This is a genomic window from Clostridium sp. RTP31139st1_H3_RTP31139_211217 (genome assembly GCF_040227035.1).
GTDB lineage: Bacteria > Bacillota > Clostridia > Clostridiales > Clostridiaceae > Clostridium > Clostridium saudiense.
The window spans coordinates 1-57671 of record NZ_JBCOAB010000022.1 but is presented as its reverse complement, the minus strand read 5'-3'; the positions used below and the strand labels follow the sequence as shown (position 1 = coordinate 57671).

Annotated in this window: 50 protein-coding genes, 5 tRNA genes and 1 other annotated feature (1 of these 56 running past the window's edge); of the genes, 46 read left to right on the top strand and 9 right to left on the bottom strand. The window is 28.5% G+C overall.

Annotated features, from left to right (window positions below; translation table 11 throughout):
* The 18 genes from ABUA17_RS10700 to addA all read left to right on the top strand — a co-directional run.
* Positions 1–243 carry the 3' portion of an HDIG domain-containing metalloprotein gene (locus ABUA17_RS10700; RefSeq protein ID WP_070098852.1) on the top strand. The gene continues 252 nt to the left of window position 1, outside the view, so only the last 243 of its 495 coding nucleotides appear in the window; the start codon falls outside the window, past its left edge; its stop codon occupies positions 241–243.
* Positions 244–258: 15 nt separating this feature from the next.
* Positions 259–765 carry a transcription repressor NadR gene (locus ABUA17_RS10695; protein WP_042402812.1) on the top strand — a complete coding sequence of 169 codons (507 nt, stop codon included), beginning with the start codon at positions 259–261 and terminating at the stop codon, positions 763–765.
* Positions 766–782: 17 nt separating this feature from the next.
* Positions 783–2195 carry an NAD(P)/FAD-dependent oxidoreductase gene (locus ABUA17_RS10690; RefSeq protein ID WP_195951509.1) on the top strand — a complete coding sequence of 471 codons (1413 nt, stop codon included), beginning with the start codon at positions 783–785 and terminating at the stop codon, positions 2193–2195.
* A 12-nt stretch (positions 2196–2207) separates the two neighbouring features.
* Entirely contained in the window at positions 2208–2441 is a 234-nt protein-coding gene (locus ABUA17_RS10685; RefSeq protein WP_042402805.1) for a DUF1667 domain-containing protein, read from the top strand.
* A gap of 40 nt (positions 2442–2481) precedes the next feature.
* Positions 2482–2694, top strand: a binding site (T-box leader).
* A gap of 61 nt (positions 2695–2755) precedes the next feature.
* Entirely contained in the window at positions 2756–4033 is a 1278-nt protein-coding gene (gene serS / locus ABUA17_RS10680) for a serine--tRNA ligase (RefSeq protein ID WP_042402801.1), read from the top strand.
* A gap of 240 nt (positions 4034–4273) precedes the next feature.
* A complete protein-coding gene (locus ABUA17_RS10675; RefSeq protein WP_154821361.1) occupies positions 4274–5125 on the top strand; it encodes a Rossmann-like and DUF2520 domain-containing protein in 852 nt (283 codons plus the stop codon).
* Positions 5126–5128: 3 nt separating this feature from the next.
* Positions 5129–5956, top strand: a complete 828-nt coding sequence (gene panB, locus ABUA17_RS10670) for a 3-methyl-2-oxobutanoate hydroxymethyltransferase (RefSeq protein ID WP_042402795.1) — start codon at positions 5129–5131, stop codon at positions 5954–5956.
* A gap of 12 nt (positions 5957–5968) precedes the next feature.
* A complete protein-coding gene (gene panC / locus ABUA17_RS10665) occupies positions 5969–6814 on the top strand; it encodes a pantoate--beta-alanine ligase (protein ID WP_195951508.1) in 846 nt (281 codons plus the stop codon).
* 16 nt (positions 6815–6830) lie between these two features.
* A complete protein-coding gene (gene panD / locus ABUA17_RS10660) occupies positions 6831–7217 on the top strand; it encodes an aspartate 1-decarboxylase (RefSeq protein ID WP_042402790.1) in 387 nt (128 codons plus the stop codon).
* A gap of 143 nt (positions 7218–7360) precedes the next feature.
* Positions 7361–7984 carry a tRNA-uridine aminocarboxypropyltransferase gene (locus tag ABUA17_RS10655; RefSeq protein ID WP_055275440.1) on the top strand — a complete coding sequence of 208 codons (624 nt, stop codon included), beginning with the start codon at positions 7361–7363 and terminating at the stop codon, positions 7982–7984.
* A gap of 62 nt (positions 7985–8046) precedes the next feature.
* A tRNA-Ser gene (locus ABUA17_RS10650) sits at positions 8047–8137 on the top strand.
* A gap of 62 nt (positions 8138–8199) precedes the next feature.
* Entirely contained in the window at positions 8200–8757 is a 558-nt protein-coding gene (locus ABUA17_RS10645) for a beta-class carbonic anhydrase (protein WP_195951507.1), read from the top strand.
* 76 nt (positions 8758–8833) lie between these two features.
* Positions 8834–8924 (top strand) — tRNA-Ser (locus tag ABUA17_RS10640).
* Positions 8925–8929: 5 nt separating this feature from the next.
* Positions 8930–9022, top strand: a tRNA-Ser gene (locus ABUA17_RS10635).
* A 196-nt stretch (positions 9023–9218) separates the two neighbouring features.
* A complete protein-coding gene (locus tag ABUA17_RS10630; protein WP_055291665.1) occupies positions 9219–10160 on the top strand; it encodes an ROK family protein in 942 nt (313 codons plus the stop codon).
* Positions 10161–10302: 142 nt separating this feature from the next.
* Positions 10303–10821: a GNAT family N-acetyltransferase gene (locus tag ABUA17_RS10625; RefSeq protein ID WP_042401171.1), complete on the top strand. Its 519-nt coding sequence runs from the start codon at positions 10303–10305 to the stop codon at positions 10819–10821.
* A 10-nt stretch (positions 10822–10831) separates the two neighbouring features.
* The gene (addB, locus tag ABUA17_RS10620; protein WP_042401174.1) at positions 10832–14263 is read left to right on the top strand and encodes a helicase-exonuclease AddAB subunit AddB; all 3432 of its coding nucleotides are present in this window, start codon (positions 10832–10834) and stop codon (positions 14261–14263) included.
* 2 nt (positions 14264–14265) lie between these two features.
* Positions 14266–18027, top strand: a complete 3762-nt coding sequence (gene addA, locus ABUA17_RS10615) for a helicase-exonuclease AddAB subunit AddA (RefSeq protein ID WP_195951505.1) — start codon at positions 14266–14268, stop codon at positions 18025–18027.
* Between the two features lie 123 nt (positions 18028–18150).
* Here the strand turns inward: addA and ABUA17_RS10610 are convergent, their stop codons facing one another.
* Both ABUA17_RS10610 and ABUA17_RS10605 read right to left on the bottom strand, forming a co-directional pair.
* The gene (locus tag ABUA17_RS10610) at positions 18151–19491 is read right to left on the bottom strand and encodes a CCA tRNA nucleotidyltransferase (protein ID WP_042401177.1); all 1341 of its coding nucleotides are present in this window, start codon (positions 19489–19491) and stop codon (positions 18151–18153) included.
* Between the two features lie 129 nt (positions 19492–19620).
* Complete coding sequence (locus ABUA17_RS10605; protein WP_055275428.1) at positions 19621–20829, bottom strand: L,D-transpeptidase; 1209 nt, start codon at positions 20827–20829, stop codon at positions 19621–19623.
* A 175-nt stretch (positions 20830–21004) separates the two neighbouring features.
* Here ABUA17_RS10605 and ABUA17_RS10600 point away from each other — a divergent pair, with 175 nt between their 5' ends.
* From ABUA17_RS10600 to ABUA17_RS10590, 3 genes are all read left to right on the top strand, one after another.
* Complete coding sequence (locus tag ABUA17_RS10600; RefSeq protein WP_042401181.1) at positions 21005–21766, top strand: DUF1189 family protein; 762 nt, start codon at positions 21005–21007, stop codon at positions 21764–21766.
* A gap of 70 nt (positions 21767–21836) precedes the next feature.
* Positions 21837–21911, top strand: a tRNA-Arg gene (locus tag ABUA17_RS10595).
* 99 nt (positions 21912–22010) lie between these two features.
* Positions 22011–23141: a Card1-like endonuclease domain-containing protein gene (locus tag ABUA17_RS10590; RefSeq protein ID WP_042401183.1), complete on the top strand. Its 1131-nt coding sequence runs from the start codon at positions 22011–22013 to the stop codon at positions 23139–23141.
* A 408-nt stretch (positions 23142–23549) separates the two neighbouring features.
* Here the strand turns inward: ABUA17_RS10590 and ABUA17_RS10585 are convergent, their stop codons facing one another.
* The gene (locus ABUA17_RS10585) at positions 23550–24449 is read right to left on the bottom strand and encodes a phosphatidylserine decarboxylase (RefSeq protein ID WP_195951504.1); all 900 of its coding nucleotides are present in this window, start codon (positions 24447–24449) and stop codon (positions 23550–23552) included.
* Between the two features lie 203 nt (positions 24450–24652).
* Here ABUA17_RS10585 and ABUA17_RS10580 point away from each other — a divergent pair, with 203 nt between their 5' ends.
* Positions 24653–25213, top strand: a complete 561-nt coding sequence (locus ABUA17_RS10580; protein ID WP_042401186.1) for a TetR/AcrR family transcriptional regulator — start codon at positions 24653–24655, stop codon at positions 25211–25213.
* Between the two features lie 58 nt (positions 25214–25271).
* On the opposite strand, the gene ABUA17_RS10575 is transcribed toward ABUA17_RS10580, so the two are convergent.
* The 3 genes from ABUA17_RS10575 to trhA all read right to left on the bottom strand — a co-directional run bounded on the left by ABUA17_RS10575 (position 25272) and on the right by trhA (position 27984).
* Positions 25272–26861, bottom strand: a complete 1590-nt coding sequence (locus ABUA17_RS10575; protein ID WP_042401187.1) for an ABC-F family ATP-binding cassette domain-containing protein — start codon at positions 26859–26861, stop codon at positions 25272–25274.
* Between the two features lie 234 nt (positions 26862–27095).
* The gene (locus tag ABUA17_RS10570) at positions 27096–27311 is read right to left on the bottom strand and encodes a DUF4351 domain-containing protein (protein ID WP_042401189.1); all 216 of its coding nucleotides are present in this window, start codon (positions 27309–27311) and stop codon (positions 27096–27098) included.
* 25 nt (positions 27312–27336) lie between these two features.
* Positions 27337–27984: a PAQR family membrane homeostasis protein TrhA gene (gene trhA / locus ABUA17_RS10565; RefSeq protein ID WP_042401192.1), complete on the bottom strand. Its 648-nt coding sequence runs from the start codon at positions 27982–27984 to the stop codon at positions 27337–27339.
* A gap of 220 nt (positions 27985–28204) precedes the next feature.
* On the opposite strand from trhA, the gene ABUA17_RS10560 reads away from it, so the two are divergent.
* The 3 genes from ABUA17_RS10560 to ABUA17_RS10550 all read left to right on the top strand — a co-directional run bounded on the left by ABUA17_RS10560 (position 28205) and on the right by ABUA17_RS10550 (position 30630).
* Positions 28205–28777 carry a DUF1836 domain-containing protein gene (locus ABUA17_RS10560; RefSeq protein WP_198134006.1) on the top strand — a complete coding sequence of 191 codons (573 nt, stop codon included), beginning with the start codon at positions 28205–28207 and terminating at the stop codon, positions 28775–28777.
* 3 nt (positions 28778–28780) lie between these two features.
* Positions 28781–30472 carry an ABC-ATPase domain-containing protein gene (locus tag ABUA17_RS10555; protein ID WP_195951503.1) on the top strand — a complete coding sequence of 564 codons (1692 nt, stop codon included), beginning with the start codon at positions 28781–28783 and terminating at the stop codon, positions 30470–30472.
* Positions 30473–30555: 83 nt separating this feature from the next.
* Positions 30556–30630, top strand: a tRNA-Glu gene (locus ABUA17_RS10550).
* 228 nt (positions 30631–30858) lie between these two features.
* On the opposite strand, the gene ABUA17_RS10545 is transcribed toward ABUA17_RS10550, so the two are convergent.
* On the bottom strand, positions 30859–32241 hold the full coding sequence (locus ABUA17_RS10545) for a YjiH family protein (RefSeq protein ID WP_078061385.1): 1383 nt from the start codon (positions 32239–32241) through the stop codon (positions 30859–30861).
* A gap of 288 nt (positions 32242–32529) precedes the next feature.
* Between ABUA17_RS10545 and proB the strand changes: the two genes are divergently transcribed.
* From proB to carB, 8 genes are all read left to right on the top strand, one after another.
* The gene (gene proB, locus ABUA17_RS10540; protein WP_042401204.1) at positions 32530–33336 is read left to right on the top strand and encodes a glutamate 5-kinase; all 807 of its coding nucleotides are present in this window, start codon (positions 32530–32532) and stop codon (positions 33334–33336) included.
* Between the two features lie 25 nt (positions 33337–33361).
* Positions 33362–34606, top strand: a complete 1245-nt coding sequence (locus ABUA17_RS10535) for a glutamate-5-semialdehyde dehydrogenase (RefSeq protein WP_042401208.1) — start codon at positions 33362–33364, stop codon at positions 34604–34606.
* 262 nt (positions 34607–34868) lie between these two features.
* Complete coding sequence (locus tag ABUA17_RS10530) at positions 34869–35465, top strand: SanA/YdcF family protein (RefSeq protein ID WP_042401211.1); 597 nt, start codon at positions 34869–34871, stop codon at positions 35463–35465.
* Between the two features lie 127 nt (positions 35466–35592).
* Positions 35593–36036: a GNAT family N-acetyltransferase gene (locus tag ABUA17_RS10525; RefSeq protein WP_195951502.1), complete on the top strand. Its 444-nt coding sequence runs from the start codon at positions 35593–35595 to the stop codon at positions 36034–36036.
* Positions 36037–36057: 21 nt separating this feature from the next.
* Complete coding sequence (locus ABUA17_RS10520; protein ID WP_042401216.1) at positions 36058–36837, top strand: SDR family NAD(P)-dependent oxidoreductase; 780 nt, start codon at positions 36058–36060, stop codon at positions 36835–36837.
* A gap of 10 nt (positions 36838–36847) precedes the next feature.
* The gene (locus ABUA17_RS10515; RefSeq protein ID WP_195951501.1) at positions 36848–37657 is read left to right on the top strand and encodes a Cof-type HAD-IIB family hydrolase; all 810 of its coding nucleotides are present in this window, start codon (positions 36848–36850) and stop codon (positions 37655–37657) included.
* 543 nt (positions 37658–38200) lie between these two features.
* Entirely contained in the window at positions 38201–39250 is a 1050-nt protein-coding gene (locus ABUA17_RS10510) for a glutamine-hydrolyzing carbamoyl-phosphate synthase small subunit (RefSeq protein ID WP_042401221.1), read from the top strand.
* A gap of 13 nt (positions 39251–39263) precedes the next feature.
* Positions 39264–42470, top strand: coding sequence for a carbamoyl-phosphate synthase large subunit (gene carB / locus ABUA17_RS10505; RefSeq protein ID WP_042401223.1), 3207 nt, complete (start codon positions 39264–39266; stop codon positions 42468–42470).
* Between the two features lie 58 nt (positions 42471–42528).
* Here the strand turns inward: carB and ABUA17_RS10500 are convergent, their stop codons facing one another.
* Positions 42529–43221 (bottom strand): hypothetical protein, encoded by a 693-nt coding sequence (locus ABUA17_RS10500; RefSeq protein WP_349819613.1) that lies wholly within the window; start codon positions 43219–43221, stop codon positions 42529–42531.
* Positions 43222–43422: 201 nt separating this feature from the next.
* On the opposite strand from ABUA17_RS10500, the gene ABUA17_RS10495 reads away from it, so the two are divergent.
* The 8 genes from ABUA17_RS10495 to ABUA17_RS10460 all read left to right on the top strand — a co-directional run bounded on the left by ABUA17_RS10495 (position 43423) and on the right by ABUA17_RS10460 (position 52229).
* Positions 43423–43725 (top strand): hypothetical protein, encoded by a 303-nt coding sequence (locus ABUA17_RS10495; RefSeq protein WP_042402031.1) that lies wholly within the window; start codon positions 43423–43425, stop codon positions 43723–43725.
* Between the two features lie 118 nt (positions 43726–43843).
* On the top strand, positions 43844–44620 hold the full coding sequence (murI, locus tag ABUA17_RS10490) for a glutamate racemase (protein WP_055291675.1): 777 nt from the start codon (positions 43844–43846) through the stop codon (positions 44618–44620).
* A gap of 135 nt (positions 44621–44755) precedes the next feature.
* A complete protein-coding gene (locus ABUA17_RS10485; protein WP_042402027.1) occupies positions 44756–45028 on the top strand; it encodes an STAS-like domain-containing protein in 273 nt (90 codons plus the stop codon).
* Positions 45029–45333: 305 nt separating this feature from the next.
* Entirely contained in the window at positions 45334–45858 is a 525-nt protein-coding gene (locus tag ABUA17_RS10480; RefSeq protein ID WP_042402023.1) for a peptidylprolyl isomerase, read from the top strand.
* 89 nt (positions 45859–45947) lie between these two features.
* Positions 45948–46322 carry a DUF3783 domain-containing protein gene (locus ABUA17_RS10475; protein WP_042402020.1) on the top strand — a complete coding sequence of 125 codons (375 nt, stop codon included), beginning with the start codon at positions 45948–45950 and terminating at the stop codon, positions 46320–46322.
* Complete coding sequence (locus ABUA17_RS10470; RefSeq protein WP_055275408.1) at positions 46315–46989, top strand: helix-turn-helix domain-containing protein; 675 nt, start codon at positions 46315–46317, stop codon at positions 46987–46989. Before ABUA17_RS10475 ends, ABUA17_RS10470 begins: the two co-directional genes overlap by 8 nt.
* A gap of 278 nt (positions 46990–47267) precedes the next feature.
* On the top strand, positions 47268–50831 hold the full coding sequence (locus ABUA17_RS10465) for a S8 family peptidase (protein ID WP_042402017.1): 3564 nt from the start codon (positions 47268–47270) through the stop codon (positions 50829–50831).
* Between the two features lie 63 nt (positions 50832–50894).
* Positions 50895–52229, top strand: a complete 1335-nt coding sequence (locus ABUA17_RS10460) for a peptidoglycan-binding domain-containing protein (protein ID WP_042402015.1) — start codon at positions 50895–50897, stop codon at positions 52227–52229.
* Between the two features lie 72 nt (positions 52230–52301).
* Here ABUA17_RS10460 and ABUA17_RS10455 read toward each other — a convergent pair whose 3' ends face one another.
* The gene (locus tag ABUA17_RS10455; protein ID WP_042402013.1) at positions 52302–53363 is read right to left on the bottom strand and encodes a YkvI family membrane protein; all 1062 of its coding nucleotides are present in this window, start codon (positions 53361–53363) and stop codon (positions 52302–52304) included.
* Positions 53364–53496: 133 nt separating this feature from the next.
* Here ABUA17_RS10455 and ABUA17_RS10450 point away from each other — a divergent pair, with 133 nt between their 5' ends.
* From ABUA17_RS10450 to ABUA17_RS10430, 5 genes are all read left to right on the top strand, one after another.
* Complete coding sequence (locus ABUA17_RS10450; protein ID WP_042402010.1) at positions 53497–54582, top strand: hypothetical protein; 1086 nt, start codon at positions 53497–53499, stop codon at positions 54580–54582.
* A gap of 116 nt (positions 54583–54698) precedes the next feature.
* Positions 54699–55622, top strand: a complete 924-nt coding sequence (mnmL, locus tag ABUA17_RS10445; RefSeq protein ID WP_195951799.1) for a tRNA modification radical SAM protein MnmL/YtqA — start codon at positions 54699–54701, stop codon at positions 55620–55622.
* A 174-nt stretch (positions 55623–55796) separates the two neighbouring features.
* A complete protein-coding gene (locus ABUA17_RS10440) occupies positions 55797–56366 on the top strand; it encodes a sigma-70 family RNA polymerase sigma factor (protein WP_078061398.1) in 570 nt (189 codons plus the stop codon).
* Complete coding sequence (locus tag ABUA17_RS10435; RefSeq protein ID WP_195951800.1) at positions 56359–57093, top strand: hypothetical protein; 735 nt, start codon at positions 56359–56361, stop codon at positions 57091–57093. Before ABUA17_RS10440 ends, ABUA17_RS10435 begins: the two co-directional genes overlap by 8 nt.
* Before the next feature lie 5 nt (positions 57094–57098).
* The gene (locus ABUA17_RS10430; protein WP_055275401.1) at positions 57099–57533 is read left to right on the top strand and encodes a DUF2752 domain-containing protein; all 435 of its coding nucleotides are present in this window, start codon (positions 57099–57101) and stop codon (positions 57531–57533) included.
* Positions 57534–57671: the final 138 nt, after the last annotated feature.

Here is a 57671-nt window from a genome sequence, read left to right as displayed (position 1 = left end):
AATATAGTTGAAAAATCAGTTTTAGTAATACTTAATAAAGTAAGTAAGGGTAAATTAAAAAAATATAACACTATTAAGGCTGTAGACTCTTATTATAATCATGCTGAAAAGGGAGCTAATTTATTAAAACAATTTAATGTATATGATAAAGAATTTTTAGATACAGTTAGATATCATCACAATAACAATGTAGTAGGAAATAAATTGCTAGAGATAATAAGAGAAAGTGATAATAGAAATTAAAGGATGGGATTAATTATGAAAGCTGATGAAAGACGAAATGCTATTATGGGAATATTAATAAAAGAAAAAAGAGCAATTAAAGGTACAACATTAGCTGAAAATTTTAATGTTACCAGACAAATAATAGTTAAGGATATAGCTATATTAAGAGCTAAAGGAAATAATATAATAGCGACACCAGATGGTTATATGATTAATGATGATAATAGTAGGGTAAAATCAATAATAGCAGTAAAACATAATGATGATGAAATGTTTAATGAGATGGAGATTGTAGTTAAATATGGAGGCATTATAGAAGATGTAATAGTTGAGCATCCTATTTATGGAGAGATATGTGGAGCATTAAGAATAAAGAATCTTAATGATTTAAATAAGTTTAGAGCTTCATTAGAAGATATAAAGGCAAAGCCATTATCAGTACTTACTGATGGAATACATCTTCACACAATATCTGCTGATTCTGATGAGAATATGCAGTTAATAAAGGATGAATTAAAAGAAAAGGGATTTATTTTATAAATTAGGGGAATTGGATTATGGATTATGATGTTTTAGTTTTAGGTGGCGGTATTATTGGATGTGCTGTTGCTTATGAATTATCTAAATATAATTTAAATATAGCTGTAATTGAAAAGGAATATGATATTGCTGATGATGTATCTTTCGTTAATACTTCTATAGTATATGATGGTTCTGAAACATCTAATAATGTAATGGCTGGATTGGAGTATATAGGAAATATATTATTAGAAGATTTATGTGAGAAGTTTAATGTACCTTTTAAAAGAATTGGATCGTTAAGAGTAGTTAATGATGATAATGGAGTAGTTAAATTAGGTGAAATGTATGAGAGAGCTATTAGAAGGGGCATAGATGGCGTTTATTTAGTAGAACCAGATGAAGTATATGAAATAGAGCCTAATATAAATACATCAATAAAGAAGGGGTTATATTCACAAAATGTTGCAATAGTAGCGCCATATGATTTAGCAATAGCATATGCTGAAGTTGCATCTGATAACGGTGTTAACTTTAGATTAGAAGAAGAAGTATTAACTATTCAAAATATAACAAAGGGATTTAAAGTTGTTACAAATAAAAATAAATTTTCATGTAAGGTAGTTATTAATACAATAGCAAATGAAATTTATATAAATGAAAAAGGTATAGTAGAAGAAAAGGATACAGAAAATGATATAAATTCATTTAAAAATATGAGTTATATTTTACTTGATGATAATTACGAAAATAAATTAGAAAGAATAGTAACGAAAACTTTTGATAAAGATACATTTGTTGTTTCAACACCAGTTTTAAATGGTGGGTCATTAGTTGGTATAAAAAGTATTGAAAAAACAAGTTTAGATGATAATTTAAATTATGCTAGTAAATTATTAAAGAACTTAAACAAAGGAAATATAAATAATTTATTTAGGGAAAGCTATGATAAAGATTCTATAGTTGTTGATGAACAGCAAATAGATAAAGGCTATATAAGTGTAATTGGTACGCATTATGGTAAAGTTACATTAGCACCAGCTATAGCTAAGATGTTATGTGATACTATTAGCAGTAGTTTAAATTGCAAATTGAAAAAGAATTTCATTGATAAACGTCGTGAATTTTATAGATTTAGAGAAATGAATAGGAATGAAATTAACGAAGTAATTGAATTAGATAAAAGATATGGAAAGATTATATGCATGTGCAATAATGTATCTGAAGGAGAAATAGTTGATTCTATTAGAAGACCTTTAGGTGCAAGAACTGTTAAAGGAGTTAAAAGAAGAACAGGTGCTGGATTTGGAAATTGCCATGGTTCATATTGTAATGAAAGAATAATACAAATCTTAGCCAGAGAATTAGATAAAAAGATTACAGATATAGTTGATGACTCAAAAAATTCTAATATAATTTCTGGTAGAATAAAGGAATTTAAAGAAATATAGTAGGAGTATATTATGGGGAAAAAAGATATATTTACATCAGTAGTAAGGGTAAAAGGTAGTGACAGGTTTAAGGTTATTCCTGTTAAAAGTAGTGCTGAGGTAGAAAGAGAGCTATGGATTGAAATGTCAAAAGTTGTTAGTAGATTATATGTAAGTATTCCTATAAAAATGGGAAGTATTATATGTAAGAATATATTAAATAGTGGTGTAGATATAATTTGTACTAGGGATATTGACAAAAAGTAGGAGATTATAATATATTAAATATATTATAATAAATTATTTAGTTAAACCGTTGAAAAGGCTAGTAATAAGATTATTGTTTTAAGAGAGTCAGTGGTTGGTGTGAACTGATAGCAATGTTTTATGAATCCACCTTGGAGGGACTGTGATGAGCAGTACGGATAAACCCGTTAGTTTTGTAAAGAGTGGATAGTAATGTATCTTTATATGCATTATTATCAATTAGGGTGGCAACACGGAGTTCTTCGTCCCTTATGTGGGATAAGAGCTCTTTTTTTATACACGAAAATAATTTATAAAAACAATTGGAGGATATTATGTTAGATTTAAAATTTGTAAGAGAAAATCCAGAAATAGTTAAACAAAATATTAAAAATAAGTTCCAAGATCAAAAACTTGGATTAGTTGATGAAGTTATTGCTTTAGATGTTGAAAGCAGAGCTACACAACAAGAAGCTGATTCATTAAGATCTAATAGAAAAACAATTTCTAAGCAAATTGGTGCATTAATGGGTCAAGGAAAGAGAGAAGAAGCTGAAGAATTAAAAGCAAAGGTTAACGAACAAGCTAATCGTCTTGCTGAATTAGAAGCTAAGGAAACTGAGCTTCAAGAAAAGATAAAAAATATAATGTTAGTTCTTCCTAATATTATTGATCCAAGTGTTCCAATAGGAAAAGATGATAGTGAAAATGTAGAAGTTGAAAAATTCGGTGAACCTGTAGTTCCAGAATTCGAAATTCCATATCATACAGAAATAATGGAAAAATTAAATGGTGTTGATTTAGATGGAGCTAGAAAAGTAGCTGGTAATGGATTCTATTATTTAATGGGTGATATTGCTAGATTACAATCAGGAATATTATCTTATGCTAGAGATTTCATGATTGATAAAGGATTTACTTACTGTATACCTCCATTCATGATTCGTAGTGAAGTTGTTACTGGTGTTATGAGTTTCGCTGAAATGGAATCAATGATGTATAAGATAGAAGGTGAAGATTTATACTTAATAGGTACAAGTGAGCATTCTATGATAGGTAAATTTATTGATACTATATTAAAAGAAGAATCTCTTCCTCAAACTTTAACTAGTTATTCACCATGCTTTAGAAAAGAGAAAGGTGCTCATGGAATAGAAGAAAGAGGAGTTTATAGAATTCACCAATTCGAAAAACAAGAAATGATAGTTGTTTGTAAGCCAGAAGAAAGTAAAGAATGGTTTGAAAAGTTATGGAAGTATACAGTTGAATTATTCCGTTCTTTAGATATTCCTGTTAGAACATTAGAATGTTGCTCAGGAGATTTAGCGGATCTTAAGGTTAAGTCTATTGATGTTGAAGCGTGGTCTCCAAGACAAAAGAAATACTTTGAGGTTGGAAGCTGCTCTAATTTAGGAGATGCTCAAGCTAGAAGATTAAAGATTCGTGTAAATGGAGAAAACGGAAGATACTTTGCACATACTTTAAATAATACAGTTGTTGCACCACCTAGAATGTTAATTGCATTCTTAGAAAATAACTTAAATGAAGATGGATCAGTAAATATTCCAGAAGCTTTAAGACCATATATGGGTGGAAAATCAGTTATAAAATAATAATATATATGAGATATGAGATAATTAATAATAATTTTCTCATATCTCATTTTTATTTTATATAAGATAAAAGCTTTACTAATCAATAAGTATTGACAAATTTTAGGAATATGTTAGATTTATTATGGGTGGTATTTTAATTAAACCGCACCATATATAATATATTTGAAAATTTAAGAAGAAAAGAAATAGCTCATATCAATTTTGAATGGGACTAAGTAGTGTCACACTCTTATGGAGGTGATAAATATAAAATTTGGATTTATTGGAGCAGGAAAAGTTGGATTTTCCTTAGGAAAATATCTAAAAGAAAATAATATAGACATAAGCGGATATTATAGTAAAAACCAGCATTCATCTAGAGAAGCTGCAATTTTTACTAATACAAAGCAATATAATAATTTAGAAAATTTAATAAAAGATAGTGATACTATATTCATTACGACACCTGATAGCGAAATTAGTGTTGTTTGGAGTGAAATCAAAAAATTATCTATCAAAGATAAATTAATATGCCACTGTAGTGGCTCTATTTCTTCAGAAATCTTTTCAAATATAAATAATCATGGTGCCTATGGTTATTCTATTCATCCCATGTTTGCTATTTCAGACAAATATAATTCTTATAAAAATTTATCTCAAGCATTTATTACAATTGAAGGACATAAAAAACATATTGAATTTTTTAAGCAGCTTTTTTCTCAATTAGGAAATGATGTAGCTATTATTTCAAAAGAAAATAAGGCTTTATATCATGCTGCATCAGTAACTGTCAGCAATCTTGTTTTAGGATTAATTAATAATGGTATTAATTATCTTGAAGAATGTGGTTTTAGTCAGGAGATGGCTATGAAAGCTCTTTATCCATTAATTGAATTTAACCTAAAGAATATTAGGGAAAAAGGAACAATTAATAGTTTAACTGGCCCGGTAGAAAGAGGCGATTTAGTTACTGTAATTAATCATTTAAATGTTTTAAGAGAAGAAGATAAAGAATTATATAAGTTATTATCAAAGAATATTTTAAAGATAGCAAAGGTAAAAAACTCAAATAGAGATTATAAAAATTTAGATGAATATTTAGGAGAATAGGTTATGAAAAATACAGCAGTTACATTTAAACAAGCTAAGGAAAAGAAAGAAAAGCTTACTATGCTTACAGCATATGATTACTCTACAGCAAAGATAATTGATGAAGCTGGAATAAATGGGATTTTAGTTGGAGATTCATTAGGAATGGTATGCTTAGGATACGAGGATACATTATCAGTTACTATGGAAGATATGATACATCATACTAGAGCTGTAGCAAGAGGAACTAAAAACACTTTAGTAGTTGGGGACATGCCTTTTATGTCATATCAAACATCGGTTTATGATGCTGTAGTTAATGCAGGAAGATTAATTAAAGAAGGAAGAGCACAAGCTGTTAAATTAGAAGGTGGAATTGAAGTTTGCGATAAAATAGAAGCAATAGTAAAGGCTTCAATACCTGTTATGGCTCATATTGGATTAACACCACAATCAGTTAATGCATTTGGTGGGTTTAAGGTTCAAGGTAAAGATGAAGAAGCTGCAAAAAATCTTATTGAAGCTGCTTTAGCGGTAGAAAAGGCAGGAGCATTTGCTGTTGTATTAGAATGTGTTCCAGCTAAGCTTGCAGCTATAATAACTGAAAAACTATCTATTCCAACAATAGGTATAGGAGCTGGAGTAGAATGTGATGGGCAAATACTTGTTTATCAAGATATGTTAGGAATGTATAGTGATTTTACGCCTAAATTTGTTAAGAAATATGAAACTTTAGGTGAAAAGATGAATGTAGCGTTTAAAAAATATATTGAAGAAGTTAAAGATGGTGTTTTTCCAGCTGAAGAACATTCTTTTAAAATAAATGATGACGTAATTGAAAAATTATATTAAAGGGGAAGAAAAATGAGAGTAGTTGAAAGGATAAATGATGTAAGAAGTACCGTAAAGGAATGGAAATCACAAGGATTAAAGGTTGGTTTTGTTCCAACAATGGGGTATTTACATGAAGGTCATGAAAGTCTTATTAAAAAGGCATCAGAAGAGAATGACAAAGTTGTTGTAAGTATATTTGTAAATCCTATTCAATTTGGGCCTAAAGAGGATTTAGCTAGTTATCCTAGAGATTTAAAAAGAGATAGTGAGATTTGCGAAAGGGCAGGAGCTAATCTTATATTCCATCCAGAAAATGAGGAAATGTATTTTAATGATTTTTCTACATTTGTTGATATGAATGGATTAACAAATGGATTATGCGGTAAGAGTAGGCCTATACACTTTAGAGGTGTATGCACTGTTGTTAGTAAGTTATTTAATATCGTAGCACCAGATAGAGCTTATTTTGGGGAAAAAGACGCTCAACAATTAGCAGTAGTTAAAAGGATGGTAAGAGATTTAAATATTGATGTTGAGATAGTTGGATGTCCTATAGTTAGAGAAGAAGATGGACTAGCTAAAAGTTCAAGAAACACTTATCTATCAGAAGAGGAAAGAGAAGCTGCTACTATTTTAAATAAGTCATTAATGCTTGGAAAAGAAGAAATTCAAAATGGACAAAGAAATAGTGCCAGCATAATTAAAATTATAGAAGATAGTATTAAGAGTGAAAAATTAGCAAGAATTGATTATGTAGAAATTGTAGATAGTAGTTCTTTAGAAAAAGTTGAAGAAATTAATAAATCAGTATTAGTAGCAATAGCTGTATTTATAGGAAAAACTAGATTAATAGATAATTTTACGTATGAGTTATAGCAAGGAGAGAAGAACAATGAAGGTAAATATGTTAAAGGGAAAGATACACAGAGCAACAGTAGTACAAGCTGAACTAAATTATGTTGGCAGTATTACAGTTGATGAGGATTTATTAGATGCAGCAGGAATATATGAATATGAGAAGGTTCATATTGTTGATATAGATAATGGAGCTAGGTTTGAAACATATACGATAGCTGGTGAAAGAGGGTCAGGTATGATTTGCTTAAATGGGGCTGCTGCAAGATGTGTACAAGTTGGAGATAAAATAATATTAATGGCTTATGCTGATTTAGAGACAGAGGAAGTAAAAAATCATAAGCCAAAGGTTGTTTTTGTTGATGATGAAAATAAAATTAGTAGAATTACTAATTATGAAAAACACGGACAATTATCTGAATAAAAAAATAAAATTAATATATTGATATTAGTATAAAATAGGAATGGTAAAGTAAGAAAATATTTTAGTCTTACTTTACCATTTTTTATTAATAGTTAGATGTAGTATTATGTAGTTATTAAGATATGTAATTAAGAGGTTTTAAGATGATAAATAAAAAGCAAATAACTAAGGTATGTAATAATTGTAGTGAGTGTGGTTTACCAGTTATAACCTGCATATGCAATAGTATAAAAAAGGTTGAAACAAAAGCTAAGTTTATAATTTTATCTAGTGAACGAGAAGTATATAGAAATACGAATACAGCTAATTTATTAAAACTAATAAATCCAAAATCTACTGAAATAATTATATGGAAAAGAGGAGAGGTTGCAGAAAAAGTTTTAAACTATATTAATAGTAATATTTATAGCACATATTTGATATTTCCTATTATTAATGAAGAAATGAAAAAAAGAAAAATTCAATATAGTAAAAGTAATAGTATACCTGTATTTATTATTGTAGATGGAACATGGAAAGAAGCTTGGAAGATAATAAGAAAAAGCAATTACTTAAAGGATTTACCTATAATATCTTTAGACATAGAGAGAAGCTCAAAGTTTAGCTTACGAAGAGGACAAGAAGATGGAAATCTATGTACTGTAGAAACAGCAATAGAGTTACTTAAGATGAATAAAGAAAATAATATAAGTGAAATTATAGATAAGAGTTTTGAGTTATTTTTAGAAAGTTATAAGGCTGGAATGAGTGGTCATAAAATTAAATAAAAAAATTTAATAAAAAGTGTTGACATAGTATTTATACGTTGATATAATAACAATTGTTCCGAGGAGAGATGGTCGAGTTGGTTTAAGGCACCGGTCTTGAAAACCGGCGTGCGTGTGAGCGTACCCAGGGTTCGAATCCCTGTCTCTCCGCCATAAGTCTTTAGCATTAGCTAAAGACTTTTTTTTTATATAAAATTATAAATTGGGGTGTAAGTATGAATAAGTTAAATGAAATATTAGAGTATAATAAAATGTTTGTAGAAAATAAAGAATATGAGAAATACAAAACAACAAAATATCCAGGTAAAAAATTAGTAATTTTATCTTGTATGGATACACGATTAATGGAATTATTACCAAAGGCACTTAATTTGAAAAATGGAGATGCTAAAATAGTAAAAAATGCAGGGGCTACTATAATGCATCCATTTGGAAGTATAATAAGAAGTATTATAGTTGCAATTTATGAATTTAATACAGATGGGGTATTAGTAATTGGACATAAAGGATGTGGAATGAGCACTATAGATGGTGAAACTACAATTAATAAAATAGTTGAACGTGGGGTATCGAGAGAAACAATAGAAACATTGACGAACTCAGGTATAGATATAAAGAAGTGGTTACATGGGTTTGATTCTATAGAACATTCAGTATTAGAAAGTATAGAGTTAATAAAAAAACATCTATTGGTACCTAAAGATGTAAAAGTGCATGGTTTAATAATGGATCCTGAAAGTGGAAAATTAGAAGTAATAAGTGAAGATTATTAAAAAATAAAAAAAATAAAAAAAATTTTAAAAATGTGTTGACATAATTATTGGGCATTGATATAATAAATCTTGTCTTGGAGAGATGGTCGAGTTGGTTTAAGGCACCGGTCTTGAAAACCGGCGTGCGTGTGAGCGTACCCAGGGTTCGAATCCCTGTCTCTCCGCCATAAGTGGAGAATTACTCAAGTGGCTAAAGAGGCTCCCCTGCTAAGGGAGTAGGCTGGATAATACTGGTGCGAGGGTTCGAATCCCTTGTTCTCCGCCAAAAGCATCTAACGTTTGTTAGATGTTTTTTTGCGTTTAAATAAAAGATATAGGTGCTAGTAATATTAATACATATATTTACAGTGTAAAAAAGATTTAATTCCAAATTTTCCATAACTAATAATTGTAAACGTAATATTTAAATGGTATACTTTTATATAGTTAAGATAGTATAACTTAAAATGGGAGGGTAATAAATGGAAAAGAAATATGTTGTAGGTGTAGATTTAGGGGGAACTAAAATTTACACAGCTTTAGTAGATTTAGAAGGAAATATTATAAAAGAAAAAACAGTTGAAACTTTAGCTAATGAAGGCGAACAAGCTGTTATGGGAAGAATAATAGATACTATTAATTATGTTATAGATGGAACTGATAAAGATTCAATAAGATCAATTGGAATCGGTTCTCCAGGTCCGTTAGATGTTAAAAATGGTATTATAATTCAAAATTCAAATTTACCTTTTAAGAACTTTGCAATAGTAAAGACAATAAGGGAAACATATGATTTACCAACTTATTTAGATAATGATGCTAATGTTGCTACATTAGGAGAGTTTATGTTTGGTGCTGGAAAAGGTACTGAAAACATGGTATTTATTACAGCAAGTACAGGAATCGGTGGCGGAGCTGTTTTAAATGGAAAATTATTCAGAGGAGCTACAGGAAATGCATTAGAAGTTGGACATACAATAGTTGCAACTGAAGGGCCTAGATGTGGATGTGGAAACGTTGGATGTGCAGAGGCATTTGGTTCAGGTACAGCAATTGGTAAGAGAGCTAAAGAAGCTGTAGCAAGTAATGTAGAAACAACATTAAAGAACTATGAAGATGTAACGGCTAAAGAAGTATTTAAAGAAGCAGCTAACGGAGATAGAGTTGCTAAGAATATATTAGAAACTTCATTAACTTATCTTGGAATAGCGGTAGCTAATACTATAACTAACTTTGACCCAGAAAAAGTTGTTATTGGTGGTGGAGTAGTTAATGGTGGAGATATAGTGTTAGACACTATAAGAAAAGTAGTTTCAGAAAGATGCATGAAAACTTTTGTTGAAAGCTGTACAGTAGAAAAGGCTGTTTTAGGTGGAAAAGCAGGAGTTTTAGGAGCTGCAGCTTTAGCAATAACTGAACAATAATAATAATTTTAATAAAAGCTACAACACGTAGAGATTTTCTATAGGTGTTGTAGCTTTATTTTTACAATAAATATATTATTTTAAAGTGGTAATTAGAAAAGTAGTTAAAACAATAGTATTATTAATTTAGGGTGGGGTTAAATTGATTTATGGAAAAAAAATATATTTAAGAGAAATATTAAAAGAAGATATTGATATAGCTTATAATTTATGCTCTGATAGTGAAGTATTAAAATATAATGGTGATCAATATGGAGTATTATCAAAAAAATATATAATTGAACATTTAAAATATTTAAACATACCTTCAAGAAGGAATTATGTAATTGTAGATAAACAAAGTAATATTGTAGGCGTAATAATATATTCTGAAGATAAATATGCTAGAAATATATATAGCATTAGCATAACTATAGGTAAAAAATATTGGCGTAAAGGATATGGAAGCGATGCAATACACACAATCTTAGGGTATTTATTTGGAAAAAGAAAAGCTCATAAAGTTGAGTTAGAAGTTGTAAGAGAAAATGAAGCTGCAATATTGTGTTATAAAAAGTGTGGCTTTATAGAAGAGGGAATAAGAAGAAGCAAATATTACTATCAGGGAAAATATCTAGACACTGTTGTGATGGGGATATTAAAAGAAGAATATAAATGGTAAGGAGTTGCATATGGGAATTAGATTTATTTTTGGTAGAGCTGGTTCTGGAAAAAGTTATTATTGTTTAAATCAAATAAAGAAAAAGCTAGAAAATGATAAAAACAATAAGTTAATACTACTTGTACCAGATCAATATACATTTCAAACTGAAAAGAAATTATTAGAGCATATAGGAGAAAGAGCATTACTTAGAGCTGAAGTATTAAGCTTTAAAAGAATGGCTACAAGAGTATTTGATAGATGTGGTGGCAGGGCCATTAATGTAATAGAGGATTCAGGAAAAAATATGCTTATTTATAAACTATTAAAGGATAAGGGTGAAGAACTTCAATATTTTAATAGAATTAGTAAGCAACAAGGCTTTGTTGGAATAGTATCAAAGTCAATAACTGAATTTAAGAAGTACAATATTTCCGAGGAAATTTTGATAGAAAAAGAATCACAAATAGATAATAAGGATTTAAAAGAAAAGGTAAATGACTTGGCATCTATTTATAAAATATTCAATGAAAATCTTCATAAGGGATATATAGATTCAGAAGATATATTATCTATTTTAGCGAAAAAGTTGAAAGAATGTGAGCTATATAATGATGCAGAAATATGGGTAGATGAATTTACAACATTTACTCCACAGCAGTTAGAAGTTTTAAAGGTATTAGCTAAACAATGTAAAAATATAAATATTACTTTGTGTAGTGATGGTCAAATTCAGTTTACTGAAGGTGAAACAGATATATTTGACGTAATAAAAAATACGGAAAATAGATTATTAAAAATGATGCAAGAAAATAATATTGCATATAAGGAGCCTGTTAACTTAAATAAAGAAAATATATATAGATTCAAAGAAAGTAAAGAGTTAGGGCATATAGAAAAATACTTTTTTAACTTTCCATTTAAAATATATAAGGGTGAATGTAAAGATATAAGTTTATATAAAGCAAATAATAATTATTCTGAAATAGAATGGGTAGCTCAAGATATTTTAAGACTTGTTAGAGATAAAGGTTATAGATATAAGGATATAGCTGTTGTTTGTAGAGAAATTGATAGTTACGATAAAATTACTTCTGTTATCTTTAATGAATATAATATTCCATATTTCCTTGATAAGAAGAGAGAGATATTAAGTAATCCATTAGTAGTACTAATAATATCATCATTAGAGATATTAAGTACTAATTGGTCTTATGAAAGTGTATTTAAATATGTTAAGAGCGGACTTATAACATTAGAATCAACATATATTGATAAATTAGAAAATTATATTTTAGCTAATGGGATAAAGGGATATAAATGGACTAGAGACTTAATAGGTAATACAGATGAGGAATTAACTCAAGAAGAAATTGAAATTTTTGAGTACATGGAAGAAATAAGAAGACCAATAATTAATTTATATAATAAAATAAAAGGCGATGTTACAGTAAGAAAGTATTGTACTGCTTTATATGAATTCTTATTAGAGATAAATGCATTTGAAACTATGGATAAGTGGTTAGAAAACTTTAATGAGCATGGAATGCAAGATAAGATTAAGGAGTATACTCAAGTGCCATCTATAGTAATGGATATGTTAGATCAAGCTGTAGAAGTACTAGGTGATGAAAAGGTTGATTTAAAAACTTTTTCAAAGATATTAATATCAGGATTTGAAGAAAAAGAAATCGGTGTAATTCCTATGGCACTAGATCAAGTAAATATAGGGGATATAGCAAGAATAAAGGGTAGAGATGTAAAAGCACTTTATATAGTTGGTGCTAATGATGGTGTTTTACCATCAGCTAATAAGGATGAAGGAATATTATCTGATGAGGATAGACTTGAATTAAAACAATTAGGAATTGAACTTGCTAGTGATACACGAAGCAGAGTATTTGAAGAGCAATTTATGGTTTATACAGCTTTGACTATACCTTCAAATTACTTAATGATTACTTATCCTATGGCAGACTTTGAAGGAAAGTCTTTAAGACCATCAATAATAATACCAAGATTAAAAAAGATTTTACCTAGATTACAAGAAGAAAGTGAAATATTTAATAAGAATTTACTTAACGATAAATATCATAATATAACGGCACCAACGCCAACATTTAATGAACTTATAGAAGCATTAAGAAAAGAATATGAGAAGGAAGAAATTGAGCCCCATTGGGTAGAAACTTTTAAGTGGTTTGAAGAAAGTGATGAATTCAAAGATAGAACTAAAATTATCTTTAATGGATTGAATTATACTAATTTAATTGAAAGAATTCCAAGAGAAAAAATGAAGCAGCTTTATAGTAATGATAATGGAAGATTAATGTTTAGTGTTTCAAGAATAGAAAAATATGCTCAATGTCCTTTTAGCTATTATGTTCAATATGGATTAAAGGCTAAGGATAGAAAAGTATATGAATTTTCAGCTCCAGACTTAGGTTCATTTATGCATGATATATTAGATAAATTTACAAATAAAATAAAAAAAGAAAATATAGCATGGAGTGATTTAACTAAGGAGAGATGCAGTGAAATAGTTAATGAATTAGTTAATACTAAACTTAAGAATGAAACAAATTCTATATTAAATAGTAATAAGAAGTATCAATATTTCTCAGAAAGATTTAAAAAGACTATAAGCAAATCTGTAACTGTAATATCAGAGCAAATGAGAAAAGGTGAATTTGATATATTTAAGAGTGAATTTGACTTTGGTGATTTTAAAGATTCAGATCCAATAAAATTAGAATTGCCTTCTAAGGAGACAGTTTATTTAAAGGGTAGAGTTGATAGAATTGATAAGGTTGAATTAAATGGAGAAACTTATATACGAATAGTTGATTACAAATCAGGTTCAAAAAGTTTTGATTTAAATGAATTATATTATGGCTTACAAATTCAGTTATTAGTTTATTTAGATGCAATACTAAAAAATTCAGAACAGATTTTAAAGACTCAATGTATGCCTGGTGGAATATTATATTTTAAAATAGATAATCCGATAATTAAATCTAAAAAGGCTTTAAGTGAAGAAGAAATCCAAGTAGAAGTATTAAAGAAATTAAAGATGGATGGATTATTATTAAAAAATGTAGAGCTTGTAAAAGCTATGGATAATGATATGGAAACATACTCATTAATAATTCCAGCTGCATTTAAGAAAGATGGAGATTTTACAAGTACTAGTTCAGTGGTAACTGAATCACAATTTGAATTATTAAGAAATTATGTTAATGATAAAATGATTGAAATATGTGAAGAGATGCTTAGTGGAGAAGTTAAAATAGAGCCTTGTAAATCTTCAAAGGTAACGTATTGTGATTACTGTGATTATTCTGCAATTTGTCAGTTTGATACTTCAATAAGGGATAATAAGTATAAAATTATATTGAAGAAGAAAAAGGATGATTTATGGAATGCAATGGAAAACAAAGTGAAAGAGGAGGAGAGTAAGTAGATATGGCAGAAACTAAATGGACTAATGAACAGCTTCAAGCAATTGAAACTAGAAGATGCAATTTACTTGTAGCAGCCGCAGCAGGTTCAGGTAAAACAGCAGTTTTAGTTGAAAGAATTATAAGAATAATAACTGATGAAGAAAATCCAGTAGACATTGATAAGCTTTTGGTTGTTACTTTTACTAGTGCAGCAGCTTCGGAGATGAGAGAAAGAATAGCAGCTGCTATATCAAAAGCTTTAGAGAAAACTCCTAACTCTAAAAATCTTCAAAGACAGCTTACTTTATTGGGAAGAGCTAATATAACTACTATGCATTCTTTTTGCTTAGATGTAATTAAAAATTATTTTTATACTATTGATTTGGATCCTAGCTTTAGAATCGGGGATGAGACAGAAGCGACCTTAATGAAAAATGAAATAATAGAAGAGCTTTTTGAAGAGTATTATGAAGCGGATAATGAAGAATTTAAGGAATTAATAGAAGCATATAGTGGATCTAAAGATGATGAAAAATTAAAAGAAATGATACTTTCTTTATATAGATTTTCTATGAGTGGACCTTGGCCTGAGAAATGGTTGATTGAAAAAGCAGAAGCTTTTAATATTACTACTTTAGAAGAGCTTGATAAAAGTGAATGGGTAAAGGTATTAAAAGATAGCTTAAGAGTAGAATTAAATGGATTCTTAAATATGTATAAGAAGGCAATTGAAATAATTAATGATACTGATGGATTAGAGCCATACTTAGATGCTTTTAATAGTGATTATGGATATTTAGAAAGAGCTTATGAAAGCTTAAATGGAGGCTTAAATGATATTTATATTGCTTTAAATTCTATTTCATTTATTAAGCTAAAGACTGTTAAGAAGAATCAAGTTTCTGATGAAAATGCCCAAAATTCAGTTAAGGGGATAAGAGATTCAGTTAAGAAAAAAATAAAATCATTAATTGAAAATACATTTGAATTTACTCCACAGGAGGCCTTAGATGGAATAATAGGTGTGTATCCTTTTATGAAAACTTTAGCTACTATAACTCGTGAGTTTTCAAGGAGATTTGATGAGAAGAAAAGAGAAAAAAATATATTAGACTTTAATGATTTAGAGCACCTTTGTTTGAAAATATTAATTGATAGGGATGAAAATAATAATATTGTACCTTCAAAGGTTGCAGAACATTTTATGGAGTTCTTTGATGAAGTATTAGTAGATGAATATCAAGATTCTAACAATGTTCAAGAAACTATAATAGATTTAGTTTCAAGAAGAAAATTAAAAGAGTCTAATGTATTTATGGTTGGTGATGTTAAACAAAGTATATATAGATTTAGACAGGCAAAACCTGAACTGTTTTTAGATAAATATAATAGATATTCTTTAGAGGATGGAAGTAAGAATAGAAAAATTCAATTATATAAAAATTTTAGAAGCAGGCAAGAAGTTATAGAAGGCGTAAACTATATATTTAAAATGGTTATGTCAGAAACTGTTGGTGAACTTGAATATACAGATGAAGAAGCTTTGAATTTAGGTGCAAGTTTTAAGGCAACTGATGATGAAGATTCAATAGTAGGTGGAGAAATTGAACTTCATATATTAGATAAATCGGGTATTGTTAAGGAAGAAGAAAGTGAAGTTGTAGATGAAGACAGTGAAGTGGTAAGTAAAGAAGATGAAGAAGATATAGATGCTATTACCCTTGAAGCTAAAATTGTTGCAAAAAGAATAAAGGAATTATTTGAATCTAAAGATGGTAAAAAGTTTAAAGTATTTGATAAAGATACTAATGAATATAGAGATGTTAGATATAAGGATATAGTTATTCTTTTAAGAGCAACAAAAAATTGGGCAGAGATATTTTTAGATGAATTAGGTTCAGAAGGAATTCCAGTGTATGCAGATACAGGTAGTGGATATTTTGAATCTATTGAAATTAGAACTATAATGTCACTATTAAAAATAATTGATAATCCACTTCAGGATGTACCTATGATAGGAACTTTAAGATCACCTATAGTTGGATTTACAGCTGAAGAGTTAAGTGATTTAAGGTTATTAAATAAGGAGTTATATTTTTATGAAATAATAAAGGAAGTTTGCGAAGGTAACTATGAGGTAGATAATGAATTAAAGTTTAAATGTATTAACTTTATAGCTGCTTTAACTAAATGGAGGGAAAAATCTATTTATACTCCAATAGATGAATTTATATGGTATTTATATATGGATACTGCATTTTATGGATATGTTGGAGCAATGCCTAATGGAAAGCTTAGACAGGCAAACTTAAAAATTCTTTTCCAAAGAGCAAAACAATATGAAAGTACTAGCTTTAAGGGATTATTTAATTTTATAAACTTTATTAATAAGTTAAGAAAGTCTTCTGGTGATATGGGAAGTGCTAAGGTTCTTGGTGAAAATGAAGATGTAGTAAGAATTATGAGTATTCATAAAAGTAAAGGGCTTGAGTTCCCAGTAGTATTTACTAGTGGAATGGGGAAACAGTTTAATTTAATGGATTTATCAAATTCTATCTTATATCATGAGGAATTAGGTTTTGGTCCTAGTTATGTTAATTTAGAAACTAGAAATTCATATTCAACGTTAGCAAAAGAAGCTATAAAGAAAAGAATAAGATTAGAGACTTTATCTGAAGAGATGAGAATACTTTATGTTGCATTTACTAGAGCAAAGGAAAAATTAATTATTACTGGAGCAACTAGTAATTTAGAAAAAGCAATTAATAATTGGGTATCTTCAGCTTCATTAGATGAAAATATAGTATTACCTTCGGAAGTCTTAAAAGGAAAATCATATTTAGATTGGATTGCTATGGCAATGTGTAAACATACCTGTGGAGAAAAGTTAAGAGGGGTTACGGGTGCTACTAGAGATTTAATTACAAGTGACTTTTCCACATGGAATATAAAATTCTGGACTAAAGACTTATTAACAGTGGATAAAAATTTAGAGGCTGTGGATAAAATTGAAGAAGATAGTCTATTTATAAACTCTGAAGATATAGTTGTTGATAAAGAAATAAAGAGAAGACTTGATTATAAATATAAGTTTATAGAAGGAGCAATGTTACCTAGTAATATTTCGGTTTCTGATTTAAAGAAAAAAGAATTTACTTATGGTGATGAGGTTCATGATACTGTAGAAGTATTTAAAGAAAAGGAAGTCTTAAAGCCTAAATTTTTAAAAGAAGAAAAAGGATTATCGGCAGCTGAAAGAGGAACTGTAATTCACTATGTTATGCAAAGATTAAATTATGATAGAGTAAATAGTGATTCTGAAATAAAAGCTCAAATTGAAGAAATGGTATTAGATAATTCATTAACTGAAAGGGAAGCTTCTGTTGTTTGGTATAAAAAAATATATAAATTCTTTATTAGTCCGTTAGGTGAAAGATTACTAAAATCTTATAAAGAAGGAAGATTGGTAAGTAGGGAATTACCTTTCTTTACTGAACTAAGTAGCGTAGAATATAATACTGAATTAAATAAAGATGTTTATATTGATGAAAAGATTAGACTTCAAGGGATAATAGATTGTTTCTTCGAAGAAGAGGATGGAATAGTACTTTTAGATTATAAGACTGATTATGTTGAAGAAGGTAATGAAGATGAGATTATTGAAAGATATAGATCTCAACTTAAGTACTATAAAGATGCTTTAGAAAAAATAACAGGGAAAAGAGTAAAGGAAAGTTATCTTTATTTATTTGGAATAGATAAAGGAGTTTTAGTAAAAGAATAATTATTAAATAGATAGGCTAGCAGAAAAATGATATGCTCCCTTTATGGTAGACAGTTAAAATAATAAAGACTGTTACTTGAGAGGAGCATATCAGAACTTTGCTAGCCTTTAGTGTTTTATATATTAAAGAAAGTTTTCAGAAATTTTTAAAAGATTGTCCTTAGTATTTAGAGTTTTATCATCTAAAACTTTTTCTAATAAAAACGTTAGTATTTCTCCAATAATTTTTCCAGGTTTAATATTTAAATGTGTCATTAAATCAGAGCCAGTAACAGCTAAGTCTTTGATATAAAGTGGTTCTTTATTTTTAAGTATTAATTTTACTCTATCAGAAATATAATCTACTTTTTTCAAGAAAGGAACTGGATCCCATAATGAATTTATATCAGCTTTTTGGAGTTCAAAAAGTGTAAATATATTTTCACTACCAACACGTATTAATAATCTTTTGATTTCACCATCATTAGGCATATAATTAACATCTAAAACTAAGTGATCATAAATTATTTTAGAAACTTTGTCTATAGTATTATTATCAAATTTTAGTCTAGATAATATTGGTTTACATATTATTGCACCTTCTTGAGCATGACCAGGGAAGTAGCAATGACCATTAGGTAATTGCTTTAATGTATTAAGCTTACCAACATCATGGAAAAGAGCTGATAATCTTAAGATTAAATCATTATTTGAAGTATTACTTATTACATTTAATGTATGATTAAAAACATCTCTATTATGATTATTACAAAGAGGTGTATAACCAACCAAATTATAAATTTCAGGAATAATTATTTCAAGAATTCCAGTATCTTTAAGTAAATTCAAACCATCACAAGGATTGTCGGAAGTCAGGATTTTACATAATTCATCTCTAATACGCTCAATACTAATATTTTTTATTAGTTTATAATTTGATTTTATAGCTGCATATGTTGAATCATCAATTTTAAATCCTAACTGACAGCTAAATCTAATAGCACGCAACATTCTTAAAGCATCTTCTTGGAATCTTTTATTTGGATCGCCAACAGCCTTAATTGTTTTATTTTTTATATCATCTATACCATTAAAATAGTCTATAAGACCTTCTTTATTGTTATAAGCTAAAGCATTAACTGTAAAGTCACGCCTTGATAAATCTTCTTTTATGTTTGAAACAAATTCAACAGATTCGGGATGACGATTATCCAAATAATTTCCTTCTGTTCTGTAAGTAGTAACTTCTAGATTTTCATTATCTAATACAACGGTAATTGTCCCATGTTTAATTCCCGTTGGTATTGTTTTTTCAAATAGTGATTCTGTTATGTTTGGTAAGGCAGAAGTGGTTATATCATAATCTTTAGGTGTTAAACCAAGTAAGCAATCTCTAACACATCCACCAACCATAAAGGCTTCATAATTATTTTTATAAAAAGTATCTATAATAAATTGAACGTTATTTGGTATATTAATAAGCATATTAAATCATCCTTTAAAATAAATTGTTATTAATATATTTTAACATAAAGATTATGAAAAAAAGATAATAGTAAAAAATTAAGAGGTAGAAGTTAAATGAATTAGAATTTAGTTTCTACCTCTTAATACTTATTTAATTATTACCTTTGTACCAGCTTCTATATTATCATATAGCCATTTAGCATCTTCAGTTTTTAATCTAATGCAACCATGAGAAGCCGGAGTACCTAAAGTGTTATCAACTACTTCACTTTGGTCTTCATTATAAGGAACTGAGTGGAAAAGATAATCTCCATAAAACTGTACCCAGTACTTACCACCTTGATTGTATTTATCAGAAAAGAACCAATCACCACGTTCTCTTACATCATAAACACCAGTAGGGGTATTTTCACCATCTATACCAGTTGAACAAGTAAAGGATTTAATTTTATCCCATTTATTCATTGAGCCTTTATAAACATAAGTAATTTGATCAGCTAAACTAACGTATATTAAATTAGAAGTTAAGCTTTCAAGATTTAATGTATTAATATTAGAGCTAGTTATTGAATTAAGCAACTCACTAGAGGTTGATGTTGAATTTTGTGTACTATCTGATGAACTTAATGAAGCTAAGTAACTTTCTTTAGCTTCAGCAATTGAGGTAATTTTATTTTGAATATCAGAATCATCTTTTGAAACTATAGAAGTATCAATATTATTTAATAAATTTATGGCTTTTGTATAGTAATCATTATTAGCTAATTCATCTGCTTCATTAAATATACTTTCTTTATAGTTACTAATACATTTTTCTATATATTCATTTGCTTTTTCTGAATAGTCTGAATCAGCAGGGATTTTCTTTAGAAAATTAAGAGCTGTTTCAAAGTTACCACTATCACAATTATCTAATCCAAGAGATAAAAGAGCTTCGTAATCTGAAGAGTCTTCAGGTTCATAACTTTCATCTAATGAAATTATAAGCTTATTTATAGATGAATTTAAGATATCATAACTTTTAATTTCATTAAGAACTATTAAAGCTTTATCTTTATTTTCATCATCTTCTGATAATGTGTCACATATATTATTAACTATTCCAGAAAAGTAAGTATTTAAATCATTATTTAATGTTTTTTTCTTTAATTTTAAATAAATATTATCACTATCAATGAGACTTTTTGCATCAGTAAAATTACAATTATTAAATTCTGAATAAAACTCACTTGTAATTTTAGAGTATTTATAATTTACATAATAGTTTAAAGTCAAAATTAATAACAGGAATGAAAAAGCTGTAGTAACAATTTTAAATATATTGTTTTTTTTACGTTTTCTAAATAAATTTTGCAATGTTATACCTCCTTATAGCTATTAATAATATTTGACTAATTTTCCAATTTTAAACCTATAATTAGTAAATTTACAAAAAGTACATAAGAAAATATTGAAAATATGATATACTTAAAAGGTATAGGGGATTGTTAATTTAGAAGGTTTTAGAGAATAAAGGAGCGATAATATAAAAATGAGAAATAAATTTATTTTTAGCATAAATCCTAAGAAATATGTTTATTTAAATAAAGAAAAATTGAGTAAAGCTTTTTTGTATGTTTTATTATTATCCGTAATTATAGGGCTTGTTCAAGGTGTAATGGGAGCAGTATTAATATCAGGAATAGAAAAAACTACTAAAATGATTTTAGAAGAAGATGAAGTGCAATTTGAAATGAAGGATGGAGTTTTAGATTTTAAAAACTCACCTTTAAAGGAAGAAGAAGGTCAGGCTTTATTATATATTGATACAAATAAAGATATAGATGATTTAGATTCTCTAAGAAGCATTACAGTTCATAAAGATACAGTGACTGTATTACTAAGGGATGGATTTATGGTTAAGAGTGGTTCAGAAAGTGTTACTCAAAAATATTCTGATTTAGGATTAGATTTAATCAACTTTAATAATGATTTTGTTATATCGATTATTGAAAAACTTGATATAGTAAAATATATAATAATACCTATTATGATAGTAGTTAATTTTGTTCAATTATTAATGTATGCATTATTTATATCATTAATGGGAATTTTAAGTAACCTAATTTCAAATAGAAAAATGTCTTATAATAGGGTATTTAATTTAGCCTTATATTCAGTTACATTGCCAACGATAATTAATTTAATATTCCCAATAGGAGTATATTCAATTTTAATTGGAGGAATTATATTAATGTTTGGATTAAGTTTTATTAATGATAATTACTTAAAACAAACTATTGATAGGGAATAATTACAATATAAATTGTTTTATTTCTTGAAAAATTAATTTATTTGTGTTAACATAGATTTGTTAACACCATGGAGCGTTAGTTAAACGGATATAACACGCCGCTACGGACGGCGCATTAAGGGTTCGATTCCTTTACGCTCTGCCATTTAAGAACTATTGAATTTCAATAGTTCTTTTTTTTTGATTAAATTTCATCTTGCTAGGAAAACTAAGAATATAGTTTGAATAAAGAGGTATTAAAAATATGATCAATATTTTAATAAGTCAAATTGATGAACATAATGAAAGTAATATATTAGCAACAAAAGAGTTTAATCCTGAGGTAGTTTATCTTATTAAAGATAAATCATATGAAGATAAGGTTGATACATTAAAGAATTATTATGAAAATAATTTTAAAAATGTTAAGTTAGAACTATTTAATGTTGAAGAGGGAAATAATAAAGCTTTAGAAAAAATAATAGACAATGTAAAAGACAAGAATATAATAGTAAATTTAACTGGTGGAAAAAGAGTAAATTCATTAATTTTATTAGATATTTGCTTAAAAATGAAAATTAAAGCATTATATATTGATATTAAGAAAAAGGTTATGTATGAATTTAATAATAATGATATTTTAATTTCTAGTAAAAGTTTTGAGGATTTAGAAATTGATGATATAGTAAAGGCTTCAGGTGGAATGATTGTTGAAGATGCTTCGCAATTATGTAATAAAAAAGATTTAATATATTTTTCTGAACAAATATCAAAGAATTTACCATTATGGCATGAATATAAACAAAAATTATATGAAGCAAGTATATTTGAGCATGATTCTAATAATCAGCAAAGAATATATATACATACAGATAAATTAGATGAAAAAGAAAAAAAATTGTTAAATAAAGTGTTAGAAAAACTTGAAGAAATGAAAGAAATAACTCTAAATAAAAGTAATAATAAAATAACAGTGGATTTTTTAAATAATTATATAAAAGCATTTATTTTTAAAAGTGGAACATGGTTAGAAATAGAAACTAATAAGCTTATTAATAAAATAGAAGAAATAGATGAATCTAAAAATGGCGTTATGTTTTTATGGAATGATGATAATAAAAGTGTTAGAAATGAAGTTGATGTAGTAGCAGTAAAAGATTCTGTACCTATTTTTATTTCTTGTAAAGATAGTGATAAATATAATGAAATGGCCCTAAATGAATTAAATGTTTATGCTTCAAAGTTTGGTGGAGAAAATTCATATAAATTCTTGGTAGCAACAAAAGAGCCAATAAAATCTCCAGTAAGCATAAGAGCAAAAGAAATGGGAATCCACCTAATAATCTTCGACGGAGACGAAGATAAATTTATACGAACAATTAAAGCTATAATTTAGCTTGAACGTGTAATTACGAAAAAAAGAAGATATTATCTTTGTGGGAATTAGTGAAATCTCGCCTTGAATTTATATGGTTACTTTCATAAAGTTTTCTAAAGATTATAAACTCACCTATCGGCTCAAACATATAATCTTCTTAACGTAAACTTTATTCCAGTAACTATTAAATTCTACGGCTCGATTTCAATATTCCCTTCAATATAATATCTTCTTTTTTCTATATATACATAGTAAACTAAATTATTGCTAGAATTACCATGCCACTACTTGTAGTATAAGAATTAACTGACAAGAAGAAGTTTATGTTTAAGTTAGTTCAATATGATAATAAAGAAAAAATAAATGAATTATTGGAAGGAAAATTATATTAATTCCTGGAGATAATCTATTTATTTTTTTGTTTTACTATGATGAATAACTAAATTTTTCACCAATTTTTTCTCCCATGTTGACTTTGGTTTCGAAGCCAAAGGAAGATTGAAGTAAAATATCATCGTCTATGGTTACTGTATTCTTTTTGAAGAATAAAATTGTTGTTGATCCACCAAATTTGAAGTAGCATTTTTCATCACCTTTTTTAACCTTTTGATTAGGTGTATAGCTTTGGATTATAGAACCAACACAAGTAGCACCAACTTCAACATGAATTACATCACCAAAATTTTTAGAGTGGAAAATTGACCATTCTCTTTTATTTTGACAATATAATTTAGGAACTCTCTCTAATGCTGTAGGATTAACTGAATAATAATTTCCAAGAACCTTATTTGAAGCTTCAATAGTTCCATTATCTATAAAGTGCAATCTATGATAATCAGTAGGGCATAATCTTAAAACTAAGCAAACACCACCATTATATTCTTTTGCAATTTCATCATCTTGAATTAATTCAGACAAGCTGTATGTAATTCCCTTTACTTGGATTAGTTCATTTATATCAATATTAGTATGGGCCATTAAACGTCCATCACCAGGAGAGATTAATATATTTTTATTAGTATTAATCGGTCTAGCTTCTTTTGTAAGCCTTCTAATAAAAAAATCATTAAAGCTTTTAAAGTCAGAAGGAATGGTTGGACACATATCCATATCAATATTAAAACTTGAAATAAAAGAAGGAATTTTTTTTCTACTTAATTTACTATCACAATATAATCCATATAGTTTTGAAAATATCTTTCTTTTAACAAATAGTTCTACAAAACCTTTGCCAATTGGAGATTCATATGCCCAATTAATATATTTTTCTCCAGCTACTGCTTCTGTATCGTATTTATTTGTTCTTCTATTATAAATTTGTATCATTTAATTACCTCGTATTATTTTTTATAATTAATAAAATAATATTAATTATCGTAAAGATATATTTAATTACTATTATATAATATATTAACATATTTTATTTTAATAGTTTATTAACATTAATATAAAGAAAAAATATTTGAAAGAAAAGATATAAAATAATAGAATAAACTTATAAAATATAGTTCGTGATATGGAGGAATAAGATGAGTTTGGAAATAAAAATAGTAAATGCAACAATAGATATTTTTAGAGAAAAAGGTGTTAAATTTACTATGGATGATTTGGCCAATAGACTTGGGGTTAGCAAACGTACATTATATGAGAATATAGATAGTAAAGAAACACTTTTGAATTTACTGGTAGATGAAGTATTTGATTCGGTAACTGAAAAAGGAAAAGAAGTAATTAATGATGACAGTATTGGAGACTTAGAAAAATTAAAGAGGGTACTAACTATTTTGCCAACATCTTACGATACTATAGATTATACTAAAATACATGAAGTAAAAAAGTTCTATCCTAAAATATATGAAAAAATCATATATAGATTAGATTTGACTTGGGAACAAACAGATGAATTAGTTAAGAAGTGTATTAATGAAGGATTAATTAAAAAAGTTAATATATATCTTATGAAGAGTATACTAACAGGAAGTATGAGAATTTTATTAGAAGATAATAAATTAAGAGAAGAAAAAATAGATTACTCTGAAACAATGAAGAATATTGTAGATATAATGTTTGATGGATTAGCAATTAAATAAATAAAAAGTCATAATAAAGGAGCCTATAATTTAGACTCCAATATAATGACTTTTTTTATTATTCAGCGAATTTTTCTAAGAATTCATCGTAAGACATTGATCTATCGAAAATAGATCCATCATCATTTACTCTTATAATTCTATTTGCAACTGTTTGAACGAATTGATGGTCATGAGAAGCAAATAAAACATTACTGTTATAATCTTTTAATCCATTATTTACAGCTGTAATTGATTCAAGGTCTAAGTGGTTAGTAGGACCATCTAAAATTAATACATTTGCATTAGAAAGCATCATTCTAGAAAGCATACATCTAACCTTTTCTCCCCCAGATAATACGTTAGCTTCTTTTAAAGCTTCTTCTCCAGAGAATAACATTCTTCCTAAGAATCCTCTAATATAACTTTCAGATTTTTCTTCAGAGAATTGTCTTAACCAGTCAACTAGGCTTAATGAACAATCATTAAAGAATTCAGAGTTATCTTTAGGGAAGTAAGCAGTAGTTATAGTGATACCCCATTTGAATTCACCAGCATCTGGTTCCATTTCTCCATTGATAATCTTAAATAAAGTAGTGATTGCAATTTCGTTACCAATAAAAGCAATTTTATCTTCTTTATTTACTCTGAAGCTTACGTTATCTAGAACTTTAACTCCATCAATAGTCTTAGATAAGCCTTCAACTACTAATATATCATTACCAACTTCTCTTTCAGGTTTAAATCCAACGAATGGATATCTTCTGCTTGATGGTTGAATATCATCTAAAGTAATTTTATCTAATAACTTCTTACGAGATGTTGCTTGCTTAGATTTAGAAGCATTAGCACTGAATCTTGCAATGAAGTCTTGTAATTCTTTAATTTTTTCTTCTTTTTTCTTATTTTGATCTTTAGCCATTTGAGTAGCTAATTGACTTGATTCATACCAGAAATCATAGTTACCAACATATAATTTAATCTTACCAAAGTCAACGTCAGCCATGTGAGTACAAACTTCGTTTAAGAAATGTCTATCATGTGATACAACTATAACTGTTCCTTCAAAGTCACCTAAGAAGTTTTCAAGCCATTTAATTGATTTTATATCTAAGTGGTTAGTAGGCTCGTCTAGGATTAATATTCCTGGGTTACCGAATAAAGCTTGAGCAAGTAATACTTTAACCTTTTCAGCACCAGTTAATTCAGACATTAATTTGTAGTGAGCATCAGTTCCGATTCCTAATCCTTGTAATAAAGATGATGCTTCTGATTCTGCTTCCCAACCGTTTAATTCAGCAAATTCACCTTCTAATTCAGCAGCTTTAATTCCGTCTTCATCTGAAAAGTCTGGCTTAGCATATAAAGCATCTTTTTCCTTCATTATAGTATGTAATCTTTCATTACCCATTATAACTGTTTCTAAAACAGGGAATTCATCATATTTGTAGTGGTCCTGATTTAAAACAGACATTCTTGTATTTGGAGCAATTACAACTTCACCAGTATTTGGCTCAACTTCTCCAGATAATATTTTTAAAAATGTAGATTTACCAGCACCATTAGCACCGATAACACCATAACAGTTACCAGGAGTAAATTTTATATTAACATCTTCAAATAATTTACGAGACCCGTATCTTAAACTTACATTTAAAACATTTATCACTCAACATACCTCATTTCATTTATTATTCTTTCGATATTATAACATAAAAATTTTAACTTTGTATTAAAATATACAATAAATAAACTAGTGAATTAGTGAGAAATTTACAAAAAAAATCATTGTAAAAATTTTATATACAAAAAATGATTTATTAGCATAAAAAAGAAGGGGGAAATTAAGTATGTAAAAATAAAGAAAAATGCTTATAATAAAAGAGATTATAAGCATTTTTCTTTATAAAAAGTATTTATTTAAATCTTCAAAAGTTTTTATATTAAATATATCTAAAGCAATATTAATAACTTCATTGTTTTCTAAGGATTCTAGTTTATCAATATATTTTTCAGAAAGTGTTCCTAGTCTTTGTGTTAGTAGTTGCATTAATAATAAATGTTGACCACGCTCTATTCCGGCTTCAACGCCTTCTTCGTAAGAATCAAAACTAAACATATAATATAAACCTCTCTTATAAAAATTATATTACATAAGTAAAGACACAGATAAAGTGACTTAAACTTCCTAGTAATATGAAGATATGAAATATTTCATGGAATCCCCATTTACCAATTCTTAATTTTTCGGGTTTAACTCCATAAATTACACCACCAATTGTATAAAGAACACCACCAAGTACTAGCCAAAATAAGCTTATTCCAGGTAATACTGCTGTTAATGGTTTTATCATAAATAAAGCAGCCCAACCCATTCCTATATACATTGCAGTTTGAAGCCATCTAGGACAATCAAACCAGCAAAGTTTAAATGTAATACCAAGCACAGCTATAGTAACCATTATTATAAACATTGTAATTCCTAATTTACCGCCTATAGAAATTAAACAAAATGGAGCATATGAACCAGCAATTAAAACAAAAATCATTGAATGATCTAGTTTTTGAAAAATTGAAATAACTTTTTCGTTTGAAGTTATCCCATGATACGTTCCAGAAGTTGTATATAAAAGAATTAAACTAATTCCAAAAATAATTACAGATAATATGGCAGTAGTTGTTGGATTAGATGATATTACCTTAGCTAGCATAGCAATTAAAGCAATTAGTGATAATCCAGCACCAGCAAGATGAGTTATAGCATTAATAGGTTCCCTTAATTTTTTGTACATATAAAAAAACACCTCTCAATTCAATAAGTAGTTTTCAAAACTACATGATATTATATTAATATTATTTGTTATATGTGCAGTATAGTCAAAGTTTATTTTAGGAGATTTAAGGAAATTATCAGTAAATACATCTGTTTTTCTTGCAAATATTAGAAAATACTATTATTATTAAAATATAATAGTGATAACAAGTAGTTTTCAAAACTATATGGAGGATGTTATGGATATAATAGAAATATTAAATAGTTTACCGTTAGAAAGTAATATTAAGTTAGATGAAGTACCTGAAATAGATTTATATATGGATCAAGTAATACAATTGTTTGAATCAAAATTAAGCAATCAAAAAAGAAATGATGATGAAAAAATATTAACAAAGACAATGATTAATAATTATGCTAAAGGGAAGTTATTATTGCCAATAAAGAATAAGAAGTATTCAAAAGAACATATTATATTAATGTCTTTAATTTATAATTTAAAAGGAGCTTTATCAATAAATGATATTAAGCTTTCATTAGATAAAATAATAAGTAAATCAGAAGATGGGAATTATCCATTAAGAGAATTATATTCGAGCTTTTTAAAAGAGTGTGCTAATGATGAAAGTAATTTTAAAATAGATGTAAGCACAAGATTTGAAAATATAAGCAATATAGTTGACGGAAATGAAAAATTAGATGGAGATTTTGAAAAGAAATTTTTACTATTATGCTCTCTAGTAAATATGAGCAATATGTATAGAAGGATGAGCGAAAAATTAATTGATGAATTTTTTACTGAACAGGAGTAATATATGAGAAATTCAAGTGATTTAAAAAGAGAATTAGGTAGAATTGATGGTCGTGGATATAAATCATATAAGGATTTAGAGGGACAATATAGTTTTAATAATTATATATTGAGTATAGACCATGTTCAAGGAGACCCATTTGCATCACCATCAAGAGTAAGAGTGATAGTAAATAGACACTTCAATAAATTTCCTGGGGAATTATTTGACGAAAAATATAAAACAGTAGCATTATGTGATTTTTTAACTAGATTATTTAGTAAAAATATTTATAAATATGGAGAAAAAATATTTGGATCAGGAAAAAGTGGACTTATAGAAATAAGTAGATGTCCACAACAAATATTAGAAAGAACTTCAGTAATAATAGATAACGAAAAAATAGAGGCAAGATTTTACGTTGGATTCCCTGCTAAGGGAAGAAGTGTATTATCAAGAGAATTAGAAAAGATATTATTTAATGTTTTACCTAATATAGTTGAAAATACATTGATTTATAATAAAATAAACACTAAAGCTTTAAGTGATAGAATAAAATTAGTTGAAGATCAAGAATTTATAAGAAATGAGCTTGAAAATAGAAATCTTGTTGCTTTTGTTGGTAATAATTCTATATTACCAAGAGAAAGTGGAGTTTCACAAAAACCTTTAAAAGATGGGAAAAAGTTTATTTCACCTAAAGAATTGGAAGTAGAATTTAGTACACCAAATAGAGGGATAATTAAAGGTATGGGTATACCAAAAGGAATAACTCTAATAGTTGGAGGAGGATATCATGGTAAATCAACATTGCTTAGGGCATTAGAGCTTGGTGTATATAATCATATAGAAGGTGATGGTAGAGAGTTCGTTATTACAGATGATAGTGCATTAAAGGTTAGAGCTGAAGATGGAAGAGCAATAACTAAAACAGATATATCATTATTTATCAATAACTTACCTAATGGAAAAGATACTAAGAGTTTTTATACTGAAAATGCAAGTGGAAGTACATCACAAGCTGCAAATATCATTGAAGGAATTGAAAGTGGAACAAAGCTATTTTTAATTGATGAAGATACATCAGCAACTAATTTTATGATTAGAGATAGAATAATGCAACAGCTTGTAGCTAAAGATAAAGAGCCAATAACTCCTTTTATTGATGTAGCAAAGAGTCTTTATAACGAAAAAGGAATATCTACTATATTAGTTGCAGGAAGTTCAGGAGACTTTTTTGATATTGCAGATTTAGTTATTCAAATGGATAATTATGAACCTTTTGAGGTTACTGAAAAGGCTAAGTCTTTAAGTAAGGGATCAACTGAACATAATAAAGATTTAAATATTGATATTAATTTTAATAGGGTAATTCTTAAAGGAACAATAGAAAGTGGACCTAAAGGTGTAAAGATAAAAACATTAGGTAAGGATGGAATTTCTATTAACAGAGAAAATATAGATTTACGTGCTGTGGAGCAAATCGTAGATAGTGAACAATTAAATACTATTGGAGCTATTATGAAATATGTTGAAAATAAATTAATGGGAAAGGATTTAACATTAATTGAAATAACAGATAAAATAATTGAAGAATTAAATAAGAATCTTATTAACATTGATAATATTAAAGGTGGACATGGAAGCTTGGCTATGGTAAGAAGGCAAGAAATTATATGTGCATATAATAGATATAGAAAAATAAAAATAAAATAATTTTGAATAAATGGAAAAAATATCTAGCATATTTTTAAGATATATGGTAATATTAATATTGTTAAGTTAATAATTAACAATATGGCTTGTTGGTCAAGAGGTTAAGACGTCACCCTCTCACGGTGAAATCAGGGGTTCGATTCCCCTACGAGTCACCATTATCAAGGATTAGGGAGTTAAACAATTTTGTTTGCTCCTTTTTTTTATTTGATAGAGTATCCGTTGTAACACTCCCACATATTTAGATAGGAAATAATAGCAGATATGATTCTAGACTAGGTGATATTAGGGTGTAACGAATTTTAACCTTAAGGTGGAAATAAAGCTCTATTTTAAGGTTAGAATTCAGTTTATAAAAAAAGCTGCCAATATGGCAGCTTAAATATCTAATATATAAAGTTTGCGATTAGAACTATAACTGGTAAAGTTATTAATGTTCTTTCAATAAATATTATAATTAATTCTTTTATATTTACTGGAATTTTAGAACCAAGTAAAACTCCACCAACTTCAGACATATATACAAGTTGAGTTACAGAAACTGCAGCAACTATAAATCTTGTCATTTCACTAGTTATTGTTGTTGAAGCAACAACTGAAGGAAGTAACATATCTGCAAATCCAACAACTAATGTTTGAGAAGCTTGAACGGCTTCAGGTACTTGTAATAATTGAAGTATTGGAATAAATGGTACTCCAAGGATTTTAAATAGTGGAGTGTAAGTAGCTATTATAAGAGCTATTGTTGCCATACACATAACAACAGGAAGAACTCCAACCCACATATCTAAGACATTCTTAGCACCATCAGCAAAAAATTCTTTTATACTAGAATTCTTTCTTGCTTTTGTTATAGCTTGTTCATATCCCCATGATAAAGATGTATATCCTTCAGGAATAGATTCATCTATTTTATTAGTTTTACCATTATAATATGTATCTTTCTTTTTTGATAAAGGATATATTCTTGGTACTATTACGGCTGCAACTATTCCAGCAAAGGTAACAGTTAAATAAAATGGTACAAATATATTTCCAAGACCAACAGTATTTATTACTACTAAGCTAAATGTAATTGAAACTGCAGAGAATGTAGTACTTATAGTTGCAGCTTCTCTTTCAGTATAAAATCCATCTTCATATTGTTTATTAGTTAGCATTATTCCTAAAGTACCATCACCTAACCAAGAAGTAATACAGTCAATTGAAGAACGACCAGGTAATTTAAATACAGGTCTCATTATTTTAGTTAATAATGATCCAAAGAACTCTAATAGACCAAAGTTAAGTAATAACGGTAAGAATAATCCTGCAAATAAGAATATAGAAAATAATACAGTTAAAAGATCATTCAATACAAAAGCACCAGTATCACCGCTTATTATCATTTGAGGACCTATTTGGAATGCAGCAAGAACCCCAAATATACCACCTAATACTCTAGAAACTAACCATAGTGGTGTAGTGGTAAATAATGAGCTTAAAATCTTATTGTTAGTGATAAATTTAGGCTTAACAATTGTTGCTATTAAACTAAGTATAGCTGAAATAGCCATTGTACCTGTAATTATATATACTAAATATTCACCAAGAAAATTTACTAACATTCCAGAAAAAATAGCTATTGGAATTGTTACATCACCTTCATATTTTATTGGAATCATAAATAATAAGACACCAATTATAGAAGGAATGATGAATTTTAAATTATCTTTTAAAGTAAATTTACTTTTATTATCATCAAATGGTTTTAATTTTGAAACTTCCATTTTTTCTCCTTTATACATAAAAATTTATAATTATTCATCTATATTCATTCTAAATGCAAAAATATTAAAAATCAATATTTTTAATGCATAAAAATTAAAAAAAGGACTGGAAATTTTAATTTTTATGCAGATATATTAAATTTTATGTATTTTTTATTCAAGTATATAGAAGGTAATTATTTAATAAGGAAGCAAAGAGAATAAATGTAAAGGAAGTTTTTATGGTAAATAATAATAAAGATAATTATAATAGAGAGATAACAGTCTAAGGTTCAGGAGATGATTAAGGTGAATTATAGGGAACAGATTAAAGAATGCAGTAGAATAGTAGTTAAAGTAGGAACGTCAACACTTACTTATGATAATGGAAATATAAATTTAACAAGAATAGAAAAGTTGACAAGAGTACTATCAGATTTAATGAATTCTGGAAAAGAAGTTGTGTTAGTTACATCAGGAGCAGTTGGTGTTGGAGTTAACAAGCTTAAATTAAAGGAGAAACCAAAGAGTATAAAAGAGAAACAAGCAGTAGCTGCAGTAGGTCAGTGTGAGCTTATGCATATATATAGTAAGTTTTTTGGAGAATATAGTCATGTTGTTGGGCAAGTGTTATTAACAAGAGATGTTGTTGAGGATGATCATATAAGAGAAAATGTTGTTAATACATTTGAAACTTTATTAGAAAATGGAATAATACCAATAGTTAATGAAAATGACACAGTTGCCATAGATGAAATAGAAAATATAGTTAGATTTGGTGATAATGATAATTTATCTGCAATAGTAGCTCAATTAGTTTGTGCAGACTTATTAATTATACTATCTGATATAGATGGATTTTATGATTCAGATCCAAGAAAAAATCCAGATTCTCAGCTTATAAAAACAGTAGAAGAAATTACACCTGAGCTAGAAGCATGTGCAGGTGGTGCTGGAAGTTCGCTTGGAACTGGAGGAATGGCTACAAAGTTAACAGCAGCTAAAAGAGCTACAAGTGCTGGATGTAATATGGTATTAGCTAATGGTGATAATCCATCAATATTAATGGACATTACATCAGGTAAAGAGATTGGAACATTATTTATAAAGAAATAAGAATGTAGAGAGGAGTTAAGTAATAATGAATGAATTAATTATTAAAGGAAAAAAAGCTAAAGAAGTATCTTTCATACTAGGAAATTTAAGTACTGGAGAAAAAAATAATGGATTAAATGCTATGGCTGATTTTTTAGTTAATAATAAGGAAGAAATTATTAATGCTAATAAAATTGATTTACAAGCAGCAATAGAAAAAGGTACATCTAAATCTATGCTTGATAGATTAGCTTTAAATGAAGAAAGAATAGAAGGAATGGCAAATGGATTAAGACAAGTTTCTGCACTTCCAGATCCAGTTGGAGAAGTCTTAGGAATGTGGACTAGACCTAATGGATTGCAAATAGGTCAAAAAAGAGTTCCTTTAGGAGTTATAGGAATAATATATGAGGCAAGACCAAATGTAACAAGTGATGCAGCAGGATTATGCTTTAAAGCTGGTAATGCAGTTATTTTAAGAGGTGGAAGTGAAGCTATTAACTCTAATAAGGCTATAGTTAAGGTTTTAAGAGAAGGACTTAAATCTATAGATCTTCCAGAAGATGCAATTCAATTAGTAGAAGATACTAGCAGAGAAGTAGCAACTGAAATGATGAAATTAAATGAATATATAGATGTTTTAATTCCAAGAGGAGGAGCAGGGCTTATTCAAGCCGTAGTCAGAAATGCAACTGTACCAGTAATTGAAACTGGAACAGGTAATTGTCATATATATGTTGATGAATTTGCAGATTTTGAAATGGCTAAGAATATTGTATTAAATGCAAAGACTTCAAGACCATCTGTATGTAATGCTGCTGAAAAGTTATTAGTTCATGAAAAAATAGCTAAGGAGTTTATGCCAATTATTTTAAAAGCTTTAAGAGATAAAGAAGTTGAGGTTAGAGGTGATGAAACATCTATAGCTTATGATTCTTCAATAATAAAGGCTAATGACGAAGAATGGTATAATGAATATTTAGATTATAAAATTGGAGTTAAGGTAGTAAAGAATATAGATGAAGCAATAAGCTTAATTAATCACTTTGGTTCAGGTCATTCAGAAGCAATAGTTACTAAAGATTACGAAAACTCACAAAAATTCTTACAGAAGGTAAATGCAGCTGCTGTTTATGTAAATGCATCAACTAGATTTACAGATGGAGAAGAATTTGGATTTGGAGCAGAAATAGGAATCAGTACACAAAAGCTTCACGCAAGAGGCCCTATGGGACTTAAAGAACTTACAACTATTAAATACATTATCTACGGAAACGGACAGATAAGATAAGTGAGCCTCCAAATTTTAATTTGGTCAGGCGAACTTACTCAGCCGACAGAAGGAGGCAGAGTTTCAATAAACGCCTCCAAATTTTAATTTGGTTAGGCGAACTTACTCAGCTGACATAAGGAGGCAGAGTTTCATTTGTGATATTTCATTAAAAATATGTAGAAAATCAGTTAATTAGGAGTTTTTATCTAAAAAACAATGTACAAATTTTAAAATCAATACATATCATATAGTAGAAGAAATAGTCGAGAAGGAATAATATATGGCCTATGTATTGATTTTTTGTTTAATAGTAGCGCTAATTGTTCTTAGCATATTTGTAGTAATGGACATGTATGGCAATAAGTACATTTTAGACATGAAAGACCTTCCGATAGATTGTGATACAGTAATTATTTTAGGTGCTGGTATAAGACCTGATGGAAATCCTTGTGATTTATTGGCAGATAGGTTAGATACGGGTGCTAAAGTATATGTAAGAAGAATATGCAAAACTATTTTGTTAACTGGTGATAATAGTGGTGAGAATCACAATGAACTTGCTGTTATGAAAAACTGGATTATGAAAAATTACACTGAAGAGAATATTAGAGAATCAGATTTATTAATAGATAATTGTGGTTTTTGTACTTATGATAGTATGAAGAGGGCAAAGAATATATTTAATATTAATAGAGCTATAATATCAACTAATAGATATCATTTGCCAAGAGCCATATTTATTGCAAGAAGATTTGGAATTGAAGCATATGGGATAGCCTCTGATATGAGGGAATACGATAGAATGAAGAAATATAAGAGAAGAGAGCGTTTAGCTCAAATTAAAGATTTCTTTTTATGCCTTATAAAGATATATTAATGTATCTTTATAAGGCCTTTTTTTATTTATAAATAGAAATAAATTATATTTTTAATAGATTATACTTAAATTATATTGGATAATAAAGAGATAAAATAGTAGCAAGAAAAGGGAAGGAAGTAGAAAAATGTTTGAAATTAAAAAGTTTAATGATTTAACAGTTAATGAAATGTATGAAATTGCAAAATCTAGGTTTGAGGTTTTTGTTTGTGAGCAGAAGATAGTAGAAGAACAGGATTTTGATGATAAAGATAAGGTATGTCATCATATAATGTTAAAAGAAAATGAAAGAGTTGTTGCTTATTGTAGAATAGTACCTAAAGGAGTAGGATATGATTATATTTCAGTAGGAAGAGTTTTAGTACTTTCAAGTCATAGAAGAAAAGGAATTGCTCAAGAAATGATGAAAGTAGCATTAGAGTTTATTAAAAACAATTTAGATGAAAAAACTGTAGTATTATCAGCACAACTTTATGCTAAAGGATTATATGAAAGTGTAGGATTTAAGGTTATATCAGATGTTTATGATGAAGTTAATATTCCCCATGTTAAAATGAAAGTAGAATTATAATGTTTTTAGGAGAGGTTTATTATGAATAGTACAAGAAACTATACATTAATAACAGGTGCATCAACTGGAATTGGATATGAGCTTGCAAAGTTATTTGCAAAGGATAGACATAATTTAATTTTAGTTGCTAGAGATGAAGGTAAATTAGAAACAGCAAAAAATGAATTAAGTAAATGTAATGTAGAAGTAAAAATATTAAGCTTAGATTTATCAAAGAGTGAAGATATTCAAGGTTTATTTAATTATGTTGAAATGAATAAGTTAAATGTAGATATTTTAGTTAATAATGCTGGAATTGGAACCTTTGGTGATTTTAGCGAAATAGAATGGGTAAAGGAAGAAGCATTAATAGATATAAATATAAAAGTATTAACTAAATTAACAAAATATTTCTTGCCTAAGATCATTGAATGTAAAAATGGAGGGATTTTAAATGTAGCTTCAACAGCTGCTTTTTGCTCAGGTCCTAGAATGGCAGCTTATTATGCATCAAAAGCATATGTACTTAATTTAACAGAAGCTATATATGAAGAGTGTAAAGATAGTGGAATAAGGATTTCATGTCTTTGTCCTGGTCCTGTTAAGACTACTTTCCAAGACAAGGCTGGAATTAAGAAAAGTGAATCTGCCAAGAAATATTTAATGGATGCAGAAGAGGTTGCTAAAGTTAGCTATAAAGATTTTAAAAAAGGGAAGCTTATTATAATTCCTGGAATGAAAAATAAATTATTAGTTATTGGAAATAAGCTTTTACCTAGACGAATCTCAAGAAAAATAATACTGAAAACTAATAAAAAATAAGGAGAAAAATATGGGGATTTTTGATGGATATTTATTAGTTTCTGATATGGATGGAACACTTTTAAATAGTAAAGGAAAATTATCAGAAGAAAATAAAAAAGCTATAGAGTATTTTGTAGATAATGGTGGTCAATTTACTTTAGCTACTGGACGTATGTTACCTTCAATAAAGAGACATATTCATAAGATGAAGGTTACACTTCCTGTAATTATGTATAATGGAACTAAAGTATATGATTTTAATGGTGATGAAGTAATTTGGGAAAAGTTTTTAGAGGAAGAACGAAAAGAAATAGTCAAAGTAGTAAATAAGGTTAATCATAATATAGGAATAGAGATATATAGTAATGAGCAAGTATATATTTATCAAGCATGTAAAAGAACTGAAAGATTTAGTAAGCTAGGTTATGATGTAATTTATAATGTCGATGATAGTATTTGGAATAAAAAATGGACTAAAGCGTTAATTGTAGGCGAAAAAGAAGAGCTAGATTTTGTTGAAACATATTTAAGAAAAGACTATGGTGATAATAATATTGTAAGAAGTTCAGATGTATATTTAGAAATAATACCAAAAGAAATATCAAAAGGACAAGCATTAAAGAAATTAGTAATGCATAAAGAAATTGAAGATTTTACGATAATTACGGTTGGAGATAATATGAATGACGTTGAGCTTTTACAAGAAGCTGATTATGGTTTTTGCATAAGCAATGGAAGTGAAGAATTAAAAAGAAAATCAAAATATATAGCACCAAGTAATGATGAAAATCCAATAGAATTTATAGTAAACTGGATAAAAGAATTAAAAAATAAATAAGTTTAAGAAAATAAAGCCATTAAGATAACAAATCCTAATGGCTTTATTTTATGTGTTTATAAAAATACAATGAAGTTACATAAATATTCATTGAGGAGTATAATTATAAAAAATACACATTGAAATATTTGGAATAGAGTGTACAAAAATTTAGATGGTAAATTCCATCTAATAAAGCTAATTTATTCTTGACAATAATTCGTGCTAAATATACAATAATATACAAAGATAAGAATAAATAATTAATTAGTTAAAAAGTACACTTTAAATTGGTCCAGAGAGGCCAGAAAGGAGTATGTAGGTATGTTATACGTAAATAGCAATAGTTACATCGATTTATCAAAAGAATTTTCTAAAGTAAATTTTAAATATAATAAGGATAGTATGGAGAGATTACATAGTTAAATGTCTCCTTACTATCCTTTTCTGTTATTTTTAACTAAATAAATAGTTAAGAAAATAGATAAATTATATTTGAAGTTAAAGAGCTTTTAGAAAGTGTATTTTTAGCTGTTATATACATGAATTTTAGGAGGGCTAGGAATGAAAGCAAGGCTTATATTAGAAAATGGCATGATTTTTGAAGGTAATGCATTTGGATACTTAAAAGATAGCGTAGGAGAGGTTGTATTTACAACAGGAATGACAGGATATCAAGAGGTTTTAACAGATCCATCATACTACGGACAAATTGTAACTATGACATATCCACTAATAGGAAACTACGGAATAAATTTAGAGGATAACGAATCAGATACACCTAAGGTAAGAGGATTCATAGTAAGAGAAAAATGTAGCTTCCCAAATAACTTTAGATGTGAAATTGGATTAGAAGATTACTTAAAGCAAAATAAAATAATAGGTTTAGAAGGTATAGATACAAGAGCTTTAACAAAGGTATTAAGAAACAATGGGACAATGAGAGGAATAATCTCATTAGAACATGAAACATTAGAAGAAGTTAAAGAAAAAATAAGTGCTTTTTCAAATAGAGATGCAGTAAAAATGGTAACTACAAAGAAACCATATACAATCGAGGGAACAGGAAAGCATGTTGCAATTATGGATTTTGGAATAAAAACAAATATAATAAGAAATTTCAAAAAGAGAAATTGCAAAATAACAGTATTTCCAATGACTGCTACAGCAGAAGAAGTATTATCAGTAAATCCTGATTTAGTATTTTTATCAAATGGCCCTGGAGATCCAGAAGATTTAACTGATGTAATAGAAAACATTAAAAAGATAGTTGGAGTTAAACCTATAGTAGGTATTTGTTTAGGACATCAATTACTAGCATTAACTTTAGGTGGAAAAACTACTAAATTAAAGTTTGGACATAGGGGATGCAACCATCCAGTAAAAGATTTAGAAAGAAATAGAGTTCATATTACTTCTCAAAATCATGGATATGTAGTAGATGAGCTACCAGAAAGTGTTATAGCAACACACTTAAATATTAATGACGGAACAGTGGAAGGTATGAAACATACTACTTTACCAATATACTCAGTTCAATTCCATCCAGAGGCTGCAGCAGGTCCGAAGGATAGTGAATATATATTTGACAGATTTATGGAATATGCACTATAGGAGGGTTTAGAAAATGCCATTAAATAAAGATATTAAAAAAGTTTTAGTTATAGGATCAGGACCAATAGTTATCGGGCAAGCTGCAGAGTTTGATTATTCAGGAACTCAAGCATGTCAAGCATTAAAGGAAGAAGGGATAGAAGTTGTATTAGTAAACTCTAACCCAGCTACTATTATGACGGACAAAGAAGTTGCAGATAAAATTTATATAGAACCATTAACATTAGAATTTGTTGAAAAAGTAATAGCAAAGGAAAGACCAGATAGTTTACTTGCTGGTATGGGAGGTCAAACAGGACTTAACTTAGCAGTTGATTTACATGATGCTGGAATATTAGAAAAGTATAATGTTAAAGTTATAGGAACTTCAATAGCTTCTATCAAAGAAGGTGAAGATAGAGAGCTATTTAGAGATATGATGCATAGAATCAATGAGCCGGTTATTACATCTGAAATAGTAACTGATATGGAAGCTGGTATGGCATTTGCAAACAAGATTGGTTACCCAGTTATAGTAAGACCTGCTTATACATTAGGAGGAACTGGTGGTGGAATAGCTGAAAATGAAGAAGAATTAAGAACTATTCTTGCATCAGGATTACAATTAAGTACAATAGGTCAAGTTTTATTAGAAAAATCAGTTAAAGGTTGGAAGGAAGTAGAGTACGAAGTAATGAGAGACTCTTATGGAAACTGTATAACTGTTTGTAACATGGAAAACATTGACCCAGTAGGTATTCATACAGGGGATAGTATAGTTGTAGCTCCATCTCAAACTTTATCTGATAAAGAATACCAAATGCTTAGAACTGCATCAATCAATATCATCAATGCAGTAGGAATCGAAGGTGGATGTAACGTACAATTTGCATTAAATCCAAATTCATTTGAATATGCAGTTATTGAAATTAACCCTAGAGTTTCAAGATCTTCAGCTTTAGCATCAAAAGCTACTGGATATCCAATAGCAAAGCTTGCAGCTAAAATAGCTTTAGGATATGGACTAGATGAAATTAAAAATGCAGTAACTCAAAAGACATATGCTTGTTTTGAACCAACATTAGATTATGTTGTAGTTAAGATTCCAAAATGGCCTTTCGATAAGTTCTTTACAGCTGATAGAGCTTTGGGAACAAAGATGATGGCAACTGGAGAAATAATGGCTATAGGTGCTAACTTAGAGTCAGCATTATTAAAAGGTATAAGAAGTTTAGAAATAGGAAAATATTCTTTAGACCATCCAAAGTTTAAAGAAATGAGCATTCAAGAATTGAAAGAAGCTGTAATGAAGCCAGATGATGAAAGATTATTTGCTCTTACAGAAATGATAAGAAGAGATTATAGAATTGAAAGTATAGCTAAAATTACAGGAATAGATATATTCTTCTTAGAAAAATTCAAATGGATAGTACATGAAGAAACTAGATTAAAATTAAGCAAAATAGATGATTTAGATAAAGAATGGTTATTAAATCTTAAGAGAAAAGGATTCTCAGATAAGGCTATAGCTGATATGTTAAGGGTTAGTCCAGATGATATTTATAGATTAAGAAATATTTGGAATATAAAGCCAGCTTATAAGATGGTTGATACTTGTGGAGGAGAGTTTGAAGCATTATCACCATACTATTACTCAACTTATGAACAATATGATGAAGTTGAAGTATCAGATAAGAAAAAGGTTATAGTAATAGGTTCAGGACCAATAAGAATAGGGCAAGGTATAGAGTTTGACTATGCTTCAGTTCACTGTGTAATGGCATTAAAGAAGATGGGAATTGAAACTATAATAGTTAATAATAACCCAGAAACAGTAAGTACAGACTTCAATATATCAGATAAACTTTACTTTGAACCATTAACAGAAGAAGATGTATTAAACATAATTGAAAAAGAAAATCCATATGGAGTTATTCTTCAATTTGGTGGTCAAACAGCAATTAAACTTGCAAACTTCTTAAAGGAAAAAGGAATTAAGACTTTAGGAACTACAGCAGATCAAATTGATATGGCTGAAGATAGAGAAAAATTTGAAGAATTACTTGAAAAGTTTGATATAGCAAGACCTAAAGGAAAAGGTGTTTGGACTTTAGAAGAAGGTATAGAAGAAGCAAATAGATTAAAATATCCAGTACTTGTTAGACCTTCATATGTATTAGGTGGTCAAGGTATGGAAATAACTCACGATGAAGAGGAGTTAACTTACTATTTAAGCAATGCATTTAAAAAGGATAAGAAAAATCCAATACTTATAGATAAATACTTAATGGGTAGAGAAATAGAAGTAGATGCCATATCTGATGGAGAAAATATTTTAATACCAGGTATAATGGAACATTTAGAAAGAGCTGGGGTTCACTCAGGAGACTCTGTAACAATGTACCCAAGCCAAAATATTAGCGAGGAAATCAAAGCGAAAGTTTTAGATTACACTAAGAAGTTAGCTTTAGCTATAGGAATTAAGGGAATGATAAACATTCAATTCATAGAGTTCGAAGGCAACCTTTATGTAATAGAGGTTAATCCAAGAGCTTCAAGAACAGTTCCATATATCAGTAAGGTAAGTGGAGTTCCAATAGTAGATTTAGCTACTAAGGTTATGCTTGGAGAAAAGTTAGTTGATTTAGGTTATGGAGTAGATGTTTATCCAGAACCAGAACTAGTATCAGTTAAGGTTCCAGTATTCTCAACTCAAAAATTACCAAAGGTTGAAGTATCTTTAGGACCTGAAATGAAATCTACTGGAGAAGTTTTAGGTGTAGGTAGAGATGTTAAGGAAGCATTATATAAAGGGTTTGTTGGTGGAGGAATGTACCCATCAATGGAAAAAGGAAAAATATTAGCAACTATCAATAAGCATGATAAGGCTGAATTCTTACCAATAGCGAAAGATTTAGCTAAAGTTGGATACAAGTTTATTGCAACAGAAGGAACTTGTAAGCTTTTAAGAGAATCAGGAATTGACTGTGAAGAAGTTAGAAGACTTAATGAACAAGAACCAAATATATTAGATGTTGTTAAGAATAAAGAAGTTGATTTAGTTGTAAATACTCCAACAAAGGGTAATGATTCTAAGAGAGATGGATTCTTAATTAGAAGAGCTGCCATTGAAAGAAATATAGGTGTTATAACAGCTTTAGATACGTTAAGAGCAATAGCAGATGTTAAGGTATCTGAAATTGATAAGAGAGATTTAGAAGTGTTTAATATAGCTGAATAATAAAAAAGGAACAGGAAAAATATTTTCCTGTTCTTTTTTATATGTTTTCATTTAAATATTACTCTGCAAATTGTAATTCGGAGCTAGAACCATCTTCAGAGCCAGAACTACCTTCAGAGCCAGAACTGCCTTCAGATTCAGAGCCACCATTAGATCCAGAGTCGCCATTAGATCCAGAACTATCATTAGAACCAGAACCATCTTGAGAACCAGAACCACCTTGAGAACCGGAACCATCTTGAGAACCAGAGCCATCTTGAGAACCAGAACCACCTTGAGAACCGGAACCGCCTTGAGAACCAGAGCCATCTTGAGAACCAGAACCACCTTGAGAACCGGAACCGCCTTGAGAACCAGAACCACCTTGAGAACCAGAACCACCTTGAGAACCGGAACCGCCTTGAGAACCGGAACCGCCTTGAGAACCAGAACTGCCTTGAGAACCAGAAGCACTTCCAGAACCAGTAATTGAGTTAGAATTGTTACCGGAACTTGGTTTGTTAGGGCTGCTTGTTGTTATATCATCATTTTCATCATCACTATAATAAATATCATTATTTTCATTATTATAAGTATTAATTTCAGTTTCAGTTTCAGTTGGTTCTTCTACTATAACTTCTTCTGGAGGAATATAAGCTTCTATTTCTTCATCTAATATAGCTTTCTTTTCTTTTAATACGATAGAATTATTAGTATCTGCCTTTGTTTGAATAAAATCAATTGAAAAAATTAAGATTGTAGCAACTAGCAAAATAATAATAAATATATTTTGAAATTTTTCAGATTTAAAATTCATAAAGTACATTCTCCTTGCATGATAAATAATAGTTTCACATAAATAATATTCTATAAAATGTAAAAAAATCCTCTAAATAAGTAAAAAAATGTTGACTAAGAACAAATGTTCTGATATTATTAAATCAATGATTGAACGTTTGTTCGGAGGTGCGGTATGAAAGAAAATAGAGGAATATTTGTAAAGGTTAATTATAAGAATATAGGTGAGTTAAATAGTTTCATTTATGATAGCATGAATGGAGTAAATAAAAATAAAGATAAATATGTAATGTGTGCTGGAAAATACAGCAAGGATGGTTGGACAATGGTTTTTAAAGCCAAGAGTATAAGAGAAGCAGAAGAGTTATTAAGTATTAATTCAGCCAAAAGAGAATCACTTAGAAAGCAAGAATTAATTAATACACAATTAATGGATAACGATAGAGTATTGATACCTTCATGGATGAATAATAACTAATTCATTATTTACATAAAGAATGCATAATAATTTATATATTATAATAAATCAAAGTGGATTTAAGCTTAATTAAGGTATAAAATAAAATTAAGGAATATATAAATTGGAGTGAGATGATTTGGATAAAAAGGATATGCCTATAGGCTTTTTAGATTCAGGGGTTGGCGGTCTAAGTGTAATGAGAGAAGCTATCAAGATAATGCCTAATGAAAATTATATATATTTTGGAGATTCAAAAAATGCTCCTTATGGAATAAAGCCTACAAAAGAAATAAGAGATTTAACATTTAATGTAGTAGATTTTTTAATGAATAAAGGAATTAAGGGATTAGTTGTAGCTTGTAATACAGCAACTAGTGCTGCAGTAAGTGAATTAAGGAGAACATATCCTGATTTGCCTTTAGTAGGGATTGAACCAGCTATAAAGCCAGCGGTTGAAATGAATAAAGGTGGCAAAATATTAATAATGGCAACTCCTATGACTATTAAACAAGAAAAGTTTAATTTGTTACTTAATAAATACAAAGACAAGGCGGACATAGTTCCAATACAATGTGCGGGACTTATGGAATTTATAGAAGAAGGAATATTAAGTGGAAGTCAATTAGAAGAGTATTTAAAAGATAAATTGTGTATATATAAAAAAGAAGAAATAGCATCAATAGTTTTAGGATGTACGCATTATCCATTTGTTAAAGAAACAATAGAAAAAGTTGTAGGTAGTGGAATTGCAATTATAGATGGTGGAGAAGGAACAGCTAGAGAAATAAAAAGAAGATTAAAAGAAAAAAATTTATTAACTAATAGAGCTACTAAGGGAGAAATATCAATTTATAATTCATTAGAGGAACAAAAGGTAATAGATTTAAGCTTAAAGTTAATAGAAAGAAAATAGAAAACGCCAAAAGGCGTTTTTTTTATTGAAGAAATAAATGTAAAAAATAATTGTTAAATAGTTGACAATATTCTGAAAATTGTATATATTATTATTAAAGAAAGAATTTTCAGAAAATTTAGGGGGATTAATAGTATGAATATTAAAGTTAGGGATTTATTAGGTGATAATTATTCAATAGAAGATGCTATTTTATTAAGAGAAATAATAAGAAATAACCTAGATCAAGGAGTAATTCTAGATTTTGATGGATATGATAGAGTACCATCAACATTTTTAATAAACTTATTTAGTGACTTAATATACAAATTCGGAAGAGACTACATTTTTAAACAAGTTGTTGTTAAAAATTTATCAAACTATAGAGATTATTCAAGAGTAGTATTAGGAACTGCATTTCAACAATAGAAAAATATAACCACATCTAAAGAGTAGAAAAATAAATTCATATCATAAATATTTATCATATATTTAGCTTCGATTATCGAGGCTTTTTTTCTTAAGTAAGATTCCAAATTTTAACTGAGGGTATAAATCTTAGATTGAGTTAGTAGAAGTTAACTACTTGTTAATTTGGTTATTCGAACTTACTCAGTAAATGAAGAGAGCTTAGTTTTCCTAAAAATTTAAGAAAATTTGTATAAAAGATTGAATTAGTATATTAAAATATGATAATAATAAATTATACCAAAAAATGAAAGTGAGGTAATAAAATGAAAAACCCTATAGTTACTATAGAAATGGAAAATGGAGATATAATGAAAGCTGAATTATATCCAGAAATAGCACCTAATACAGTAAAGAATTTTGTTGATTTAATAAATAGAGGATTTTATGATGGATTAATATTCCATAGAGTAATACCTGGATTTATGATTCAAGGTGGATGCCCAGAAGGAATGGGAATTGGAGGACCTGGATATAGCATTAAAGGAGAATTCTCAAGAAATGGATTCAAGAATGATTTAAAACATACAAAAGGTGTTTTATCAATGGCTAGAGCAATGCATCCAGATTCAGCAGGAAGTCAATTCTTTATTATGGTAGAAGATGCACCACATTTAGATGGTCAATATGCTTCATTTGGAAAGTTAATAGAAGGACTAGAAGTTGCTGATAAAATAGTAAATACTAAAAGAGATTATAGTGACAAACCATATGAAGATCAAGTTATGAAGAAAGTAACAGTAGATACTTTTGGAGAAAACTTTGGTGAACCTGAAATAATAGAAGATTAATATTTAATTTCATGTTAAATCAATAGGCTGTATCATATTTTTGATGCAGCCTTAAATTGAAGTTTTATAAGTATATCGGGGTGATTGAGATGATTAATAATAATAAGTGTATATTAGTATATGGTTTATCTAATTTAGACTTAGAGTATATGAAAAAGCTTGACTATAAAATAATTGAAATAACTCCAGAAATGTGCGAAATGACTTTAAGAGATATATTATCAGGACTAAGATTAGATATTTTTAATAATAGTCCACTTAAAGAAAAAGTAATACTTTATAATAACTTAACAGAAATTGAAGTGAAAAAAGTAATAAATGATACTCGAGAGGGTATCAAAGATGGAATATTAGCCGTAGTAACAGAGCAATCTATTAATTGGAAAGTAAATTACTTAATTAAGCATTTAAAGAATGAAAGAGATTGGTATTCAAAGGTTAGAAAGGAAATTAAAGATGAGTAGAGTTGGCGAAAAGATAAAGGAAGCTAGATTAAAGGCTGGAATGACTCAAAAGGCACTTGGTAAAAAATTAGGTGTAGCAGAAAAATTTATAAACGAAGTAGAGACTGGTAGAAAAATTGTACAAGAATCATTTATAGAAAAAGCAGCCAAAATATTAAATACAGACTTAAATGATGTTAGTATGGTTGTAACAGATGAAGCATTAATGGAAGAAAGAAAAAGTTATGCGGAAAGCAATAAGAAGCCTACTAAAATAGAAACAAATGATATTTGGGATAATGCATTTTCTACAGTATTAAAAAATGTTCCTATTTACGATTATAATTTAAAGAATATTTTAGGAAAAATAGAATTACCTATTCATTCAAATAAGGTAGAAGGATATCCTCAAGATAAGGTAATGTATTTACAAATTCAAGATAATGAAATGTCTGGTTTTAGAATGATGGAAGGCGATTTAGCATTTGCTCATTTAGTTAAAGAAGTAAGCAATAATGGAATATTTTTAGTAGATTATAAAGGTAAAAGAAAAATAAGGCAAATAAAAAGTCTTGGAAACTCTAAATTGCTTTTAGTAAGCAACGGGGGAGCTCTAATGACTGAAACTGTTGAAAGTAAAGAAATTGCAGTTATTGCAAAGATAGAAAGAATTGAAATAAGATTATAGAAAAGTGCCAATGGGCACTTTTTTTATTATATAAATATTAAAAGTTCATGCAAGTAAAGTAATATATATTGCTGTGGGGATGATGTGGATAAGTTAATCGAAACTGTGGATAACTTTTATATTAGTGTTAAATAAAATTTTTTGAATGAGGCTAATAAAAAATTTATTGATTTAGTTTTATATATTTTTATAAAGGAATTAGCAATGTTACTTTTTTAAATGCACTAGTTCAAATATATAGAGTTAAGCATATATTTATTAAGAGGAATTATTATGAGGTGGTAAATATAGAAAGTAATAAAAATAATTTAGGGCTATTAAAAAATATACCTAAATCAATATTATCCAAAGTTAACATATCAAATAATTTTTTAGCAGCTAGTAATGATACTGAAGTTGAGGTAAGTATAATTTCAGGTAGTTCTCCAGAGGAGATTTCTCAAATTGTAGAGAATTTAGGTGGAAAATATACTGATTTAGGATATGGGTATGGGATAGTATTGATTCCTATAGAAAATCTTACAGCTTTAGCCACAAGTCCTAAAATCCAATATATTGAATTACCAAAAAGCTTATATACTAATGATTATGAAAGTAACAGAGCTTCCTGTATAACTCAAATAAATTCATCAAATTTAAAGGGGCAGGGTGTTTTAATTGGTTTTATTGACACAGGAATAGATTATACTCATCCTGCATTTAGAAATGCTGATGGAACAACTAGAATAGAATATATATATGATTTAGATCAAGGTGGAAAGGTATATACTAAGGAGCAAATCAATGAAGCACTTAAATCATCTGATCCATATTCAATAGTTAGTTCAACTGATGTTACTGGACATGGAACACATGTTGTAGGAATAGCTTGCGCTGGAGGAAATATAGATACCAAGTATTATGGGGTGGCTCCAGAAAGTTCAATAGCAATGGTTAAGGTTGCTAGAAGTAGGTTTGCACTAAGTACGCAAATAATGCGAGGAATAAAGTTTCTTATTGATAAAGGAAAAGAACTAAATATGCCTTTGGCTATAAATATGAGTTTAAGTACTAATGATGGAGCTCATAACGGAAGTAGTTTACTTGAACAATATATTTCAACGGTATCTGCTACTCAGAGAGTAACTATAGTTATTGCAGCAGGTAATGAAGGAGAAGCTGCACATCATGTAGGAGGAACATTAGAAGATATAAATGAAGTATATTTTAATATTTCCTCAGATGAATCTATAGTTGTAATAAACTTATATAAATCATTATTGCCTGATGTAAGTATAGAGTTGCTTTGTCCAGGTGGATTTAGTACAGGAGAAATAATATTAAAAGAAGGATTTAATGAAGGAACTATAGGTAACTCTAGATATTCCATATATTTAACTGGACCTAAACCTTTTGATGTAAGTGGAGAAATTGGCATTATGTTAACAGGTATTAATGAGTTCGTATCACCTGGTCAATGGAAGATAACTTTAAGAAAAGTGAATGAATATGATGGGAAATTTGACATGTGGTTACCTATTTCAGAAGGGTTAAATATTAATACTAAATTTTTAAATCCAGTTGCTTATAATACAATAGGAATTCCTGCTACAGTTAGAAATGTAATATCAGTTGGTAGTTATAATTATTTGGTTAATATTATATCACCGTTTAGCGGTAGAGGAGAAATGTATAATGGACAATATATAAAACCAGATATAGTTGCACCGGGGGAAGGAATTTATTCAACTATACCAAATAGAGGATTTGATAAAAAGACAGGTACATCTATGGCAGCACCACAAGTAACTGGAGCTGCTGCACTTATGATGCAATGGGGTGTAGTTAATGGAAATGATCCATATTTATATGGAGAGAGATTAAAATATTTTTTGATTATAGGATCCAAAAAGGGAAGAGGTGATATACAATATCCAGATGCAGCATGGGGATATGGAGAACTTTGTTTAAGAAATAGTATTAATTTAGTATCTCAAACGCTAGGCTTAGGATTTAGAAGTATTGATATCAAAAATAGACAGGATAATCAATCTTTTAAAGGAATAGAAGAAATAAATGTTAATTATGATACAAGTAGTGAAGAGAATGTGTTCCTTTTAGTAGAAGTTGCTGATTCAGATGATCTTAAAAATATATTAGAAGTATCAGGAGTTTCGGGTTTAATGATATCAACAAATTTTGCAGTAATAATTACACCTGCAAATAAGATTAATGAAATAAATGAATTAGTTATAAGAATAGTTAATATGGAAATTTCAACTATATTAACATTGAATGAACTTTCTCCAGTGGAAGCTAGTGGAGCTCCTACATTTAATAATAATCCATACTTAAGGCTTAATGGAAAAGGTGTATTGGTAGGTGTAATAGATAGTGGAATAGATTATCTTAATAAAGAATTTCAAAGGGAAGATGATACTACAAGAGTTTTAAGAATATGGGATCAAACTATACAGGGAGATAAAGAAGTATATGGATTAAAATATGGAATTGAATATACGGAAGAAGAAATAAATAAAGCCATAAGCTTACAGGCTACAGGTGGAGATCCATATAGTATAGTCCCATCTAAAGATGACATAGGTCATGGTACTAAGGTAAGTGGAATTATGGGAGGAAGAGGAATAAATCCTGCTTTAAAAGGAGCTGCCCCAGATTGTCAATTTGTAATTGTTAAATTAGCTAGAGCAACTAAGGTTGAACTTGATGCGGCACTTATTGATAAAACAGATGTACCTTCCTATAGTCCTTGGAGCGTGCTATTAGCATTAAGATATGTAGTTTCTGTTGCAAGAGCATTAGAAAAACCTGTAGTTGTATTTATACCGCTTGGAAGTAATATGGGATCTCATACTGGTAATGGAATTATTGAAGCATCTATATCTAATTTTTCAAGTCAGGCATCAACTGTAGTTGTTGTTCCTACAGGAAATCAAGGTAATACAGATACTCATACCGAAGGAATAATTGAAAGAGTTGGTGATGTAAAAGATATAGAAATAAGAATTGGTGAAAAACGGAAAAATTTACCGATAGAAATATGGATAGATAAACCAAATAGAGTTAAGCTATCTATTATATCACCAACGGGAGAAATTATAGATAATCTTGAATCTAAAAATACAAATAATGAGAGAATTAAATTTTTATATGAAGAAACTGAAATGATAGTGAATTTTACTTCTCCTGAATTAACAACAGGAGATTCGCTTATTTTTATAAGGGCTTATAATTTAAGAGCAGGCATTTGGAAATTTAGATTAACAGGACAATATATAGTAGGCGGTAAATATTATTCTTGGATACCTCAAAGAGAACTTATAGATAATGAAACCAAGTTTTTAAATCCTGTTGAATATACAACTCTTACATTACCAAGTACATCAAGAGGAGCAATTTCAGTAGCATATTATAATCAAAATAATAACGCAACTTTATCAGAATCTAGTAGGGGTTATACAAGAGATGGGCGTATAAAGCCAGACATAGCAGCTGGAGGAACTAATGCCTTAGTAACTAATCCAGGAGGTACGACTTCACTAATGACTGGAGCCTCAGTTGCTGGAGCTGTCGTTTCAGGATGTTGTGCTCTTATTCTTCAGTGGGCAGTTAGTGATGGAAATTATCCAGATATATATTCAGAACAGATAAAATCTTATATTATAAGTGGTGCTAAAGGAAGGCCAGGAGATATTTATCCTAATAGAGATTGGGGATATGGGATGTTCGATTTACAAGGTATATTTGATAGAATAAGAGAAACTTATACACCAAGATCTGATGGAGGCTTTCAAGAATATAGGGTTAATAATTTATTTATTAGAAAGCCAACAGATTTATAATAATCACTAAATATAATTTAAAAGCATATTAATATAGTGAATTAATTTATATAGGAGTAATATATGGCAGAAAAGGGCGGCTTAAAGTTGCAATGCTTTGTTGGAGATACTTATATTCCTATAGAAGGAATAAAAGCTACATTGGTATCTTCACATGGATCAGGCGGAGAAAGTAAGGAAGTTGAACTTACAACTAATTCGTCTGGAGAATCGCAAGTAATAGAATTATCAGCACCATTATTAGAATATTCACAGAACCCAACAGGAAATATACCATATAGTCTTTATGATTTAAGAATTGAAAGGCAAGGTTTTCAATCATTAGTCGTTAATGGTATACAAATATTTCCTGATGAAATTGCAATTCAACAATGTAATTTAGTTGAGGAATCAAGGAGGGTCGGTAATAGGGCAGATGTGATAAATATTCAGCCTAATACATTGAATGGAAATTATCCATCAAAAATACCCGAAGAGGTTGATAAACTATTACCACCTCCAACAAGTGGAGTAGTTTTACCAAAACCTGTAGTTCCGGAATTCATTACAGTTCATGCAGGAGGACCTAATAATACAACAGCACCAAATTATACAGTACCTTATAAGGATTATATTAAAAACGTAGCTTCTTGTGAGATTTATTCAACATGGCCAGAAAGTACTATCAGAGCTAATGTATATGCAATTATATCATTTACATTAAATAGGATTTATACAGAATGGTATAGAGGAAAAGGTAAAAATTTTGATATAACTAATTCAACAGCTTATGATCATGCATTTAATTATGGAAGAAATTTATATGAGAGTATAAGTGTCATTGTAGATGATATATTCTCTACTTATATACGAAGATTTGGTAGAAAGCAACCGTTATTAACTCAATATTGTGATGGTAAAAATGTTCAATGTCCAGGTTGGATGACTCAATGGGGAAGTAAGTATTTGGGGGATGAGGGAAAATCTCCATATGAAATATTAACATCATTTTATGGAAGTGATATTGAATTAGTTACAGCTGAAGTTGTTGAAGGAAGTCCAAGCTCATATCCAGGATATGATTTAACCGTTGGATCTAGTGGGGATGCAGTACAAACTATTCAAGAGCAATTAAATAGGATAGCTCAAAATTATCCATTAATACCTAAATTAGCAGTTGATGGGGTTTATGGAGATAAGACAAAAGAGGCAGTAACAGTATTTCAAGGCGTTTTTAATTTACCACAAACAGGTGTTGTAGATTATGCAACTTGGTATAAAATTTCAGATGTTTATGTTGGGGTTACTAAAATAGCGGAGCTTAGATCAAGTTGTAAACAAAAGATATTTATACCACCAATATCATTTGATATTATAAATTCAAATGAAATACCAAGATTTAATTATTTTGGTGATTAGTAAAAATTATAAAATGATTTTATGGGTTAGCAATTACAAGTTTTATTACAAGTAAATGCTAACCTATTATTTTCAATTATTAAGTTCAGATTTATTTTTATGATAAAAGAAAATGCACTGTGTAATGAAGATTAAACTCAAAATACCAAAAAGAGGATATAAAGTTGATATTAGATTTGAGAAACCTATTTGTGATATTGGTAAAGCAACAGCTAATACAATAAATATTCCCTTCTTAAACTTGATATTAAATGATTGTTCAAGAGTTTTGCTTATTGAATATACATCGGATACTTCAGTGGAGAACATTTCAAGCCAAATTATAACCAAAAGTAATGCTTGAACCACACTTCCAAATCTTTGAGCAACTAAAAGTAAAGGAATTTCTAATTCATATATATATGGTTGGTTTGCTAGTAGTAATAAGTTAATAGCACTTGATAATAAAGTTAATCCTAAAGCACCGCATGCAATTCCATATACCATAGTTTTAGAATTTTTTGTTTCATTACTTAAAGGTACTAAAACTCCAGAGCAGCAAAGAACATTGTAGCCGGCATAAAGGATAGTAGAAACTGCAACACCTTTTTTAGGTGGTTCAAATGAAGATATAAATTGAAAAGATATAGAATCTCTACAAAATAAAAAATATAAAACTATGATAAGTGTTATTGTTCCTAATAGTGACGGAACAATAAATGAGTTTACTTCAATAAGTCCATCAGTACCCCTTAGTAAAAATACAGAGGCAAGGCATAGCATTATTAATGATCCAACTATTTTTGGAATTCCAAAAAATTGATTAATCAAAGCACCACTACCAGCCAATATTATTGAAGCACTTGAAATAAGATAAAAAGTTGTAATTACACCTGTGAGTTTACCTAGCAAATTAGGACTTATTATTTTTAGAACATCACTATAGGAATTTAGACTATATTTAATACTTATTTTAGCTATTATTGATCCCATTAATATATAAAATGCTCCACAGAAAAGTATTCCGAAAAAGCTAGTCAAACCAAAGGAAGTGAAAAATTGAGTAATTTCTTTACCCGATGCAAGTCCAGCTCCAACAATGGTTCCTATAAAAACAACTGCAATTTGAAAAATTTTAGAAAAATCCTTCTTCACGCACATCCCCCCAATATATTTCTAATATCTAATATATAAGGATTACAGTATAATTATTCTTTTTATTTGTGAATAAGGTATAAGTTATTAGGAAAAATAAATTTAAAAGCAGAATAATTGTAAGGAGATTAATATGATTAGCATTAAAAGGATTTTAAGTGGAATATTAATTTTATCAATTAGTGTACTAATTAGTTGTTCAAATGCAAATGAATCTAAAGAGGAGGTCTTAGATTTATTTGATGTTTTTAAGGGAAAGGATTTAGCTACAGATTACTTAATTAATATAAGAAATGGTGATATAAATGGTGCAACAGAAATTTGTGATAAGGAACTTGTAGATAGTACTATTAACTTATCAGAGGGAGTATCGAATATTACTGGTTTTCAACTTGATAAAACTGTAGCAAGTAGTGAGTTTGCATATTATATATTTAATGTTATTAGGGATTCTAATATTGAACCTAAAAGTGATTTAGAACAATACACTATAAAGGTAAATAGAAATGGTGATAACTATATTATCGGGGAGATAAAATCAAAATCACAAAGAGAGTTATATATAAAAAATAACGCAATTAGGATAATTGGTGATAAAGGTGGAAAGAGTAGTTTGGTTATTAGTTTAAATAATATACCAAAGGATACCTATTTAAGTAAAAATAAAATGATGCTTTATAAAGAAAAAGTGCCTAATAATAATTTTGGAAAAGTTGTTTTAGGTTTTACAGGTAAGAAAGTTGCTATTTCAACTATAGATGATAAAAATTCATATATTTGTATTGCGTATATTGATGATACTTTAATGAATGGAGGAACAGATGTAGTTGATTTAAATAGTGATTCACAAAGTTCACAAATAGGAGGAGAAATCCAAGATGCATTTGAAAAGCCAGTTGCTAGCAAAGTTATATCTGTAGATTTGATTAATAATTCAGAAATAGATGATTTTATATTTTCTAAAGAAGATGATAATTTAGCTGTAAACTTTAGAGATCAAAATGGATTAAGTAGATTAAATATATATAAAGCTGAAGATGGAAAAGCTGTAGATACAAAATTTAATGAGATATTTAAGCCAGAGATATACAATATTAAAGCTCAATATTTTGATGATGATAAAGTAATTTTTGATGTATTTAAAAGTGATTCAACTACTGATGAAACAACAGGAAAGTATAGTTTAGATTTAAAGAGCAATGAAATGATTAAATTGTAATTAGTTAATAAGTATTTTATAATAAAGAAAAACATAAAAGAGGTTAATGCAATTAGCATTGCCTCTATTTTAAATTATATCAAATATATAATTTATAGATTTTAAGGAGAAAAAATATGAAGGAATGGAATGGAAAAAGGTATCACAGCTTAAATTATTTCCTAAGAAATAAATTCGGCGAAAAAATATATAAAATATCATTAGATGGGGGATTTACTTGCCCTAATAGAGATGGAAAAGTGGCTAAAGGTGGATGTACTTTTTGTAGTGCAAGAGGATCAGGAGATTATGCTGGCAGCAGAATATTATCTATAAGTGAGCAGTTTGAAGACAGAAAGGTAATGATGGAGAAGAAATGGAAAGATGGAAAGTATATTGCTTATTTCCAAGCCTACACAAATACCTATGCTCCTGTTGAAGAATTAAGAAGAAAATATGATGAGGCATTAGATCAAAAAAATGTTGTTGCTTTATCAATAGCAACAAGACCAGATTGTTTAGATAAAGATGTTTTAGATTATCTTGAAGAGCTTAATAAAAAAACATATCTTTGGGTTGAGTTAGGATTACAAACTATAAATGATAATACTGCACGCAATTTTAATAGAGGATATGATTTAGAAGTATTTGATAAAAGCATAAAAGAACTACAAAAAAGAGGAATTGAAGTTGTAGTTCACACTATTTTTGGACTTCCTGGTGAAACAAAGGAGGATATGCTAAAGACTGTAGATTATGTTGCTCATAGTGGATCACAAGGAGTTAAATTTCATTTGTTGCATTTAATGAAGGGGACTAAAATGGTAGAGCAATATGAAAGTGGGGAGTTAAAGCTTTTAAGCAAGGAAGATTACATAGATTTAATTTGCAAAGGGATTGCTATGATACCAGAAGAAATGGTTGTACATAGATTAACAGGAGATGCTCCGAGAGCAAGCTTAATTGGACCTATGTGGAGCCTGAAGAAATGGGAAGTATTAAATGATATTGATAAAGCACTTGTAGACAATGATATTTGGCAAGGCAAAGATTTTAAGTAAATTATAGGGTGATATAGAGCGACTGTATGAATTGTTTTTTTATAACAGTCGCTTTTTATTTTATAATATATTATGAGAACACTAACTTTATTATGTTGGTAGGTATAAATTCGACTAAGCAAATTGAGATTTCTAATTTTACTTATGGAACAAAGTGGGACAAATAATTGTCAAATGGAGAGGAAAGGAGCGAAAGTTTTGGAAGCTTCGATATATGATTACAGTAAAGATCAATTAATAATGGAAGTAAAAAGAGCAAAAGCTGGAGATAAAGAGGCATTTTGTACGCTAATAAGATTAAATAAGGTAGCAGTATATAGAGTAGCTAAATCTATATTAAACAAAGAAGAGGATGTAGAGGATGCTGTTAGTGAAGCTATATTAAAGGCATATAAGAATATACATACTTTAAAGGATGAAGCTTTTTTTAAAACGTGGTTAATAAGAATAGTTATTAATGAAAGCAATAATATATATAAAAAAAGGGCTAGAGAAATAGCTGTAGATAAGGAGCATTTTAAAAATATAAGCGTTAATGATAGTTATAAGGATTTAACTTTATATAATGCAATTAATTTACTAGAGGATGACTTAAGAACAACAACTATATTATTTTACTTTGAAGATATGAAATATAAAGATATAGCAAAGGTTTTAAACGTAAAAGAAGGAACTATTAAATCTAGATTATCTAGAGCAAAAGAAAAGTTACATAATATTTTAAAGGAGGAGCTTCATGGATAATTTTGATGAATATTTAAAGAATAAAAGTCATATGGAAGATAAAGAATTTATTTTACCAAAATCATTTGATAATAAGATTGAAGAAACTCTGGGCAATTTAGATAAGGTAAATTTGGAGAAAAAGAAAAATTGGTATAGCAATAAAAGGGTTTGGGCCACAGCCGCATGTTTTGCATTTATTTGCCTAACAGCAATATCAATAAATAGTAATATTAATTTAAATAAATCATCTGATATTTTAAGAAGTGCAGAAAACAATATAGAAGAATATAGTACTAATACTCCAGAAGTAGCAATGTATGATAGCGGAGAATCTAGAAGTATTGAGGAAGATTATGGTGATGAAACTCAAAAATCAGAATTAAATTTGAGAGATAGTATAGATGATGGTCTTATAGATGTCAGCAATATAAGCAAAGTTGTTATTAAATCTATGGGAAATGATAATAAATATAAGGCTATAGATAAAATTATAGATATAGAACTTATTATTGGTTTTATTAATGAAATTCCTAAACAAGAAGTTGAAAAGCAAGATATAAATGATTGGAATTTTCTAATTCAAACTAGTGGAGTTGGAGTTAATCACACTATAATAATTCAAGATGATATTATGAATATAGATGATAAATGGTATAAGATAAGTTCTGAAAATAATAAAAATTTTAAAGAAATTTACAATAATCTAAATTATCAAGAAGATGATATACCATATTGTAATTATTAAATGATATGAAGAAATATGATAAGAATTTAAGTATAAAGATTATATTTAGTATGGGAATAGGGTTGATTATTATTTACTTAATTTTAAATCAATTTTCTAAGGTAACGGGAACAATTTGTTTAATAAGAGGCTTAATAGGTACGCCTTGTCCTTCTTGTGGAATAACTAGGGCAATAATAGCTGTATTAAATGGTAATTTTATAGGAGCATTTAAATTACATCCATTATTTTGGATGCCTTTTGTTATAGGAATATTAATAATGTTAAATAGAAAATATTATAAGCTGATATTAATTGGAGCTATTATTGTTTTTATTGGAGTTTATCTAGTTAGGATGAGTATTTTATTTCCAACTGTAGAACCAATGAAATATAATGAAAAGTCTATAATTAATCAATTAAGTGATAAATTTAATAAGGGTATCAAGCTTGGTAAGTGACAAATGGCAAGTTAATGAATAAATTCAGCTTAGGCCGAATTTATAATATATATTAGAAACTGAGACTGTAGATAATTTTGTGTAATATAGTTTCTTATAAATCAAATATTACTGGAAATTTTGATTTCCAGTAATATT

What these genes read in the sequence shown, in the direction of transcription:
- ABUA17_RS10695 (WP_042402812.1), top strand. Translation starts at nt 259, where the DNA reads ATGAAAGCTGATGAAAGACGAAATGCTATTATGGGAATATTAATAAAA.
- ABUA17_RS10690 (WP_195951509.1), top strand. Translation starts at nt 783, where the DNA reads ATGGATTATGATGTTTTAGTTTTAGGTGGCGGTATTATTGGATGTGCT.
- ABUA17_RS10685 (WP_042402805.1), top strand. Translation starts at nt 2,208, where the DNA reads ATGGGGAAAAAAGATATATTTACATCAGTAGTAAGGGTAAAAGGTAGT.
- serS (WP_042402801.1), top strand. Translation starts at nt 2,756, where the DNA reads ATGTTAGATTTAAAATTTGTAAGAGAAAATCCAGAAATAGTTAAACAA.
- panB (WP_042402795.1), top strand. Translation starts at nt 5,129, where the DNA reads ATGAAAAATACAGCAGTTACATTTAAACAAGCTAAGGAAAAGAAAGAA.
- panC (WP_195951508.1), top strand. Translation starts at nt 5,969, where the DNA reads ATGAGAGTAGTTGAAAGGATAAATGATGTAAGAAGTACCGTAAAGGAA.
- panD (WP_042402790.1), top strand. Translation starts at nt 6,831, where the DNA reads ATGAAGGTAAATATGTTAAAGGGAAAGATACACAGAGCAACAGTAGTA.
- ABUA17_RS10655 (WP_055275440.1), top strand. Translation starts at nt 7,361, where the DNA reads ATGATAAATAAAAAGCAAATAACTAAGGTATGTAATAATTGTAGTGAG.
- ABUA17_RS10645 (WP_195951507.1), top strand. Translation starts at nt 8,200, where the DNA reads ATGAATAAGTTAAATGAAATATTAGAGTATAATAAAATGTTTGTAGAA.
- ABUA17_RS10630 (WP_055291665.1), top strand. Translation starts at nt 9,219, where the DNA reads ATGGAAAAGAAATATGTTGTAGGTGTAGATTTAGGGGGAACTAAAATT.
- addB (WP_042401174.1), top strand. Translation starts at nt 10,832, where the DNA reads ATGGGAATTAGATTTATTTTTGGTAGAGCTGGTTCTGGAAAAAGTTAT.
- addA (WP_195951505.1), top strand. Translation starts at nt 14,266, where the DNA reads ATGGCAGAAACTAAATGGACTAATGAACAGCTTCAAGCAATTGAAACT.
- ABUA17_RS10610 (WP_042401177.1), bottom strand. Translation starts at nt 19,491, where the DNA reads ATGCTTATTAATATACCAAATAACGTTCAATTTATTATAGATACTTTT.
- ABUA17_RS10600 (WP_042401181.1), top strand. Translation starts at nt 21,005, where the DNA reads ATGAGAAATAAATTTATTTTTAGCATAAATCCTAAGAAATATGTTTAT.
- ABUA17_RS10590 (WP_042401183.1), top strand. Translation starts at nt 22,011, where the DNA reads ATGATCAATATTTTAATAAGTCAAATTGATGAACATAATGAAAGTAAT.
- ABUA17_RS10585 (WP_195951504.1), bottom strand. Translation starts at nt 24,449, where the DNA reads ATGATACAAATTTATAATAGAAGAACAAATAAATACGATACAGAAGCA.
- ABUA17_RS10580 (WP_042401186.1), top strand. Translation starts at nt 24,653, where the DNA reads ATGAGTTTGGAAATAAAAATAGTAAATGCAACAATAGATATTTTTAGA.
- ABUA17_RS10570 (WP_042401189.1), bottom strand. Translation starts at nt 27,311, where the DNA reads ATGTTTAGTTTTGATTCTTACGAAGAAGGCGTTGAAGCCGGAATAGAG.
- trhA (WP_042401192.1), bottom strand. Translation starts at nt 27,984, where the DNA reads ATGTACAAAAAATTAAGGGAACCTATTAATGCTATAACTCATCTTGCT.
- ABUA17_RS10560 (WP_198134006.1), top strand. Translation starts at nt 28,205, where the DNA reads ATGGATATAATAGAAATATTAAATAGTTTACCGTTAGAAAGTAATATT.
- ABUA17_RS10555 (WP_195951503.1), top strand. Translation starts at nt 28,781, where the DNA reads ATGAGAAATTCAAGTGATTTAAAAAGAGAATTAGGTAGAATTGATGGT.
- ABUA17_RS10545 (WP_078061385.1), bottom strand. Translation starts at nt 32,241, where the DNA reads ATGGAAGTTTCAAAATTAAAACCATTTGATGATAATAAAAGTAAATTT.
- ABUA17_RS10535 (WP_042401208.1), top strand. Translation starts at nt 33,362, where the DNA reads ATGAATGAATTAATTATTAAAGGAAAAAAAGCTAAAGAAGTATCTTTC.
- ABUA17_RS10530 (WP_042401211.1), top strand. Translation starts at nt 34,869, where the DNA reads ATGGCCTATGTATTGATTTTTTGTTTAATAGTAGCGCTAATTGTTCTT.
- ABUA17_RS10525 (WP_195951502.1), top strand. Translation starts at nt 35,593, where the DNA reads ATGTTTGAAATTAAAAAGTTTAATGATTTAACAGTTAATGAAATGTAT.
- ABUA17_RS10520 (WP_042401216.1), top strand. Translation starts at nt 36,058, where the DNA reads ATGAATAGTACAAGAAACTATACATTAATAACAGGTGCATCAACTGGA.
- ABUA17_RS10515 (WP_195951501.1), top strand. Translation starts at nt 36,848, where the DNA reads ATGGGGATTTTTGATGGATATTTATTAGTTTCTGATATGGATGGAACA.
- ABUA17_RS10510 (WP_042401221.1), top strand. Translation starts at nt 38,201, where the DNA reads ATGAAAGCAAGGCTTATATTAGAAAATGGCATGATTTTTGAAGGTAAT.
- carB (WP_042401223.1), top strand. Translation starts at nt 39,264, where the DNA reads ATGCCATTAAATAAAGATATTAAAAAAGTTTTAGTTATAGGATCAGGA.
- ABUA17_RS10495 (WP_042402031.1), top strand. Translation starts at nt 43,423, where the DNA reads ATGAAAGAAAATAGAGGAATATTTGTAAAGGTTAATTATAAGAATATA.
- ABUA17_RS10485 (WP_042402027.1), top strand. Translation starts at nt 44,756, where the DNA reads ATGAATATTAAAGTTAGGGATTTATTAGGTGATAATTATTCAATAGAA.
- ABUA17_RS10480 (WP_042402023.1), top strand. Translation starts at nt 45,334, where the DNA reads ATGAAAAACCCTATAGTTACTATAGAAATGGAAAATGGAGATATAATG.
- ABUA17_RS10475 (WP_042402020.1), top strand. Translation starts at nt 45,948, where the DNA reads ATGATTAATAATAATAAGTGTATATTAGTATATGGTTTATCTAATTTA.
- ABUA17_RS10470 (WP_055275408.1), top strand. Translation starts at nt 46,315, where the DNA reads ATGAGTAGAGTTGGCGAAAAGATAAAGGAAGCTAGATTAAAGGCTGGA.
- ABUA17_RS10460 (WP_042402015.1), top strand. Translation starts at nt 50,895, where the DNA reads ATGGCAGAAAAGGGCGGCTTAAAGTTGCAATGCTTTGTTGGAGATACT.
- ABUA17_RS10450 (WP_042402010.1), top strand. Translation starts at nt 53,497, where the DNA reads ATGATTAGCATTAAAAGGATTTTAAGTGGAATATTAATTTTATCAATT.
- mnmL (WP_195951799.1), top strand. Translation starts at nt 54,699, where the DNA reads ATGAAGGAATGGAATGGAAAAAGGTATCACAGCTTAAATTATTTCCTA.
- ABUA17_RS10440 (WP_078061398.1), top strand. Translation starts at nt 55,797, where the DNA reads ATGGAGAGGAAAGGAGCGAAAGTTTTGGAAGCTTCGATATATGATTAC.
- ABUA17_RS10435 (WP_195951800.1), top strand. Translation starts at nt 56,359, where the DNA reads ATGGATAATTTTGATGAATATTTAAAGAATAAAAGTCATATGGAAGAT.
- ABUA17_RS10430 (WP_055275401.1), top strand. Translation starts at nt 57,099, where the DNA reads ATGAAGAAATATGATAAGAATTTAAGTATAAAGATTATATTTAGTATG.